The sequence below is a fragment of the Vibrio sp. 2-1-2a genome, from assembly GCF_032648565.1.
Taxonomy (GTDB): domain Bacteria; phylum Pseudomonadota; class Gammaproteobacteria; order Enterobacterales; family Vibrionaceae; genus Vibrio; species Vibrio diabolicus.
Genome location: NZ_WBOH01000013.1, coordinates 1 through 57,671, shown reverse-complemented (window position 1 = coordinate 57,671; position 57,671 = coordinate 1). Strand labels below are relative to the sequence as shown.

Below are 57,671 nucleotides of genomic sequence, written 5' to 3'. Positions count from 1 at the left end.
TCTCCAGTGCGCGCTTACCTTGTTGTTGGCCAATAATATCTTGTAAGTCTCGACCATGTTTTTCGACTATTTTGCGCTTAGGCGTTTGAAAAAGATTCAGTCGATGTTGACCACAAAGCTCAGCACATACTTCCAGTAATGATTGGGCCGATTTATGTTGTTCCTTCCCCACCAGCGCCGCCTGATCGCCATTCACATGTGGGACCACTAAATGACGTTGAATCTTACTGGCTTCCAGCGCAGCAGGCAGCACACCTTTTACAGGTCTCAGACCACCAGATAGCGCTAACTCGCCAACAAATTCGTAGTTTTTAAGCTTATCTGTCGCGATTTGCTCCGAAGCGGCCAAAATCCCCAATGCGATAGGAAGATCAAAACGCCCTCCCTCTTTGGGCAAATCTGCTGGAGCTAAATTAACGGTGATCCGCTTAGCTGGAAACTGAAAATTAGAATTAATGATCGCGCTACGAACGCGATCTTTGGACTCTTTTACCGTCGTCTCTGGCAGCCCTACCAAGGTAAACCCGGGCATACCATTGCTAATATGAACTTCTACACTAACCGATGGCGCTTGCACCCCGACGCTTGCTCGACTATGAATGATTGCCAGCCCCATACGTTCCTCAATTTATTGAACACTCTGTAAACAAATGTTTTATCTAGTTGGTTATGTTATATACCGCGTCCCAATTGAGAGTTAATGTGAAAAAAGAATGACTTTTTGCTTGTCATGCAGCGGAATTGTGTGATACCACTAATGACGCAAACAATTTCGTAGAACATTACACAACATTTTTTAACGAAAAAAGAACGACAGACAGATGAACCTTTTCGCTCATATCAACGCACTGCTAGCCCTGATTATCGTGGTCATTATTGGCACCGCGCGGGGTATTGTGGGCGAAAGGTAACCACAAATTACAAAAAACCCCCGCACTGAAAAGTCCGGGGGTTTTTTTACAACTACAAGTTGTCATCTGTCTAATCCTCGGACAGTTTAACGGGAAGAATGGGAGTGCACATGAAGTGCAATAAATATGGCAATCGCTACGAGCCACAACGTAGCAAAGGAGGTTTACGATGACTGGTGCACAACTTGTCGTAGCCGCTTTAAGACAGCAAGGCATCGAAACCGTTTTTGGCTACCCTGGCGGGGCCATCATGCCAATCTACGATGCTTTGTATGACGGAGGGGTGGAGCACATCCTATGCCGTCATGAGCAAGGGGCCGCCATGGCCGCAATTGGTATGGCTCGTTCCACTCAAGACGTTGCTGTATGCATGGCAACTTCCGGCCCAGGGGCCACTAACCTTGTTACCGGCCTTGCCGACGCTTTCCTTGACTCCGTACCTCTAGTTGCCATCACAGGCCAGGTTGCTAGCTCTCATATCGGTACCGATGCATTCCAAGAAATGGATGTGATCGGAATGTCCCTAGCCTGTACTAAGCACAGCTATCTCGTGACCGAAATTGAAGACCTAGCGCCAACGCTAGCCGAAGCCTTTGAAGTGGCCAAAACGGGTCGTCCGGGTCCAGTCATTGTCGATATCGCCAAAGACGTTCAACTGGCTCAAACCCCAACAGATCTACTGCCTCCATACGTAGCGCCTGCAATCGCAGACGTCAGCGCTGAAGACATTAAGCGCGCGCAAGATGTACTGGCAGCATCAACTCGCCCAGTGTTGTATGTTGGTGGTGGCGTGCAACTCGCGAAAGCAACCGATGCAGTACGCGAATTCCTTCGCTTAAACCCAATGCCAGCAGTTAGCACACTAAAAGGCCTCGGTACCATTGAACGCCATGACCCTCACTATCTTGGTATGTTGGGCATGCACGGCACCAAAGCCGCTAACCTAGTGGTTCAAGAAGCCGATCTATTGATCGTGGTTGGCGCGCGCTTTGATGACCGTGTGACGGGTAAGCTCGACACGTTTGCACCAAATGCGAAAGTGATTCACATCGACATTGATGCTGCGGAGATTCATAAACTGCGCCACGCCAACGCACCATTGCGTGGCGACATCAACACCATTCTTCCTCAGCTAGAGCTGACTCAAGATATCTCACCGTGGGTACATCACAGTGAAAGTCTGCGCAGCGGCTTTAAGTGGCGTTACGACCACCCGGGCGAGTTAATCTACGCGCCGCTATTGCTTAAACAACTGTCAGACATGATGCCAGACAGCTCAATTGTCTCGACTGATGTAGGTCAGCACCAGATGTGGGCAGCGCAACATATCCAGCCACGCGAACCACAAAATTTCATCACTTCTGCTGGCCTTGGCACCATGGGCTTTGGCTTGCCAGCAGCGATGGGTGCAGCAGTCGCACGTCCTGATGATCAGTCTATCCTTATTACAGGTGACGGTTCATTTATGATGAACGTGCAGGAATTGGGCACGCTGAAGCGTCGTCAGATTCCAGTGAAGATTGTCCTTCTTAATAACCAACGTCTTGGCATGGTTCGCCAATGGCAGTCATTGTTCTTTGACGGCCGCCACAGCGAAACCATTCTTGATGACAACCCAGACTTCGTGATGCTTGCCAAAGCGTTCGATATCCCGGGCAAAACCATCACCAAGAAAGAAGAAGTCGAACCTGCTCTCAAAGAGATGCTAGCGAGTGAAACTTCTTACATGCTTCACGTTTTGATTGATGAAGAAGAAAACGTGTGGCCATTGGTGCCACCTGGCGCATCAAACAGTGATATGTTGGAAAATACATAGGAGACAATCGCATGGACAGATATTTACTCGACATCAAAGCCGATGACAAACCGGTACTGTTGGAGCGCGTTCTACGTGTGATTCGTCACCGAGGCTTCGTGATCAAACAAGTCGCTGCTACGCAAAACCACGAAAGCAAAGTAGCCAGCGTCGAGATCATCGTCGACAGCGATCGACCAATCTCGTTTTTGATCAATCAAATAGAGAAGTTGTGGGACGTTCGTAAGGTTGAGGTGCTAAAAATCCGCAACGATGAACTGCCAAATCATAACTTACAACAACACGTAAGTGCATAAGGAAGGCAACAAATGGCAACGAAAACTGCAGATTTCATTTGGTTTAATGGTGAGATGGTTCCATGGGCAGAGGCTAACGTTCACGTTCTGACTCACGCAATGCACTATGGTACATCCGTGTTTGAAGGCGTGCGCTGTTACAACACACCAAAAGGCCCAATTGTCTTCCGTCACCGTGAGCATGCACAACGTTTAAAAGATTCCGCCAAGATTTACCGTTTCCCGATCCCTTTTTCTGTAGAAGAAATCATGGAAGCGACCCGCGAAACACTGCGCCAAAACAAACTCGATAGCGCTTACATTCGTCCATTAGGTTTTGTCGGTAATGTTGGTTTGGGCGTGTGCCCACCAGTTGGCACTGAAATGGATCTAATCATTGCGGCATTTCCTTGGGGCTCTTACTTAGGCGAAGAAGCGCTAGAAAAAGGTGTCGATGCGATGATTTCAAGCTGGAACCGCGCTGCGCCAAACACCATCCCAACTGCGGCTAAAGCAGGCGGTAACTACCTATCTTCACTACTGGTTGGTGGTGAAGCGCGTCGTCACGGTTACGACGAAGGTATTGCGCTAAGCGTAGATGGTTACCTATCGGAAGGCGCCGGTGAAAACATCTTCGTTATCAAAGATGGCGTGATCACCACACCACCAGCAACTAGCGCGATTCTGCCGGGCATCACTCGTGACTCGATCATGACGATTGCACGCGATAAAGGCTACGAAGTGCGTGAAGCGAACATTGCTCGTGAAGCCCTTTACCTTGCCGATGAAGTCTTCATGACAGGTACTGCGGCTGAAATTGTGCCTGTGGCAACCATCGACAAAATTGAAGTGGGCACAGGTAAACGCGGCCCAATCACTAAAGAACTACAAGCAGCCTACTTTGGCCTATTTGACGGCACCACGAAAGATAAGTGGGGCTGGTTAGACTATGTGTACCCAGAACAGAAGTAAGAAGGATTTAAGAAATGCCAAAATATAGATCAGCTACCACCACACATGGTCGTAACATGGCGGGGGCACGCGCGCTGTGGCGTGCAACGGGTGTGAAAGAAGAAGACTTCGGTAAACCAATCATCGCCGTGGTGAACTCGTTTACTCAATTTGTTCCGGGTCACGTACATCTTAAAGACATGGGTCAGCTTGTCGCACGTGAAATCGAAAAAGCCGGCGGCATCGCAAAAGAATTCAACACCATCGCGGTTGATGATGGTATCGCAATGGGTCACGGCGGCATGCTGTACTCACTGCCTTCACGCGAACTTATCGCAGACTCTGTAGAGTACATGGTCAATGCGCACTGTGCCGATGCCATGGTATGTATCTCTAACTGTGACAAAATCACTCCGGGAATGTTGATGGCATCCATGCGTCTCAACATCCCGGTTATCTTTGTTTCTGGTGGCCCAATGGAAGCGGGTAAAACCAAGCTTTCTGATCAGATCATCAAACTAGACCTTGTTGATGCAATGATCCAAGGTGCGGATCCAAAAGTATCTGATGAGCAAAGTGAGCAGATCGAACGCAGCGCATGTCCAACCTGTGGATCGTGTTCAGGCATGTTCACGGCAAACTCGATGAACTGTCTAACGGAAGCGCTGGGTCTTTCTCAGCCGGGCAACGGTTCTATGCTGGCGACGCACGCAGACCGTGAACAACTGTTTCTTAATGCAGGTCGTCGCATCGTTGAACTGACTCGTCGTTACTACGAGCAAGATGACGAATCCGCGTTGCCACGCAACATCGCAACTTATGATGCCTTCGAAAATGCAATGGCACTGGATATTGCCATGGGTGGTTCAACCAACACCATTTTGCACCTGTTAGCTGCAGCGCAAGAAGGTGAAGTGGATTTCGATATGGAAGATATCGATCGCCTGTCTCGCCAAGTGCCACACCTATGTAAAGTGGCACCATCTACCCAGAAATATCATATGGAAGACGTACACCGCGCTGGTGGCGTAATGGCGATTCTTGGTGAGCTTGACCGTGCAGGTCTACTGCACAATGATGCGCGCACCGTACTTGGCCTTTCGATGAAAGAGCAACTGGCAAAATACGACATTATCCAAACTGAAGACGAAGAAGTACTTAAGTTCTACCGCGCAGGCCCTGCGGGTATTCGTACCACTCAAGCGTTCTCACAAGATTGCCGCTGGGATCGCCTTGATGACGACCGCGCTGAAGGTTGTATTCGCGCGAAAGACAACGCCTTCAGCCAAGAAGGTGGCCTAGCCGTTCTATCAGGCAACATCGCATTGGATGGCTGTATCGTTAAGACAGCCGGTGTCGATGAGAGCATTCTTAAGTTCACTGGTCCAGCGGTGGTATTTGAGAGCCAAGAAGATGCGGTGGAAGGCATCTTGGGTGGCAAAGTCAAAGCAGGTGATGTGGTTGTTATCCGTTACGAGGGCCCTAAAGGTGGTCCGGGCATGCAAGAAATGCTTTACCCAACCACTTACCTAAAATCGATGGGCCTTGGTAAAGAATGTGCACTGCTGACTGACGGTCGCTTCTCTGGTGGTACATCAGGACTCTCTATCGGCCATGCTTCTCCTGAAGCCGCTAACGGCGGTGCTATTGGACTGGTGAAACCGGGCGATATGATCGCGATTGATATTCCGAACCGTTCAATTTCACTCGAAGTGTCTGAACAGGAACTTGCAGAGCGCCGTGCAAAACAAGACGAACTTGGCTGGAAACCTGTTGATCGTCAAAGAGAAGTTTCCTTTGCACTTAAAGCGTACGCGAGCATGGCCACCAGTGCTGACAAGGGTGCAGTACGAGACAAGTCGAAGCTAGAGGGCTAGCAATGATGGAATCTCAACCCGAAAAGAAAGTAAATCAAACTGGCGCAGACTATCTGCGCCAAATCCTCCGCGCTCCGGTGTATGAAGTCGCAACAGTGACGCCACTGCAAGAAATGCCTCGTTTATCTGCACGTATCGGGAATAATGTGCAGATCAAGCGCGAAGATCGCCAACCCGTGCACTCATTTAAATTACGCGGTGCGTACAACATGGTGGCAAGCCTAACTGAAGCACAGAAAGCAGCGGGGGTGATTGCAGCATCGGCAGGTAATCACGCTCAAGGCATGGCGCTGTCTGGCACTAAGCTGGGCATCAAAACCACCATCGTGATGCCAAAGACCACGCCGGATATCAAAGTCGACGCCGTACGCAGCTTTGGTGGCAATGTGGTACTACACGGCAGCAACTTTGATGAAGCAAAAGCAGAAGCCGAACGTTTGTCAGAGCAATATGGCTATACTTTTGTGCCCCCCTTTGATCACCCACTGGTGATCGCAGGTCAAGGCACCATTGGTATGGAAATGCTGCAGCAAAATGGTCATCTTGATTACATCTTCGTTCCTGTCGGTGGCGGCGGTTTGGCCGCTGGTGTTGCGGTACTCGTGAAGCAGTTAATGCCAGAAATAAAAGTCATTGCCGTAGAGCCGGAAGACTCATCTTGTCTGAAAGCCGCGCTAGATGCAGGTGAACCTGTCGTACTAGACCAAGTCAGCATGTTTGCCGATGGCGTTGCAGTAAAGCGCATTGGTGAAGAGACTTTCCGTCTGTGCCAGAAGTACATTGATGGCCATATTGCAGTGTCCAGTGATGAAATCTGCGCAGCAGTAAAAGACATCTTTGAAGATACCCGTGCGATTGCTGAACCTTCGGGTGCGCTTGCTCTGGCGGGGCTGAAAAAGTTTGCTGAACAGAACAATCTGAAAGACAAAAACCTAGGCACGGTACTGTCTGGCGCAAACACCAACTTCCACGGGTTACGCTATGTGTCAGAACGTTGCGAGCTAGGTGAAAAACGTGAAGGTTTATTGGCAGTGACGATCCCTGAACGCCAAGGAGCGTTCTTTGAGTTCTGTAACTTGATTGGCGGCCGTGCAGTTACGGAGTTTAACTATCGTTATAACGATGACGAACTCGCTAATATCTTTGTCGGTGTCCGTCTGCAAGGCGGTCAAGAAGAGTTGGAAAACATCATTCACGATCTACGTGAAGGTGGCTATCCGGTGGTTGACCTTTCTGACGATGAAATGGCGAAGCTACACGTTCGCTACATGATCGGCGGGAAGCCATCGAAGCAACTCAAAGAGCGACTCTACAGCTTTGAATTTCCAGAGTACCCAGGTGCCTTGCTGAAATTCTTAAGCACTCTTGGTACCCATTGGAATATTAGCTTGTTCAACTACCGTAACCACGGCGCAGACTACGGACGCGTTTTATGTGGTTTCGAGTTAGATGAAGGAGATTTAGCTCAGTTTTCGGCACATTTGCGCGAACTTGGCTATCAATGCAAAGACGAAACAGACAACCCGTCTTACAAGTTCTTCCTGTCATAAAACGCCACGCTCCAAACATATCAAATAAAACACCTCGCTATTGCGAGGTGTTTTTTTATGACTGTAACCAATCTTGATGTAGTTGATTAGGCGATCCTAGGTAATCCACCATCCATTGGATCAATTTATGGTTATCATCTTTGCGCCAGACCAAGCAACAATGACTGAGCGGCTTATCATCTGGCATAACCTTCTCCACCAGCACACCATCATTGATCAGTGGCGTTGCAATATGACGTGGCATGTAACCCACGCCAACTCCATTTTTCAAACATTCAATTGCACTGTACCAGTTGGGTAGTAACAATCGGCGTTGTTGCGGGTAATGGCCAGTATGGCGCTTTGGCAGCACGTTCGAAGTATCATCAAGGCAGATCGCCGGAAATTGACTCACAAACTCTTCAGTAAGCACTTGTTGGCGAACACAGGGATGAGCGGGAGACATTACAAATGCCCAATCCAATACGCCCATATCTTTGACTTCAAAATCTCCACCAACGGGAACCGCAGACGTGGCGCCAACGACAATGTCGGCTCTACCTTGTGCTATGGCTTCCCAAGAGCCATTAAATACTTCCATATTGATCTGCAATTCAGCAAATTCAAACTCGCGATAAAAGTCTTCCACCAAAGGTTTGAGTTTTTCTAACTTCACCACGTTATCTAAGGTCAGCTTTAACGTGCTCTTCCATCCCTGAGCTGCTCGGCGTGTTTGTGCTTTCACCTCTTCCATTTGACGCAGCAAAGAGCGAGCCTCAGCCATAAAAAGTTCACCTGCTGGAGTTAACTCCACTTTCCTCGGTAAGCGTCGAAACAGCACCACATCTAAATCTTGCTCGACCTGCCTTACTCCATAGCTGATGGCAGAAGGGACTTTATGCAGCACCTCAGCCGCAGCGGTGAAACTGCCTAAACGGGCAACCGTATCCAGCATTTCCAGAGACGCTTTAGAGAACATGATTTAACCTTTCAAAAAATTTGATTGATAACCAACAATTTTAGCGTTTTATTTTATCAAAATCGAAAAATAGAATAATAAGGTAAATAAATCAGGGTTGGCGCCAACTGATGTTGATTAAAAAATGATTAAATAATTTGACTGGTTGAATCATGAAAATATCAAAACTACAGCTCATTTATCTGGCAGCATTATCGATGCTTGGCTTCGTTGCTACCGATATGTATCTGCCAGCATTCAAAGCGATGGAAATCGACTTTGCAACAGGCCCAGAGCAAATAGCGCTCTCTTTAACGGTATTCCTAGTTGGTATGGCGGTTGGCCAGCTAATGTGGGGATTGGCATCCGATAAATTTGGCCACCGCAATACACTCGCGGCCGGATTAGTGCTGTTTACTATCGCGTCATTCGGTTTGGCTTTCTGTGACCAAGTATGGCAACTACTGACACTGCGCTTTATCCAAGCTATCGGTGTATGTGCACCAGCCGTGATCTGGCAAGCCATGGTCATTAAACGCTACTCAAGCAGCAGTCAGCAAATTTTCGCAACGATCATGCCGTTAGTCGCGCTATCACCAGCACTAGCACCTCAATTAGGGGTAGTGTTGGCAGATAACTTCGGCTGGCACAGTATCTTTATTACGCTAACACTAGTTGGTGTCTTCTTGGTCTTTGCGACAATGGCCCAAAAAGACGAGAAAGCAGAAATCAAACAAACCAGTATGTCTGCCGACATCAAAGCGCTGCTGAGTTCTAAAAAATACCTTGGCAACGTATTTATGTTTGCGACGGCTTCGGCTGCATTCTTTGCTTACCTAACTGGTATGCCAGAAATCATGGCGCAACTAGGCTATGAAGCAAAAGATATTGGTTTGAGCTTTATCCCACAAACTATCGCGTTTATGGCTGGTGGTTACTTGGGTAAAGTCGGCGTTCGTAAATTTGGTGATGAAAAAGTTCTACGTCAATTGATTGGACTATTTAGTGTCGCGGCAATAATGATATTCATTGCCTCACAATGGGAACTGTCTTCTATCTGGCCAATTCTAGCGCCTTTCTGTTTAATTGCGGTAGCCAATGGTGCGCTATACCCAATCGTAGTAAACCGCGCGTTGGCAAGTGCTAAGCAAAGCCCTGCAACAGCTGCAGGCCTGCAAAACAGCTTACAAATTACTGTGAGCAGTCTATCAAGCGCATTAGTTGCTGCAATGGCAAGCCAAGCTCAAATGGTAACGGGCGTTGCAATCATCATCTGTATGGGTGGTCTTTGGATGGGTTACATCTTATCTAACCGTGAATTGTCTCAGCACTTCACGACTCCAGACAATGCTCGTGTAGTGAGTGAAGACGAACTTTAATTGTTCAGATAATAAAAAAGAGCCGCGTAATGCGGCTCTTTTTGTTTATAAGCTTTTCAACCCCCACTTCTTGGCAGTCAGCTTGAAAAAGCCTTGGGTCTTTTTCAGCTCAACCCAATGGTTGATGTAATTAATCCATACTTGATCGTCTTGCGGCAACAGCATCGCAATTGGTGTCGGTTTACGCGGAGCGGCCACTGGTACTATCGCTAGTTGTTTAAACTTGTCCACCAACGTCGCTGCTTCCACATTGGACGTCACCGATACATCGGCCCTGCGAGCTAGTAATTCTTGGAAGTCGCGCGCTGGCGCTTCAATCACAATGTGTTGAGCCAGCGGGAAAAACTCTTTCACCATTTTTTCTTGCACCGTTCCTAGTGTCGCCGCGACTTTCACATCAGGCGTATTAAAATCTGCCCAATCAGAGAATTTGGCGAGATCTTTCTTTTGCACAACGGGTACAAAGGCAAGGTAGAAATACGGTTGGCTGTATCCAGCGACTTTCGCGCGCGACATATTCAGGGACGCGCTGCCAGTAATATCATATTTGTTGGCGGTAATGCCATTGACTAGCGTCTTCCAATCCGTGGCTACATACTCTACTTTTACACCGAGATCTTTAGCAAGCTCTGTCGTTACGTCGATATCAAAGCCACGATAACTGTTGGTTGCAGGGTCTTTCATCGTCATCGGATTCCAATCTCCCGTCGTTCCAACACGGAGTACACCACTGTCTAAAATGGATTGAAGACGGCTTTCAGCATGAGCAATTTGAGTTGCAGCAAGTAAACACATTCCTAGCGCTAGTAAAATCTTTTTCATTTTTATTCCCTTAAAAATAATGACCTTATACGGTTTAATGATTAACCTTTATTAAAGCTCTATTGATAACATAGCAGCAACAATGGAAGTTTTTTAGTTAATTCAGGGAGTAAATGTGACCTTTCGAACTCTATGGCTGATTTCGCTGCTGTTGCTCACAGGTTGCTCAGATTATCAATGGGGCTGGTATGTGCTCGATCCCTCCACGGAGCAAGGACTCACCAATCTGAAGTTTTTAATCGCCGGATTTAGTGACACCATCCAAGTATCACTCCTCAGTATGTTATTTGCGATGACCTTAGGTTTAATCATCGCCCTACCGGCTCTGTCGAACTCTCCCTACTTGAAGTGGATCAACCGCATTTATGTCGAGGTAGTCCGTTCAGTGCCTGTTTTAGTCTTACTACTTTGGGTGTATTACGGCATGCCAACGCTGTTGGATGTCTCACTCAATCACTTTTGGGCGGGTGTTATTGCCCTGACCATTGCTGAGAGTGCGTTTATGGCGGAGGTGTTTCGCGGCGGAATCCAAGCCATCAGTCGTGGCCAGCATGAAGCGGCTGAATCTTTGGGCTTAAGCTATTGGCAAAAGATGCACTTGGTAATTCTTCCCCAAGCGTTTCGACAAATTCTCCCACCATTGGGAAATCAATTTGTGTATATCCTGAAGATGAGTTCTTTGGTTAGTGTGATTGGTTTGAGCGATCTCACTCGCCGTGCCAATGAGCTGGTGGTGAATGAGTACTTACCCCTAGAGATTTATACCTTCCTCGTTTTGGAGTACTTGTTGCTCATTCTATTCGTATCCCAAGCTGTTCGTTGGCTCGAAAAACGCATCGCCATTCCCAGTTACTAACGATGAAGCCTTTAGCTAGAAACAACAAAGCCGCTCTTGTTGAGCGGCTTTGACAATATAGCGACAGAGTGCAGGTACTGCTTATTTCTGTTTTACAGGGCGTTGCCAGCCATTAATTTTGCGCTCTTTGACGCGAGTAATCACTAACTCGCCTTCTTCAACATCTTTTGTCAGCGTCGTGCCTGCACCGATGGTTGCGCCATCAGCGATAGTGACGGGAGCCACCAGCTGGCTATCAGAACCAACAAATACATCATTACCGATGATGGTCTTAAACTTGTTCGCACCATCGTAGTTACAAGTAATCGTACCGGCACCGATGTTCGTACGTTGACCTATTTCAGCATCACCAAGGTAAGTTAGATGGTTCGCTTTTGAGCCTTCTCCGATACACGCATTTTTCACTTCTACGAAGTTACCCACATGGGAATCGTTACGCATCTCAGCACCAGGACGAAGGCGAGTAAATGGACCAACGGTACATTCTTCACCAACCGTTGCACCTTCAATTACACTGTAAGGGCGAACGATGGTGTTGTCGTCGATTTCGCAATCCTTCAGTACACAACCCGCACCGATAACCACGTTATCACCGAGTGATACTTTACCTTCGATGATAACATTCACGTCAATTTCACAGTCCATACCGCACTGCAACTCACCACGCAAATCAAAGCGTGCTGGGTCGCGTAGCATCACACCTTGCTCTAGTAGCTTCTGAGCTTGCATTGATTGGAAGGCACGCTCTAGACGAGCCAGTTGAGCACGGTCGTTGACCCCTTCCACTTCAATGGCGTTTACTGGGTGTACTGCCTCAACGGCGCGACCTTCATCGTGTGCGGCTGCAATAACGTCAGTTAAGTAGTACTCGCCTTGCGCGTTGTTATTGTTTAAGCCAGACAACCAACGCTTAAGATCCCCACCAGTCGCAACCATCACGCCAGTGTTGATCTCTTTAATTTGTTTTTGTTCTTCCGTTGCGTCTTTTTGCTCAACAATCGCAACAACAGGACCATTTTTACGAATAATACGACCATAACCTGTTGGGTTATCAAGCATCACTGTAAGCAGTGCAATACCACCCGTTGGTTGAGCATCCAACAAGTTCTCGATGGTTTCGGCTGAGATTAATGGCACATCACCATAAAGCACGAGGATTTTCTCATCGTCTTCAAAGCGAGGAGATGCTTGGTCAACTGCATGGCCAGTTCCCAACTGATCCGCTTGCAGCACCCAGTTTACTGGTTCTTCAGCAAGAGTAGTTTGCATTTGATCACCACCGTGACCAAATACTAAGTGAATATTTTGTGCACCAAGACCAGTACATGTATCAATCACATGTTTTGCCATTGGCTTCCCTGCCAAAGTGTGTAGCACTTTAGGCATGTTCGAATGCATACGGGTACCTTTACCCGCAGCAAGAATCACAGCACTGAATTTCATTGAGAACCTATTGACGTTTTATGTTAATTGGCCGTTATTTTAAACAGCTCTTTTAAAATAGTTAATGGAGTAAGGTAAATTTCCAACTAAAATTAATCAAAAAGGCGACCATTTGGCCGCCTTTTGTCATGCAACGTTGCTAATTGAGCTTAGCGACGCTTTTTTGTCAGCTCGATAACTCGTAGCTGAGCAATGGCTTTAGCCAGTTCACTGGCCGCTTGTGCGAAGTCCATGTCACCATGCTGATTCTGGATTTGCTCCTCAGCGCGGCGCTTGGCTTCTTCTGCCTTCGCTGCGTCTAGCTCTTCACCACGGATAGCGGTATCAGCCAGTACAGTCGCTGTACCAGGCTGAATCTCTACCATACCACCAGAAACATAAATGATTTCTTCGTGGCCGTGCTGTTTCACAATACGCACCATACCAGGCTTGATAGCGGTCAGCAGCGGTGTGTGACCATGGAAAATACCAAGTTCACCTTCGCTACCGGTCACCTGAAACGTTTCAACACGACCAGAGAAGATTTTCTTCTCAGCGCTTACTACGTCTAGGTGAAAGGTTATTGCTGCCATATCGCCTCCTAGTTAGCCTTATAGCTTCTTCGCATTCTCAATAGCATCGTCGATGCTACCGCAGTACATGAATGCCTGCTCAGGAATGTCGTCGTATTCACCAGCTAGTAGACCTTTAAAGCCACGTAGAGTCTCTTTTAGAGGTACGTAAATACCAGGGTCACCTGTAAATACTTCTGCTACGTGGTAAGGCTGAGTTAGGAAACGCTCAATCTTACGTGCACGAGATACAACTTGCTTATCTTCTTCAGATAGCTCGTCCATACCTAGGATAGCAATGATGTCTTTCAGCTCTTTGTAGCGCTGAAGTGTCTGCTGAACGCCACGAGCAACTTCGTAGTGATCTTGACCAACTACTAGTGGATCAAGCATACGAGATGTTGAATCTAGTGGGTCGATCGCAGGGTATAGACCCATTGCCGCGATGTTACGGTTAAGTACAACCGTTGCATCCAAGTGCGCGAACGTTGTTGCTGGAGACGGGTCAGTCAAGTCATCCGCAGGTACGTATACCGCCTGTACAGACGTGATAGAACCTGATTTCGTTGACGTGATACGCTCCTGAAGTACACCCATCTCTTCTGCAAGAGTTGGCTGGTAACCTACCGCAGAAGGCATACGACCTAGCAGTGCCGATACCTCTGTACCTGCCAGTGTGTAACGGTAGATGTTATCAATGAACAGTAGTACGTCACGACCTTCGTCACGGAAACGTTCTGCCATTGTTAGACCAGTCAGTGCAACACGTAGACGGTTACCTGGTGGCTCGTTCATCTGACCGTAAACCATCGCTACTTTCGATTCTTCAGGCTTCTCAACATTTACAACGCCCGCTTCCTGCATCTCGTAGTAGAAATCGTTACCTTCACGAGTACGCTCACCAACACCCGCAAATACGGATAGACCTGAGTGCTGTAGTGCGATGTTGTTGATAAGTTCCATCATGTTAACGGTCTTACCTACACCAGCACCACCGAATAGACCGATTTTACCACCCTTAGCGAATGGACAAATTAGGTCGATTACTTTAACGCCCGTTTCTAGAAGTGCGATCTCGTTTGATTGTTCTTCGTAGCTTGGTGCGCTGCGGTGGATAGAGTAAACCTCTTCCGCGCCCACTTCACCACGCTCATCAATCGCGTCACCTAGGACGTTCATGATACGACCTAGAGTTTTAGTACCGACTGGTACTGAAATTGGAGCGCCAGTGTTAACCACTTCAACTCCACGACGTAAACCATCAGAGCTACCCATTACGATACAACGAACTACGCCACCGCCTAGCTGTTGTTGAACTTCAAGAACTAGACGCTCTTTTGAGTCCGTTACGTTTAGAGCGTCATATACACTAGGTACATTGCTCTGTGGGAACTCTACGTCGACTACCGCACCGATGATCTGTACGATCTTACCTGTAGCCATCGTTAATCCTCTAAACTATTTCGTTTTACCTAAGCTTAAACCGCAGCTGCACCACCAACGATTTCCGATAGTTCTTGTGTGATCGCAGCCTGACGGGCTTTGTTGTACACAAGTTCCAAATCGTCAATCAAGTTGGTTGCGTTATCCGTTGCAGCCTTCATCGCAATCATTCGAGCCGCTTGTTCACAAGCAAGGTTCTCAACCACACCTTGGTATACCTGAGACTCTACGTAACGCACTAGTAGCGTATCCAGTAGAGGTTTTGGCTCAGGCTCATAGATGTAGTCCCATGAGTGCTCACGCTGCATCTCTTCGCTGTCCGATTTAGGCAAAGGTAGCAATTGATCGATCGTTGGTTGCTGAACCATAGTATTCACAAACTTGTTGAATACTACGTATAGACGGTCCAGTTCACCTTCATCGTATTTCTTCAGCATTACGCCAACAGAACCGATTAGGTCTTCTAAACTTGGGTTATCACCCAGGCCAGAAACCTGTGCCGCAACTTTTGCGCCACCATGTTTAAAGAAAGCTGTTGCTTTTGAGCCAACAACGGCAAGCTCAATCTCAGCACCTTTCTCTCTCCATGCTTGCATGTCTGTAACGGCTTTTTTGAACACGTTAATGTTCAAACCACCACACAGACCACGGTCTGTCGAAACGATGATGTAACCAACACGTTTAGCTTCACGCTCTTCTAGGTACGGATGACGGTACTCTAGGTTTGCGTTAGCCACATGACCGATCACTTTACGCATTGTTTCAGCGTATGGACGAGAAGCTTCCATTGCATCTTGAGAACGACGCATTTTTGAAGCTGCTACCATTTCCATCGCTTTCGTAATTTTCTGCGTGCTTTTAACACTACCGATTTTATTACGTATCTCTTTTGCGCCGGCCATCGTTACTCTCCGTTAGTTGGTGGCAGAAACTGCCACCGACCTAATTACCAAGTTTGGGTTGCTTTGAAGTCGTCAGTCAGTTTCTTCAACTGAGCTTCGATTTCATCGTTGTAAGCGCCAGACTTGTCGATCTCAGCTGCTAGTTCAGCGTATTGACCGCGAGCGTACGATAGTAGAGCCGCCTCGAAATCTAGAACTTTGTTAAGTTCTACATCATCAAGGTAACCGCGCTCTGCGGCGAAGATAGTTAGAGCTTGGTCAAATACAGACATTGGAGCGTACTGCTTCTGCTTCATTAGTTCTGTTACTTTTTGACCATGGTCTAGCTGTTTCTTCGTTGCTTCATCAAGGTCAGAAGAGAACTGAGCAAATGCAGCTAGTTCGCGGTACGCAGCTAGTGCTGTACGGATACCACCTGATAGTTTCTTGATGATTTTCGTCTGAGCTGAACCACCTACACGAGATACTGAGATACCTGGGTCAACCGCTGGACGAACACCGGCGTTGAATAGCTCAGTTTGTAGGAAGATCTGACCATCGGTAATCGAGATTACGTTAGTCGGTACGAATGCTGAAACGTCACCTGCTTGAGTTTCGATGATAGGAAGAGCAGTCAATGAACCAGTCTTACCTTTCACTTCACCGTTAGTGAAACGTTCTACGTACTCTTCGTTTACACGAGCTGCACGCTCTAGTAGACGCGAGTGTAAGTAGAATACGTCACCTGGGAATGCCTCACGGCCTGGTGGACGTTTAAGTAGTAGAGAGATCTGACGGTAAGCTACCGCTTGCTTAGATAGGTCATCGTAAACAATCAGTGCGTCTTCACCGCGATCGCGGAAGTATTCACCCATCGCACAACCTGCGTATGGCGCTAGGTATTGCAGCGCTGCAGATTCAGAAGCTGATGCAACTACAACGATCGTGTTTTGTAGTGCGCCGTGCTCTTCTAGTTTGCGAACTACGTTAGCGATAGTCGATGCTTTCTGACCAATTGCTACGTAGATAGAGAAAATACCAGAGTCTTTCTGGTTGATGATCGCGTCGATCGCCAGTGCTGTTTTACCAATCTGACGGTCACCGATGATAAGCTCACGCTGACCACGACCGATTGGGATCATTGAGTCAACTGACTTATAACCAGTTTGCACAGGTTGGTCTACCGATTTACGGTCGATTACACCTGGTGCGATCACTTCTACAGGCGAAGTCATTTTCGCTTCGATAGGACCTTTACCATCGATAGGCTCACCCAGCGTGTTTACTACGCGGCCTAGTAGTTCTGGACCAACTGGCACTTCAAGAATGCGGCCAGTACCTGTAACTTTCATGCCTTCCTTAAGGTCAGCATATGGGCCCATTACAACCGCACCAACCGAGTCACGCTCAAGGTTAAGTGCCAGTGCATAACGGCCACCCGGTAATTCAATCATTTCACCTTGCATCACGTCCGCTAGGCCGTGGATGCGGATGATACCATCGCTTACCGATACGATAGTACCCTCGTTGCGAGCTTCACTAACAACTTCGAAAGATTCGATACGTTGTTTGATTAGATCGCTAATTTCCGTGGAATTAAGTTGCATGCTCCAATCCCCATTAAGACTGCAATGCATCGCTCAGGCGGTTCAAACGACCACGCGCTGAGTCATCGATGACTAGGTCTCCGGCTCGAATAATAACCCCACCAAGTAGGGTCTCATCTACACTGCAATTCAGCTTCACTTTGCGTTCAAGACGCTTTTCAAGTTTGCTGCCAATGTTTGCAAGTTGCTCATCAGAAAGTTCTGTAGCGGAAATGACTTCAACATCGATTTCTTTCTCATGCTCTTTCTTCAGAGTGTAAAACTCTGTGCAAACATCAGGAAGGGCCGCTAAACGACCATTCTCAGCCATTACCTTCAAAAGGTTTTGACCGTGCGTATCAACTTGTTCGCCGCAAACTGCAACAAAAATCTCTGCCATTTTATCAGCAGAAACCGAACCGGTTAGAAGTTCGTTCATTTGTTCGTTTTTGGCCACTTCAGCAGCAAAAGATAACATTTGGCCCCATTGGTCCAACTGGTCTTTCTCTAAAGCAAAGTCGAAGGCTGCTTTAGCATAGGGGCGTGCGATAGTAGTCAAATCAGACATATGCGCCCCCAGACTTAAAGTTTTGCAGTAATGTTGTCGAGAATATCTTTTTGCGCATCTTTATCGATAGAACGCTCAAGGATTTTCTCAGCACCAGCTACAGCCAGAGTAGCAACTTGTTTGCGCAGGTCATCGCGCGCACGATTGCGTTCAGCTTCAAGTTCTGCTTCTGCTTGCGCTAGGATTTTCTGGCGTTCTGCCTGAGCTTCCTCGCGAGCTTCATCAAGAATTTGAGACTTGCGCTTGTTCGCTTGTTCGATGATCTCAGTTGCTGTGCGCTTCGCTTCTTTCAATTGATCAGAAGCGTTGGCTTGTGCTAGATCCAAGTCTTTCGCAGCACGTTCTGCTGCTTGAAGGCCATCAGCAATTTTCTTCTGACGCTCTTCGATCGCTTTCATCAATGGTGGCCATACATACTTCATGCAGAACCACACAAATAGTGCAAACGAGATTGCTTGACCTAGCAGAGTTGCGTTTATGTTCACAACAGCTACCCCTCTATTTGGACTTAGTGTTAATCAGTGACAAGCGCTAATCGCTCGTCCCGAGTTAAAGGTGATTAACCTAGTTGACCAACGAATGGGTTTGCGAAAGTGAATAGTAGCGCGATTACGATACCGATCATTGGAACCGCATCAAGTAGACCCGCGATGATGAACATCTTAACTTGTAGCATAGGAGCCATTTCTGGTTGACGTGCAGCACCTTCTAGGAATTTACCACCTAGCAGTGCGAAACCAATCGCTGTACCAAGAGAAGCAAGACCGACGATAATACCTACGGCGATTGCAGAAAAGCTCAGTAAAGTTTCCATTACTATCTCCAATTTATAGTTGTTGGCTTAGTGCCCAAATAAAAAGCTTTAAAAAAATTAATGATCAGGATCTTCGTGTGCCATTGACAGGTAAACAATTGTCAACATCATGAATACGAAGGCTTGAATCGTAATAACCAAGATATGGAAGATTGCCCACGGTAGTGAACCCATCCATTGTAAGTACCATGGTAGCATTGCCGCACAAAGAATGAATACAACCTCACCCGCGAACATGTTACCGAATAGACGCATACCAAGTGATAGAGGTTTCGCCAATAGCGATACCACTTCAATCAGTAGGTTAAACGGAATCATAAGTGGGTGATTGAATGGATGTAGTGCAAGTTCTTTTGCGAATCCACCTAGACCTTTCACTTTGATGCTGTAGTAAATCATCAATGCAAAAACGCCTAGAGCCATAGCCATGGTGATATTCACATCAGCAGACGGTACAACCTTAAGGTAAGGGATACCTAGCCAATGTTCTGCTGGGTACGGTAAGAAGTCGATAGGAACTAAGTCCATCACGTTCATCAAAAATACCCAACAAAAGATAGTCAGTGCTAAAGGCGCGATCAGTGGGTTGCGTCCATGGAACGTGTCTTTGACGTTATCGGCGACAAATTCAACGATCATTTCTACAGCACACTGAAGCTTACCCGGTACACCCGCTGTTGTTCTCTTCGCTACTTTGTAAAAAATTCCGAGGAAGATTAAACCAGTAAACCAAGAAAAAAACAGGCTATCGATATGTACGTTCCAGAAACTTGTCTCCGACCCTACTAAACCCAACTTATACAGCGATAGGTTAGAAAGGTGGTGGGCAATGTAACCGGACGATGTTAGCGCTTCACCTGGCGCAGCCATAACTCATCCTATTTTTTGTTGTTAATGAATAGCACTGGTGCACAGATATTAATACCTAGTACCAGCAAATAGGTTAGTTTGAGGGGAACAAGTTCCACCTGCATATACATGTAGGCAACATAGAACAGTGCAACCGTGATGAGAATTTTCAGTACTTCACCCGTATAGAAGGAAGCCGCGATGCGCTTGGCAGCGCGAGCCCCACTAAACATGAAAGCACACAGCGCGAATACTGCATTGGCAACAACAAAAATGCCTCCGCCAATCAGCGCTGAAAATCCCCAGTCAGGATTTATGGCTACCGCCATTCCTGCTGCCACAAAAATAACCGCGCCAGACTGGATCATTAACAATTGCCTTGCGAGCTCTCGTCCTGGTCTAGCTAACGCAGCTACCATGTATTCGTACCTCTAGTAATATCCACTTCGCACTAAACTCTCTGTGCTGGGAAATTGGCGAAAATTATACGTTCAGTTCAACGTAAAGCAATTCGATTGCATCAAAAACTTACAGTTTTGTTTACAAAACGACAACTTTCGCACAAAATTCGATTAATTAGATTAATTGACCTAAATCAATTATCTCATCTAGGCCTCAAGCTTGGCAATTAGTTGGTCCAATTTGTGAGGCTCATCAAGACTTATCGTCAATTTCGCTTTTCCGTTTGCAGAACGGGTCAAAGAAACTTTTGCATCAAGCAACTGACTCAATTTATGCGACATTTGCTCAGCTTCGGTATCTTCTTGTTGCCCTTTTTGCTCATTTTGTGGGGCTAAGCACTTTTTTACTAACTGTTCGGTTTGGCGAACAGTCATTTGCTTTTTCGCGACTTGTTGAGCAACCTCAACCTGCTTCTCACCCTGCAAGGCCAATAGCGCTCGCGCATGACCCATTTCTAGCAATTTATCCGCAACCAAGCTTTTCACATCGGACTCAAGCTGGTTTAAACGTAACAGGTTACTGACTGTCGTTCTCGACTTACCAATCACTTCTGCGACTTGTTGATGCGTAAGCGTAAATTCGTCTTGTAAGCGCTCAAGCGCTTGTGCTTCTTCAATCACATTCAAGTCTTCACGTTGAATGTTCTCAATCAGCGCCATGGCAATTGCCGCGCGGTCTTCGACTTTCTTCACCAAACACGGCACGCGTTTTAAACCAGCCTGCCTTGCCGCACGCCAGCGGCGCTCACCTGCGATGATCTCAAACTGACCACTTTCAACCTGGCGAACCACGATTGGCTGAATAATGCCTTGTGACTGAATCGAAGCCGCTAATTCTTTTAGCGCTTCGGGCGCCATATCTTTACGCGGTTGGTATACGCCCGGTTGCAATTGACCAATCGCTAAGTCGGTTAACTCACCGTCTGCCGATAATTCTTGGCTATGCGATGCAATATGCTGTTTTTCACGAGCAAACGAACTGGTCGACAATAACGCATCCAGTCCTTTTCCGAGACCACGCTTAGACATGGGATTGAATTCCTTAGGTTAGAGTTAAACTGGGATTTCTTCGCGGCGGAGCATTTCGCCCGCTAGAGCAAGATACGCTTTGGCCCCTGCAGAGTACTTATCGTAGTACATCGCTGGTTTACCGTGACTTGGCGCTTCGGCCAAACGCACATTACGCGGAATGACGGTACGGTAAACTTTATTGCCAAAGTGTTTTTTAAGTTGATCGGACACTTCATTCGATAGGCGGTTGCGCGGGTCGTACATAGTACGCAGTAAACCTTCGATTTTGAGGTTTTCATTAACCACAGCCGCTAACTTGCTGATTGTGTCCATAAGAGCAGTTAAACCTTCTAACGCAAAGTATTCACATTGCATCGGCACCAGCACAGAATCAGCTGCCGCCATCGCATTGATTGTAAGAAGGTTTAGAGAAGGAGGACAATCAATAAAGATGAAATCATAGTTATCGCGAACTGACGACAATGCATTTTTTAAACGCACTTCGCGAGCGAACACTTCCATCAATTTGATCTCTGCCGCGGTTACGTCACCGTTCGCCGCGATCAAATCATACTTCCCTGTGGTTTGGGTACATACGACTTGATCGAACGGTGTATCTTCGACCAAAAGATCGTATGCGGTGGCATCGACCATATACTTATCCACGCCACTGGCCATCGTAGCATTGCCTTGCGGGTCGAGATCGATCACCAAAACCTTGCGCTTTGTTGCCGCCATCGAAGCCGCTAAGTTAATGCACGTTGTTGTTTTGCCGACCCCACCTTTCTGGTTGGCGATTGCTACAATTTTACCCACGATTACCTCGCTAATTTTCCTTGCGCGATAAGATTACTAGATGACGATCACCTTCCAACTCAGGAACAGCTAAAGATATGATCTCTGTCACACTGCACCATTCAGGAAGCTGATCCATTTCATCTTTAGGGTGCTGTCCTTTCAGCGCTAGAAACACCCCATGCTCTTGTTTCGGCAAATGGTGGCACCATTCCACCATGTCTGTCATTGAAGCAAAAGCTCGACTCAAAACGCCATCAAATTTTTCTTCAGGTTGGAATTCTTCGACGCGACTTTGAATTGGTGTCACGTTTTTCAGCCCTAATGTGTGCACGACCTGCTTGATAAAACGGATGCGTTTGCCAAGACTGTCGAGCAAGAAGAAGGTCTTCTCAGGGTTCATGATTGCCAAAGGTATGCCCGGTAAGCCCGGACCAGTACCAACATCAATAAAGCGCTCACCGGGCAGGTGTGTGCTCACCACGATGCTATCAAGAATATGTTTCACTAACATATCAAGCGGATCGCGCACCGACGTTAAGTTGTACGCTTTGTTCCACTTGTCGAGCAGTTCGACGTAACCGACCAATTGCTCTCTTTGTTGCTCTGACACTTCTAAATCGGTTTTCGCGAGCAGTGAATCCAGTTTTGTTCGCAATGCGCTCATTTTATTCTTCCTCACCTTTCTTCAGCAAACCATGCTTTTTCAAGTGAACAAGAAGAATAGAGATTGCTGCAGGCGTAATACCAGAAATGCGCGATGCAATACCGATGCTCTCTGGTTTGGCCTCACTCAATTTAGCAACGACTTCGTTTGATAAACCTTTTACATCGCGGTAATCCAAATCAGCAGGTAACTTGGTATTTTCGTGACGCAATGATTTTTCGATCTCTTCCTGCTGACGCTTGATGTAACCATCGTATTTTACTTGAATTTCAACTTGCTCCGCCGCTTGCTGATCTTCAAGTGCAGGAGCAAACGCTTCAAGTTGCGTCAGTTGCGAATAAGTGATCTCTGGACGACGCAGAAGATCCTCACCACTCGCTTCACGTGCCATTGGGGTTTTCAGCAGCTTGTTCAGCTCATCAACGCCTTCTGATTTCGGATTCATCCACGTTGATTTCAAACGCTGACGTTCCGTTTCCATGTTATTGAGTTTCTCGTTAAAGCGAGCCCAACGAACATCGTCAATCAAGCCTAACTCGCGTGCTTTTTCCGTTAAACGTAAATCGGCGTTATCTTCACGTAGCAACAAGCGGTATTCCGCACGAGAAGTGAACATGCGGTACGGTTCTTTGGTACCCATGGTCGATAAATCATCAATCAATACGCCCATGTAAGCTTGGTCACGACGTGGGCTCCAGCCTTCTTTGTCTTGGCTGTACAAGCTTGCGTTTAGACCGGCCATCAAGCCTTGCGCTGCGGCTTCTTCGTAGCCAGTCGTACCATTAATCTGACCAGCAAAGAACAGACCATGAATAAACTTGGTTTCGTACGTTTGCTTCAAATCACGTGGATCGAAGAAATCGTATTCAATCGCATAACCAGGACGAACGATATGCGCATTTTCAAAACCTTTCATTGAGCGAACGATTTGTACTTGCACATCAAATGGTAAGCTAGTCGAGATACCGTTAGGGTATAGCTCGTGCGTCGTTAAACCTTCTGGCTCAATGAAGATTTGGTGGCTATTTTTATCCGCAAAACGCATCACTTTGTCTTCAATCGACGGGCAGTAACGCGGACCAATGCCTTCAATCACACCCGCGTACATCGGACTGCGATCCAAGTTGTTACGGATCACATCGTGCGTTTGCTCATTGGTGTGCGTAATAAAACATGGGATCTGACGCGGGTGTTGTTCGCGTTTACCCATGAATGAAAATACAGGGGTAGGGTTATCACCGTGCTGAGCTTCAAGCACTGAAAAATCAACAGTGCGAGCATCAATGCGCGGTGGGGTACCCGTTTTTAGACGATCCACACGGAATGGCAGTTCACGTAATCGATCCGCTAATGCGATCGACGGTGGATCCCCTGCACGTCCGCCTGAAGAGCTCTCCATGCCAATGTGGATCTTACCACCAAGGAACGTACCTACCGTTAGTACGACGGCTTTCGCATGGAAGCGAAGTCCCATTTGAGTCACCACGCCAACCGCGCGGTCTTGCTCAACAATCAGATCATCCACTGACTGCTGGAACAGCGTTAAGTTAGGTGCATTTTCTAATGCGTTACGGACGTACGCTTTGTACAGAGCACGATCCGCTTGAGCTCGAGTCGCTCGAACTGCAGGACCTTTGGAGGCATTTAGTGTACGGAATTGAATACCTGCATGGTCGATGGCTTCAGCCATCAAACCGCCCATAGCATCCACTTCTTTTACTAAGTGACCTTTACCAATACCACCAATCGCCGGGTTACAAGACATCTGGCCTAATGTATCGATGTTATGGGTAAGGAGAAGCGTTTTTTGTCCTGTGCGTGCAGATGCGAGCGCGGCTTCCGTTCCTGCGTGTCCGCCACCGACAACAATGACGTCAAAGTTTTCGTGATAAAGCATGAACTGACCTCAGGTATTCAAAGGGATTTAATGGACAGATAAAGGAGCAGTATTTTACCTGCTTTATGCCACAGAGAAAAACGTTTTCTCGTTTTATCCGTTTTAAGCTTCAAGATAAATATATATAAGATCTATATATATGATCTTTTATTAGATCTACTATTAGGATCGACCATTTCTGTGGATAACCTAAAAATGATCAACAAGATCATGGATCTTCTTTGGATCATATCTTGTGATCATGATTGGATCAGATCGAGGATTACCTGGGATCAAAAGTGGTAGTTATGCACAGGGGGTAAAATTGATCAAAGTTGTTATTGGGATAACTAAAGGAAAATCACTGGATCTTATCGTAGTTATCCACAGCTCGTTTGGTTGGTTTTTGAGCAGTTAAACAAAATAATTTGACGGGAGTTATTCACATTGGGGAAAACAGAGCCGAATTTCGACTCTGTTGAAGGGAAAGCGGGGAGCTTAAAAGCGTTCGATATTCTCTTTTAACCATGCCTCAGCGGCGTCTTCGGGTACTGCATGGCTCAGTACATCAATCTTAAGACAATCAGCGAGCGGTGTGGCACCAATGTCCTCTAGTAAATCATAAGCGTGTTGACCAGCGGCGCAGAACGTATCATAGCTTGAATCACCAATCGCAATCACTGCGAACTTTACGTCGGTCATTTTCGGCGGGGTATTTTGTAATGCCGCGATAAAAGGTTGAATATTGTCAGGGTACTCACCAGCCCCATGGGTTGAGGTGATCACCAACCACGTTCCTTGATTTTCGATCTCATCGAGGGACGGTTGGTTGTGGATCGTTGTTTCAAATCCATTCTCGTTGAGTAGATCACTCAGGTGATCCCCTACGTATTCTGCGCCACCTAGCGTGCTGCCTGTAATAATGTGGATCATACTTCTTCCTTATTGAATGCGACGGCTAAAGCTCATGGATGGCTTGCCGTACAAAAAGAAACGCGGTGTGAGTTAAGCTCAGCACCGCGCGTTCGATTATTTACTTCCCGATACAGAATGAAGAGAAGATTCGGCCCAGTAAGTCGTCAGAACTGAACTCTCCGGTAATCTCGTTGAGATGCTGTTGGGTGATGCGCAGCTCTTCTGCCAGTATCTCACCAGCCATATAGCCTTCAAGCTGTTCCTGGCCTATTTGAAGGTGCTGTGCGGCGCGTTCCAACGCATCGAGGTGACGGCGACGAGCCATAAAGCCACCCTCATTATTGCCTGAGAAGCCCATGCATTCTTTTAGGTGTTCACGCAGAGCTTCAACCCCTGCACCAGTTTTCGCTGACAAGCGGATGAGGGTAGGGTTATTGACGTGGCAGATCCCCATTTCTTCACCCGTTTGATCCGCTTTGTTTCGGATCACGGTTATGCCGATATTGTCGGGTAGGCGATCCACAAAGTCTGGCCAGATATCTTTCGGATCGGTGGCATCGGTTGTGGTGCCATCCACCATGAACAAGACGCGGTCTGCTTGAGCGATTTCATCCCACGCGCGCTCGATACCGATTTTCTCGACTTCGTCGGAGGCATCACGCAGACCTGCTGTATCAATGATGTGTAGTGGCATACCATCAATGTGGATATGCTCACGCAGTACGTCACGCGTGGTACCTGCGATGTCGGTTACGATTGCAGACTCTTTGCCTGATAGCGCGTTCAGTAGGCTTGATTTGCCCGCATTTGGACGACCTGCAATCACGACTTTCATCCCTTCACGCATGATCGCGCCTTGGTTGGCTTCTTTACGCACCGCATCTAGGTTGTCGATGATGGCTTGTAGGTCACCAGCCACTTTGCCGTCGGCCAGAAAGTCGATCTCTTCTTCTGGGAAGTCGATGGCTGCCTCAACATAGATACGCAAATGAATCAGCGACTCAACTAAGGTATTAATGCGCCCTGAAAAGGCGCCCTGTAAGGATTGCAGCGCCGATTTTGCTGCTTCTTCAGAACTTGCATCAATGAGGTCTGCAATTGCTTCTGCTTGAGCGAGGTCGAGTTTATCGTTCAGGAACGCGCGTTCAGAGAACTCACCAGGGCGAGCTGCTCGAATACCATCAATACCTAGAATGCGTTTTATCAGCATATCCATCACGACGGGGCCGCCATGGCCTTGCAGCTCAAGTACGTCTTCACCTGTAAATGAGTGCGGGTTAGGGAAGTACAGAGCGATGCCCTGATCAAGCACAGTGCCATCTTCTGACTTAAACGGCAGGTACTCTGCATAGCGGGGCTTTAGTGTCTTACCCGTGACTTCTAACGCCACTTGGTTGGCTTTAGGGCCTGATACTCGAATAATACCGACACCGCCACGACCAGGCGCGGTCGCTTGAGCGACAATCGTATCTGTAGTCATAATTTTGCCTTTTGAGCTGGGCTCAAATTGAGCCATAACTTTAGTTAGCTGAATTGTAATCAGCCAAAAACAAAAAGGCGACCTTTTGGCCGCCTTTCTCAATCATTTCCTAAAAGGTTACTTGCTGTGTAAGCCTTTTTTCTCTAACCCTTTGTAGATCAGAGTTTGCTGGATAAGCGTTACGATGTTCGACACCAACCAGTACAGAACGAGACCTGATGGGAAGAACAAGAAGAAGAAGGTAAACATAACCGGCATAAAGGTCATGATCTTCTGCTGCATTGGATCCGTTACCGTTGTCGGGCTCATCTTCTGGATTAGGAACATAGACGCACCCATCAATAGCGGCAGGATGTAGTAAGGGTCCTGCGCTGACAAGTCGTGAATCCAACCAAAGAATGGTGAGTGACGAAGCTCTACCGATTCCATTAGCGCCCAGTATAGTGCGATGAAGATAGGCATCTGTAGGATAAGAGGTAAACAGCCACCTAGTGGGTTCACTTTCTCTTTCTTGTACAGTTCCATCATTTCTTGGCTCATACGCTGACGGTCATCACCGATGCGCTCACGCATAGCTTGCAGCTTAGGCTGAAGCATACGCATTTTCGCCATAGAGGTGTATTGCGCTTTTGTTAGTGGGTACATAGCACCACGAACGATGAAGGTCAGACAGATGATTGCCACACCCCAGTTACCAACAAAGCTCTGGATGAATGAAAGCAACATATGAAGAGGCTTCGCAATGAACCATAACCAGCCGTAGTCCACTACTAGGTCTAGGTTAGGTGCCACTTCTGCCATTTCATCTTGCAGTTTTGGACCAACCCAAAGTGTTGCTTCAAACTTAGCCTGATCGCCTGTTGCGATAGTTTTGTTTGGCATACGAACGCCGATGTCGCCTAGGTTGCCAATTACACGAGTGTATAGGTTAGTACCTGGTTCGTTACGTGGGATCCAAGCTGCGGCAAAGTAGTGCTGAATCATTGCTGCCCAACCTTGGCCATCGGCTAGGTTAAGAGACAGGTTGCGATCCTGCATATCATCAAAGCTGTACTTCTTGTAACGCGTATCTTCTGTTGAGTATGCGCCACCACGGTAAGTAGGCATTGTGATGCTACCACCATCGTCCATTAGGTTTTGACGTAGGTGAGCGTACATACCAAATGTTGCGTTGTTGCCTGAGTTGTTCACTACATCGTATTCAACATTAAGCGCGTAGCTGCCGCGTTTAAAGATGTAAGTTTTGGTGTATTCGATGCCGTTTGCAGTGAATGTCATCGGAACGCGAAGTTCATCTTGACCGTCAGCCATTGTGAAGCTGTCTGCACTTACGTTGTAGTGAGGGCGATTTGTGCTGCTCAAGTCGATACCTTGAGGACCCACTAGACCGCTTTGAGCGATAAATTGGTGACCTTGAGCGTCTTTAAGCAGAACAAAGGAATCTGATGAATCTAACTCAGCAGAGTATTCGTTAAGGTTGGCATGTACCACATCGCCACCAACGGTGTCGATCGACAGAGTTAAAACATCAGTCGTTACTGTGATAGTTTTTGCAGAAGCTTGCTGTTGACCAGGAACTGGGTCAAGTTCATCAGCAAAAGATGGTGCAGGTAGAGTGCTGCTTGATTGAGCCTGTTCAACTGCTTGAGGTTCTGGATTCTTTGCAACTTGCCATTGTTGAAACAGCAAAAAAGAAACCAGGGCCAAACCGATGAGCAGGATATTACGTTGAGAATCCATCGTTAGTTATCTCTGTCTTGTTTTTGGACTGGTGGAACGGGGTCATACCCCCCTTCATTCAAAGGGTGGCATTTTAATAGACGTTTGCCTGATAACCAACATCCTTTTACAAAACCGTGAGCTCTCAAAGCTTCTAGCGCGTAAGTGGAACAGGTTGGTGTGAACCGGCAACGAGGACCAATCAAAGGGCTGATAAACCAGCGATACAGATAAACGAGCCCAATGGCTATCCACGTGAAGGGCGAGACAGGCGTTGCCATAGCTTATCAAACAACTTAAAAATTTCCTCATTGCTTAAATCTTGCGCGCTTTTCTTCGCAATCACAACAAAATCTTTGTTTGGAAGCTGATGTTGATTGTTACGAAAGCTTTCACGAGCCAAACGCTTAAATCGGTTACGACCGACAGCCGTTTTGATTTGCTTTTTTGGAACCGCTAAACCTAATCGTGGATGAGAAAGTTTGTTATTGCGAGCAATGATGGTGAAATGAGGCGAGCCAGCTCGATGAGCTTGCTGGAAGACGTTTTGATAATGCTCGGGAGTTAACAAACGTAACTCCCGATTAAACGCGTACGTGTTCAAAATAAACTAGCGATTATTTTGATAGGCGCGCACGGCCTTTTGCACGACGTGCGTTGATAACTTTACGACCGTTCTTAGTTGCCATGCGAGCACGGAAGCCGTGAGTACGCTTGCGCTTTAGAACTGTAGGTTGAAAAGTGCGTTTCATGATAATTACCTTTACTGATCAGTAGTTTTAGGTTCTTGTTAAACCCGGCGTGGGTATTTGCTTTCTTATATAAAGAAGCTCTTTATATAGAGAAGGACAACCGACGCCTCTCAACAAAGAGGCGGAATTGTAATCACACTCACATAATGTGTCAATGACTCAATGAGTACGAAATTCCGGCCGGGCGATTATACGTAGTGTGAGTAAAATCTCAAGGATCAATCGATCCTGATGCTTGATCGTTACTCTATTCCTACTTGGTTAAGGAATTTTTTCAAACGAGGATCTTGTGGATTATCGAAGATATCCTGTGGAGAACCTTGCTCAACGATATTGCCTTCCGCCATGAAGATCACTCTATCTGCGACTTCTTTCGCGAATTGCATCTCGTGCGTCACCACCAGCATGGTTTGATGCTGATTAGCTAACTTCTTCATTAATGAGAGAACTTCTCCAACCCATTCCGGATCCAACGCAGAAGTTGGTTCGTCAAATAACAGCAGTTCTGGTTGCAGCGCCATCGCTCGGCCGATACCCACACGTTGTTGTTGGCCGCCAGACAATGCCGCTGGATAACTATCGCCTTTATCCCCAAGGCCTATGTCATCCAGAATTTGTTGCGCTCGTTTGAGAGCATCGACTTTTTTCCAACCTCGAACGGTCACTAGACCTTCGGCAATGTTCTGGCGCGCATTCATATGGGCAAACAGGGCATAGTTTTGGAACACAAAGCCAGTTCGACGACGCAGCGCTAATACTTCGGCTTTAGTGTGTTTTTGAGTATCAACGGAGATGTCATCTATCGTGATACGACCTTCATCTGCTTGTTCTAGAAAGTTCACCGTACGCAGCAAGGTTGATTTACCCGTACCACTTGAGCCGATAATCACGATGATCTCACCTTGCTTAATATCGAGGTCGATGCCTTTCAGTACTTCAGTCTCACCAAAACGTTTGTGAATATTTTCTAACTTAATCATCGTACGTACGCCTTATTCAGTTTTGCTTCTGCCCAGATTTGTACGCGAGTCAGAATCACCACCACGCCCCAGTAAATAAGAGCAACCGCAAGGAAAGCTTCAAAGAAACGGAAACTTGATGAGGCTTCCATCTGTGCTTTCGCCATGATTTCGGCCACACCAAGCGTGAAGGCGAGAGACGTTGACTTGATCATATCGATGAAATAGTTCATCAATGAAGGCAGTGCGACACGCGTTGCTTGAGGTAAAATCACTCGGCGCATCGCCTGAGATGTTGTCATACCCACCGACAAGCTCGCTTCCATCTGGCTACGATCAATACCAATAATGGCGGCACGAATACTTTCCGCCATATAAGCGGCAAAGTGCAGCGTTAAACCGATCACCGCTGCTGAGAAGGCATCAATACCCACCATCAATGGGAAAATTTGTGGTAAGCCGTAATAAAGCAGGAAAAGCTGAACTAAGAGAGGGGTGCCACGGAAGAAGCTGATGTACAGTTGGCTTAATTGATCCAGAACTGGCAGTTTAAATACGCGAATATTGGCTAAAATGACGGATAAAATCAGTGAAAACACCAATCCCCATGTCGCCATTTCCATGGTAGTGCCAAGATATTTCAGCAATATCGGCAGCAGTTCCAACATGTAATTAAAGTCAAATCCCATACGGCTTACCTAAAGGCTAGAGAAAAGAAAAGGTGGAAAACAAGTTCCACCTTTACGTAAGTTTATTTTAGTCCGAGAGTGATACCACTTTGCGGCCTAAAGTACAAAGAGTTCTTATTTCGTGATGTCAGCGCCAAACCACTTCACGGAAATTTTCTCTACTGTACCATCTGCGCGCATCTCAGCCAGTGCTTTGTTTACTTCTTCTTGCAGCTTACGACCTTTCTCGTTGTCCACGAAAGGCCATGCGTTTTGAATGGTTTCAAACGGTTCGCCCGCCAATTCCAAAGGAAGACCGGTTTTCTTAATCAGCTCTAACGCAGAAAGACGATCCATTACAAATGCATCTGCACGACCGAGCGCCACGTCATGTTCGATACCTGTGTCGTACGTTTTAATGTTGATCTTGCCGTCTTTGTCGTACTGACGAAGCAGTTGCTCGAAGTTAGATCCTAGATTCACAGCAACGGTTTTGCCCGCAAGATCGTCAACACCTTTGATGCTGTCGTTGCCTTTACGCACGGTAATTTGTGCGCCATCTACAACGTAAGGGTCAGCAAATAGGTATTTGGCTTTACGCTCATCAGTCATGGTGATTTGGTTGGAGATCGTATCGATGCGACCGGTTTCTAGCAGACCAAATAAACCAGAGAAGTTAGCGGTTACGTATTCGATTTTGTAATCGTTGCGTTTGCCGATTTCATCCCACATGTCTACTTCAAAGCCTTGTAGCTTATCTTGCTTTACAAAAGTAAACGGGAAGTAGCGACCTGACATACCTACTTTGACTTCAGTAGCGGCTTGTACGGTTGCTGCCGACAGTGCAATGGCTGCAACGGCAACCTTAATCCAGTTTTTCATAATACATCTCCATAATTTTATGGTTGGAAATACTACTGTTAGTTAGCTCAATTAAATAAATAACCAAGAGCAATAACCTAGACCTGTGAGTTATTAGATAATAGAAGAAGAATGTTAAATGTGACGAAAATGCGAACTGAACCAGGGGAAATGATCGACAAAATCAGCATTGGGAATAAAATAATACACAGACTTATCACCAATCGCTCGATCTTGTGAATTTTGCCCAATTGTGGATCGTTGTGTGGGCAAATTTGGGGCAAGGTGTGTTGATCTCATCAAGTTTGCAGAAATAATTGTGAATAACTTGGATCTTATTCACTGGATCGTCGATCAATCGCTGGCGATCTTGGTTATCAACAGGTAAAATTGCCAGTCTTTTCCGATAATTCAATTACTCAGTGGGGGCACCGTGTCATCTTCGCTTTGGCTGCAATGTTTGCAGCAGCTTCAAGAAGAGCTACCAGCTACAGAATTCAGCATGTGGGTTCGTCCGCTACAAGCGGAGCTCAATGACAATACTCTCACTCTATTCGCGCCAAACCGCTTTGTGTTGGACTGGGTGCGTGATAAGTATCTGAACAATATTACTCGCTTACTGCAGGAATACTGTGGTGGCGACATTCCTAACTTACGCTTTGAAGTGGGGAGCCGACCTGTCTCTGCTCCAAAACCAGCGCCGACACGTACGCCTGCAGATGTGGCTGCGGAGTCATCTGCACCTGCGCAATTACAGGCGCGTAAGCCAGTACACAAAACTTGGGATGACGACGCTCAAGCGATTGCGGCGATCAATCACCGCTCAAACATGAATCCAAAACACAAGTTCGACAACTTTGTTGAAGGTAAGTCGAACCAACTGGGTTTGGCTGCGGCGCGTCAGGTATCGGATAACCCAGGTGCAGCTTACAACCCACTATTCTTATACGGCGGTACGGGCTTGGGTAAAACCCACTTATTGCATGCGGTGGGTAACGCGATTGTGGATAACAACCCGAACGCGAAAGTGGTCTACATGCACTCAGAGCGTTTTGTGCAAGACATGGTGAAAGCGCTGCAAAACAATGCGATTGAAGAATTCAAACGCTACTACCGCAGTGTGGATGCACTCCTTATCGATGACATCCAATTCTTTGCTAATAAAGAACGTTCGCAAGAAGAATTCTTCCATACCTTCAACGCACTATTGGAAGGTAACCAGCAGATCATCTTAACGTCTGACCGTTATCCTAAAGAGATTAATGGCGTTGAAGATCGTCTTAAATCTCGCTTTGGTTGGGGTCTTACTGTTGCGATCGAGCCGCCTGAGCTTGAAACGCGTGTGGCGATCTTGATGAAAAAAGCCGAAGATCACCAAATCCACCTTGCTGATGAAGTGGCGTTCTTTATTGCCAAGCGTCTGCGTTCGAACGTTCGTGAGCTAGAAGGTGCACTGAACCGTGTTATCGCTAATGCGAATTTCACTGGTCGTCCAATCACGATTGATTTTGTGCGTGAAGCGCTGCGCGATCTGCTTGCTCTGCAAGAGAAGCTGGTTACTATCGACAACATTCAAAAGACCGTGGCTGAATACTACAAGATAAAAGTGGCGGACTTGCTGTCCAAACGTCGCTCTCGTTCCGTAGCGCGTCCTCGTCAGCTGGCCATGGCGTTAGCAAAAGAGCTAACCAACCACAGCTTGCCAGAAATCGGTGATGCGTTTGGGGGCCGAGACCATACGACCGTACTTCATGCGTGTCGCAAGATTGAGCAGCTGCGTGAAGAGAGCCACGATATTAAAGAAGATTACTCTAACTTGATTCGCACCCTGTCCTCGTAATCGGTTAGAATAACGGTATTCTAAGCAAATCATTTATTGAGCTGACAGCGTAAAGAGCCAAGCATGAAATTTACCATTGAACGTAGTCATTTAATCAAACCGCTACAGCAGGTTTCGGGCGCTTTAGGTGGCCGACCAACTCTGCCAATCCTAGGTAACCTACTTCTTAAAGTAGAAGAGAACGTATTGTCGATGACGGCAACCGATCTTGAAGTAGAGTTAGTAAGCAAAGTGACGCTAGAAGGTGATTTTGAAGCGGGCAGCATTACCGTTCCTTCGCGTAAGTTTCTCGATATCTGCCGTGGTTTACCGGACGATGCGATCATCACATTTGTTTTAGAAGGTGATCGCGTACAAGTTCGCTCTGGTCGCAGCCGTTTCTCATTGGCAACGCTTCCTGCGAACGATTTCCCCAATATTGAAGACTGGCAAAGTGAAGTGGAAGTATCACTGAGCCAAGCCGATCTACGTACGCTGATCGACAAAACTCAGTTCTCGATGGCGAATCAAGACGTTCGTTATTACCTCAACGGTATGTTGTTTGAAATTGACGGTACCACGCTACGCAGCGTGGCGACGGACGGCCACCGTATGGCGGTATCGCAAACTCAGCTAGGTGCGGATTTTGCGCAGAAGCAAATCATCGTGCCACGCAAAGGTGTGCAAGAATTAGTGAAGTTGATGGACGCGCCAGAGCAGCCCGTAGTACTTCAGATCGGTAGCTCCAATGTTCGTGCTGAGGTGAATAACTTTACTTTTACCTCTAAGTTGGTTGATGGTCGTTTCCCTGACTACCGCCGCGTATTGCCTCAGAGCACCAATAAGACCCTAATAGCAAGTTGTGACGAGTTGCGCCAAGCCTTTTCTCGTGCTGCGATTCTTTCCAACGAAAAATTCCGTGGCGTGCGTGTGAATCTGGCTGATACTGAAATGCGCATAACCGCGAATAACCCAGAACAAGAAGAAGCGGAAGAGATGCTTGATGTGACCTTTGAAGGTGACGCCATCGAAATCGGCTTTAACGTAAGCTATGTGCTTGATGTTCTGAACACGTTGCGTTGTGAAAATGTACGTGTGTCGATGTCGGATGCTAACGCTAGCGCATTGATTGAAAATGCCGACGATGACAGTGCCATGTACGTGGTGATGCCAATTCGTCTATAAGCCAACTGAATGCCTCTTTCTCGTCTCATCATTCAGCAGTTTCGAAACATTAAAGCCTGTGATATTGAGTTATCAGCAGGCTTTAACTTTCTTATCGGGCCGAACGGCAGCGGTAAAACCAGTGTCTTAGAAGCGGTTTACCTGCTCGGGCATGGCCGCTCATTCAAGAGCTCTCTCACCGGACGAGTGATACAAAATGAGTGTGACGAACTGTTTGTTCATGGTCGTTTTTTGAACTCGGATCAATTTGAGCTACCTATCGGCATTAATAAGCAGCGTGATGGCTCAACAGAGGTTAAAATAGGCGGTCAATCTGGACAAAAATTAGCGCAGTTGGCACAAGTTCTGCCTCTGCAGTTGATACACCCAGAAGGGTTTGATTTACTGACAGATGGCCCTAAACATCGTCGTGCGTTTATTGATTGGGGCGTGTTTCATACCGAGCCCGCTTTTTATCAAGCATGGGGAAGGTTCAAGCGCCTTAACAAGCAGCGCAACGCGTTGTTGAAAACCGCCAATAGTTATCGTGAACTCAGTTATTGGGATCAGGAAATGGCAGGGTTGGCTGAAAACATCAGCCAATGGCGAGCAAGTTACATCGAGCAGATGAAAACCGTCGCAGAAACTATCTGTCAGACATTTTTGCCAGAATTTGAGATCCAATTGAAGTATTATCGTGGCTGGGATAAAGACACCCCATACCACGAGATACTAGAAAAGAATTTTGAGCGTGATCAGGCATTGGGATACACCTTTAGTGGCCCAAACAAAGCTGATTTGCGCATTAAAGTGAACGGAACGCCCGTTGAAGATGTTCTGTCACGCGGTCAATTAAAACTCATGGTGTGTGCATTGCGTGTCGCGCAAGGGCAACACCTGACAGAGATGACCGGTAAACAATGCATTTACCTAATTGACGACTTTGCGTCGGAATTAGATAGCCAACGTCGCAAGCGTCTTGCTGACTGCTTAAAAGAGACGGGCGCACAAGTATTTGTAAGCTCTATCACTGAAAGCCAAATCGCCGATATGTTGGACGATAACGGTAAATTGTTTCATGTGGAACATGGCAGGATAGAGTCAAACTAGAAGAGAGAAACTCATGTCTGAAAATTACGATTCATCGAGTATTAAGGTACTGAAGGGTCTGGATGCGGTACGTAAGCGTCCAGGAATGTACATCGGCGATACGGACGACGGCACCGGCCTTCACCACATGGTTTTCGAGGTGGTGGATAACTCAATTGATGAAGCGTTGGCAGGTCACTGTAAAGACATCGTTGTGACAATTCATGAGGATAACTCGGTTTCCGTTAGCGATGATGGTCGTGGCATTCCAACAGAAATCCACTCAGAGGAAAATGTCTCTGCAGCAGAAGTAATCATGACGGTACTTCACGCGGGTGGTAAGTTCGACGATAACTCATACAAAGTATCGGGTGGTCTTCACGGGGTAGGTGTTTCAGTGGTAAACGCGCTATCTGAGAAAGTTGAGCTGACGATTCATCGTGGTGGCCATATCCATACGCAAACCTATCGCCATGGTGAGCCTCAAGCGCCACTAGCTGTTGTGGGTGATACGGATAAAACCGGTACACAAATTCGTTTCTGGCCAAGTGCCGAGACCTTCTCTAACACTGAGTTCCACTATGATATTCTGGCGAAACGCCTGCGTGAACTGTCATTCCTGAACTCTGGTGTATCGATCAAATTGGTTGATGAGCGTGAAGCGGACAAACATGATCACTTCATGTATGAAGGTGGTATTCAAGCGTTCGTTGATCACCTAAACACCAACAAAACGCCAATCATCGAAAAAATCTTCCACTTTAACTCAGAGCGTGAAGACGGCATTTCAGTTGAAGTGGCGATGCAATGGAACGATGGTTTCCAAGAGAATATCTTCTGTTTTACCAACAATATCCCACAGCGTGATGGTGGTACTCACCTTGCTGGTTTCCGTGCTGCGCTAACACGTACATTGAACAGCTTTATGGATAAAGAAGGTTTCTCGAAGAAAGCGAAAACAGCGACTTCAGGCGACGATGCGCGTGAAGGTCTAACTGCGGTTGTTTCGGTGAAAGTACCAGATCCTAAGTTCTCAAGCCAAACAAAAGACAAACTGGTTTCTTCTGAAGTGAAATCAGCGGTTGAATCAGCAATGGGTGAAAAACTGTCTGAGTTCCTGATTGAGAACCCGACAGAAGCGAAGATGGTTTGTTCGAAAATCATCGATGCAGCACGTGCACGTGAAGCAGCGCGTAAAGCTCGTGAAATGACGCGCCGTAAAGGAGCGCTAGACCTAGCTGGCCTTCCAGGTAAACTTGCAGACTGTCAGGAAAAAGATCCGGCACTCTCTGAACTATACATAGTGGAGGGTGATTCGGCAGGCGGCTCCGCAAAACAAGGCCGTAACCGTAAGAACCAAGCAATCCTACCGCTAAAAGGTAAGATTCTTAACGTAGAAAAAGCACGTTTCGACAAGATGCTGTCTTCGCAAGAAGTGGCTACTCTGATCACTGCACTTGGTTGTGGTATCGGTCGTGACGAGTACAACCCGGACAAGCTGCGTTACCACAACATCATCATCATGACCGATGCCGATGTCGATGGTTCGCACATTCGTACGCTACTATTGACCTTCTTCTACCGTCAAATGCCAGAGCTTATCGAGCGTGGTTACGTGTACATCGCTCAGCCACCACTTTACAAAGTGAAAAAAGGCAAACAAGAGCAGTACATCAAAGACGAAGAAGCGATGAACCAATACCAAGTATCATTGGCTCTGGATAATGCATCGCTACACGTAAACGCAGAAGCACCAGCATTGGCAGGTGAAGCACTAGAGAAGCTTGTTCAACAGTACAATGCGGGGATTAAACTGGCGGAACGTATGAGCCGTCGTTACCCAAGTGCTTTGGTAAACGAGCTGATTTACACTCCTCGTCTAACTCCTGAGCAATGCCATGACGCATCAGTTGTTGAAGCGTGGACGAAGCAGCTTATTGAGCAGCTGAATGCGAAAGAAGTGGGTGCGAGCCAATACAGCTACGAAGTTGAACAGCACGAAGAACTAGGCTTAAACTTGCCTAAGATCGTGGTTCGTACTCACGGTGTGACGCACGAACATGCAATTAGCATCGATTTCCTAAACTCGAAAGAGTACGGCAAATTGGCTGATCTATCAGAAGCACTGGATGGGCTTCTGGAAGAAGGCGCGTACATCAAACGTGGTGAGCGTACGATGCCAGTAGCAAGCTTTGCAGAAGCGCTTGATTGGTTGGTTAAAGAATCAATGCGTGGTCTGAGTCGTCAGCGTTACAAAGGTCTAGGTGAGATGAACCCAGATCAGCTGTGGGAAACGACTATGGACCCAGAAACGCGTCGCATGATGCAAGTAACGATTGAGGATGCGGTAGGCGCAGACCAATTGTTCACAACACTGATGGGTGACCAAGTAGAACCTCGTCGTAACTTCATCGAAGAGAACGCACTGAAAGTAGCGAACCTAGACGTATAACGACACTGTTCGTGATAGTAAAAAGCAGCGAGAAATCGCTGCTTTTTTGTTTTAACCACCAATGAAAATCGCCACTTTCTGCCAAGACTTTGGTTTTTCTGGTGCTAACTGCCAATAACCTGATCAAGCTTGCCATTTTATTTCTGTTTTCTTTTTTTCTCGCCATTTTGTTCGCTTGGGCGCTTTTGCTTTCTTTTTTCTGCTCGCTATAGTGCTGAAGAGCTGATGAATAAGGAGGTTGAGAAAATGGTGATGACTTTCCTGAACTAAGCCGGAGGTGATGCACTTCCGGTTCAATGCACTGAATTTATTTGTAAGACAAGGCATTAAGAAGGAAATAATCATGTTTGAACGCTGGTTCTCGGCGTACTGTTTGGCGCTGCGAACTTGGTGGTTAACCAGTCGCTTTTTAACCTATCAATCACCACTAAGGTTGTTGTCACTCTTTGAAACTTACGAGCAACAAGCCCATTGCCGTAACCGAGCTCGTATTGCGGTTGGGGACACGGTTCGCTTAGTGGATGTTGAGCGTGCTTATCAATATCGCATGACGTTAGTCAGCTCGCGCAAGGGGCAACCGATGACAGGTATGCTCGCGGTCGATTCTTATTTGGGGTCTCGATTGTTAGGTCGAGCTAAAAATGATGCGCTCGAAGTGGAAATTTTTAATCAGCGACGCTGCTTTGTGATTACTGAAATTGTTCATCAATCGCAGCCACCAGCGCAGAGAATGCTGTGTGGCTGTCTGTTGTGTCAATAAATAGAGGTGAAGTCATGAGTAAGAAAGACAAGAAACAACCACAGTTGAGTCTGAAAGAAAAGCGTAAGTTAAAACAGGAAAAAGCGGCAGAAAAGAGCGTTGTAAAAGCGCGTAAATCCTCCCGCAAGTAGAGTGCAGATTGAGCCCACCAGAAAGGTGGGCTTTTTAATATAGATTGCAAAGCGAGGGTAAACTGACCTTTCTGGGGAGATAACGAGCGTACTTAAAATTTTTTATTTTTTCCCTTGAAAGTCATTTTTGACGACCTTATATCTAGTTATGAAGAGGATGACTGGCTTGCTAGAGACTAGAAGACAGCCCTCTGGAATCGCTAAAACGAGATCGCTCAAAAGAGGATATGGCGTTTTAGCACACAACTTAAACCTTTAGATTTCCTATCATGTCTCCGAGCCAAATGATGGCCTGCGGAATGATAAGAATCTCTTAGCTCGGCGTTGGTTTTTGCATAAACACGCCTGTGAGATGAAGGTCATCTGAGCTAAGACTATTGCTTAATTAAGAGGATAGATTTATGCGTAACGTAGATTTCTCACCACTATACCGTAATGCAATTGGCTTTGATCGTCTGCTAAACCTGATGGAAGCGAATACAGCGAAAAATACTTCTGGCGGTTACCCTCCGTACAACATTGAGCAAAAAGACGAGCATAACTACCGTATTACTATGGCAGTTGCTGGCTTCTCTGAAGACCAACTCGATCTGACTCAAAACGAAAACATGTTGATTGTGAAGGGCGAACGCAAAGCAGAAGAAGGCAAAAACTACGTGTACCAAGGCATTGCTGAGCGCGACTTCGAACGTAAATTCCAGCTAGCGGATTACGTCAAAGTGACAGGCGCATCAATGGAAAACGGCTTATTACATATTGATTTGGTTCGTGAAATTCCAGAAGCAATGCAACCACGTAAAATTGCTATCGGTGGCAACAACCTGTTAGAAAACAACTAATCAGCAAGTTATTTGCCCTATAGAGTGAGAAAGAGCGCCAGTTGGCGCTCTTTTTAATTGGAGTAGCCGAAGCGATTGCTTCGTATTACAGACCTTGCTGGTAAGCCTTTTCAACTTCTTCCGCGATAATCGCAATCCCTTTCTGCATCATCTCATCGTCTTGAACGTAGTTCATGCGTAAGCACTGATGAGCGTGGTCCCATTCGTCTTTCTGGCCAATAAAGAAGTATTCACCCGGTACAATCAATACACCACGCGCTTTCAAGCGTTGGTACAGTTCCATTGTTGTTATTGGCAGTTCATCAAACCATAACCACAAGAAGATAGCGCCTTCCGGTTTGTGAATACGGAAGCGCTCATCGGTAATCGCTTCTTGCAGCAGTTCAACCGCACGTTGCGACTTCTGCTTGTAAAACGGCTTAATCACCTCTGAACTCAGTTTAAGCAGGTCGCCTTTAGCGATGATGTGGTTTGCCAGCGCTGGACCCACACTGCCAGGTGCTAGGCTGATGATGCCGTTCATATTGGTTAACGCTTGAGTGATTTCTTCACTCGCAATCACAATCCCGCAACGCACGCCAGGCAAGCCAAGTTTGGATAGGCTCATGCACAAGATGGTGTTTTCATTCCAGAACGGTTCGACATCTTCAAAGATGATGTTCGGGAACGGCAAGCCGTAGGCGTTATCGATGATCAGTGGGATGTTGTTTTCACGTGCGAGTTTGTCCAGTTTACGCACTTCTTCGTCTGTCAGTACGTTACCCGTTGGGTTGGTTGGGCGAGATGCGCAGATTGCCGCAACAGAATCGTCGACGGTTAGCTGTTCAAAATCGACGTGGTATTTAAACAATCCGTTATCTAACAGCTCGATTTCTGGGTGGTAAGAGACAAAGATATCTTCATCAATGCCAGCATCACCATAGCCGATGTACTCAGGCGCGATAGGCAGTAGCACCTTCTTATGCGAACCGTCTGGCTGTTTACCAGCGAGTAAGTTGAACAAGTAGAAGAAGCCACTTTGGCTACCGTTAGTTAAGCTGATGTTCTTCTCTGAAATGTCCCAACCGTAAGTTTCACGGAATAACTGAGCCAGCGCTTTCACAAACGCGTCTTTACCCTGTGGCCCATCGTAGTTGGCTAGGGCGGCGACGAGCTCTCCACTGGCGAGCATTTCCTCACTGGCTTGGTGAAAGTAATCGAGCATGGCAGGAATGGCGGCTGGGTTGCCTCCACCGAGCATGATGGCACCTGGTGTGCGTAGACCATCATTCAAATCGTCCATTAACTGCGTGATACCTGAATACTGATTAAATTTTTCACCAAACTTTGAGAACTGCATGCTGACTGATACCTAATTCATTGTGATTGCTTATGTGTATTGAATGCTGATGAAACATCAGCTTATAGAGTAATACTTGACCTTACCTTAATGTTATTACGACGCAAAGTGTGAATTTACTCGAAGAAGAAAAAAGTTTGTCATCTGACCAGATGATGGGGATATGAGCAGTGAACAGAAAAGGGAAGCGAAATGCTTCCCTTGCTGGTGGAATGAATCGGCTATTCGCCAGTGTAGACGATCAGCACTTTGTCGTCGTGGTATTGGCGCTCGAACGCGTAATACCCTTCTTGATTGCGAGTGATGTGTTTGCCTTGCGCAACCGCTGGGTGGCGTTGACGGAACTCGCCGAGTTTTTGCCAATGTTGCAGCAAGTCTTCACGTTCGCCATGAATCTTATCCCATGGCATATCAGAGCGAGTACCTTGAGTAGGATCGGAGCCAGTCACGCCAAAGTCACGAGCAATCTCATCGCCGTAGTAGATTTGCACTGCACCCGGAGCCAGCATCAGTGCATTTGCGGCACGTGCTTGGTCATCAAAGCTGCGGCTGCGCGCTGACCAAAACAGTTGAGTATCGTGCGAAGACAGGTAACTCAACACGTTGAACTCAGGATCGGAGTTAATACGTTCCGCGTAGCGGCGATAATCGCTATCGAGTTGCGCAAAGCATTTCAGCGCTTTTGGTGCTACATCAGATTGGAACTCGAAGTTGATGATGGAATCGAAGCCGTTATCGAAATACGGGCTTTTCACCACGCTGTGCGCCCATACTTCACCCGTCATCCAGAAAGGTAGGTCATCCAAGGCTTTATCTGGGTTGTTTTGCTTCCACTGGGCAAGCGCTTGGGTGGTGCTGGCTTTCAGCTCTGTCCACGCTTCCATTTCAACGTGTTTGGCCGTGTCAACGCGGAAGCCATCAATGCCGTAGTCGCGTACCCAGTCGGATAACCACGTAATCAGATGTTCACGTGGGGTTTGTAGCTCATCTTGCGCATTGGTGTCTTTATTGCGGAAGAAGTTTGGTAGTCCGGTTTTCTGAGTCGATTCGGTTTTTAGATCCGGTAGGTAGTTCAAAGACATGGTGATGTCGTTGTAGCCCGGAGCATCGTAGTCACCAATGTCGGTGCGGATCCAATCTTTGCCCCACCATTTATCCCACGCTTCGCTATCACCGTATTTGATGTAGTCGTTGAAGCTGTGCCAGCTTTGTCCTGATTTTGGCTGCCAGTCGGTCCATTTTTCACCAAGGAGTTCTTTGGCTTCTTGGTCATCAAGGTAAAGTTGACCAAAGCCGAATTCCTGCATGTCTGCTAATGTTGCGTAGCCAGTGTGGTTCATGACTACATCCCAAATCACGCGGATGCCTTTCTTGTGAGCGGTATCGACGAAGGTTCTGAGTTCATCTTCGGTACCCATGTTGGCATCAAGCTTGGTCCAGTCTTGATGGTAGTAGCCGTGGTAGCCGTAGTGCTTAAAGTCGCCTTTATCGCCGCCGCCAACCCAGCCGTGGATTTGTTCCAGTGGTGAGGTTATCCAGATAGCATTGACACCAAGTGACTCGATGTAATCGAGTTTTTTCGTCAGACCCGCTAAGTCACCACCGTGGAATGTACCAATCTCATATTTTCCGTCTTTGCTGCGACCGTAGCTGTTGTCGTTGTCTGGGTTGCCGTTATAGAAGCGGTCAGTCATGACGAAGTACACCGTCGCGTTGTCCCAACTGAAAGGTTTTTCGGCTTGCTGCTCAACCTCTTCTAGTAACAACAGACCTTGGCTCATAGTGCCTGGCTGCAAGGTTACGCTGCCATTGGCGACTGTGGCTTCTTGTCCGGTTAAGGCATCACGAACGACAGTGCCATCATTAAAGGTTTGAGCAACGTTGATGGTTTTTGGCGCGTCAGTTGCGACAGGGCAAGAGTAGGTGATGTCTTGGTTCTGTTTGGGTTTGAGCCTAACAGTTAGCTCGTTAGTAGTTGGGTTGAGCGTAAATTGATAGGTGTTGGCTTTGAAGATGCGCAGCGGCATTTGGGCATCTGTGGCGCAATTATCCATTTTTAATGGACGATTGAATTTGATGCGAGTTTCTTCTGCTAGAGCAAAGCTGCTGCCGCAGGTTTGGTTGCTGTCGGCAATGGTAAAGGTATAGCTGCCTTTTTCGAGTTTTTGCTCGGCGACAAGTAAGCCGTTAGAGTTTGCTTCGAAGACGGCTGTATCGTCTCCGACGCTCAGTACGATAGCATTTTCTGGAATCTGGCTGCAGGCGCTCAATAGTCCAATAGAGAGTGCGAGAATTGTTTTTTTCATTGTGTCCTTCCCCCGAATAAACAGTCCAGTTATAGCAAAACTGAGCCTCTACAATCCGAGCTCTGCACCAACAAGTTAAACGTGTCTCACCCTACAAATTTTTGCCTTGTTCACAAAATGAATAATAAGAACCGATTATCTCCGTTTAAAGACAACAAAAAAGGGAAGCCGACGCTTCCCTTTACTTATCTCTTAATCACTTCTGAATCAGTAATGAATTACTTTTGAAGGACAGAGATATCTGCGACCTGTAAGAACAGGTTACGCAGGTTGTTCAGCAATGTCAGACGGTTCTTCTTAAGTGCTTCGTCGTCTGCCATTACCATTACGTTATCGAAGAACGCATCCACAGGCTCACGTAGATCTGCTAGCTTGCTTAGGGCTTCTTGGTAGTTACCGGTCGCAAATGCAGGCTCTAGTGCTTCAGTCATGACTTCAACGCTTTCTGCTAGTGCTTTCTCTGCGTCTTCTTGTAGCAATGCTAGGTCAATTTCTTCTGCTAGTTCGCCGTCGAATTTCGCTAGGATGTTACCTACACGCTTGTTCGCCGCTGCTAGAGACTCTGCCGCTTCCAGTTCACGGAAGTGAGAAACCGCTTTAACTCGTTGGTCGAAGTCAGCTGGTTTCGTCGGGCGACGAGCTAGAACCGCTTGAATGATGTCTACGCTGAAGCCTTCGTCTTGGTACCAAGCACGGAAACGACCAAGCATGAATTCAATTACGTCTTGCTCAACGTTTTCGTTAGTTAAGCGGTCACCAAACAGTGATTTCGCTTTCGCAACGAGGTCAACAAGATCTAGGTTGTAACCGTATTCAACAATGATACGTAGTACACCTAGAGATGCGCGACGTAGTGCGAATGGGTCACTGCCTTTTGGCGCTTGACCAATACCGAAGATACCGACGATTGTGTCTAGCTTGTCTGCCATTGCAACTGCGGTTGAAACGCCGTTTGATGGCAGTTCATCACCTGCGAAACGAGGCATGTATTGCTCGTTCAGTGCGACTGCAACTTCTTCTGCTTCACCGTCGTGGCGCGCGTAGTGCATACCCATCACACCTTGAGTATCCGTAAATTCGAATACCATAGAGGTCATTAGGTCACATTTTGCTAGTAGACCAGCACGCTTTGATTTTTCAACGTCAGCACCGATTTGTTCTGCAATGTAGCCAGCAAGTTCAGTGATGCGGTCTGTTTTGTCTTTGATCGTACCCAGTTGCTTTTGGAAGATCGCTTGCTCTAGTTCAGGCAGACGGTCGATAAGCGGACGCTTACGGTCTGTGTTGAAGAAGAACTCTGCGTCAGCAAGACGAGGACGAACCACTTTCTCGTTACCTTCGATTACGTAACGAGGCTCTTTTGATTCGATGTTCGATACGAAGATGAAGTTAGGTAGTAGCTTCTTGTTTTCGTCATAAACAGGGAAGTACTTCTGGTCACCTTTCATGGTGTAAACCAACGCTTCAGAAGGCACTTTTAGGAACTCTTCTTCAAACTTCGCTGTTAGTACCACTGGCCATTCAACCAGAGACGTGACTTCTTCTACTAGGTCATCTTCTAGGTCAGCGATACCGCCAACCGCTGCTGCCGCTTTTTGTGCGTCAGCTAGGATGATTGCTTTACGCGCTTCGTAATCTGCCATTACTTTACCGCGCTCTTCTAGGATCGCAGGGTATTGCTCAGCAGAATCGATAGTGAACTCTTGTTCACCCATGAAGCGGTGACCACGGATAGTGCGGTCAGAAGCGACACCAAGGATCTCGCCTTCGATTAGGTCGCTGCCCATCAGCATGGTTAGCGTCTTAACTGGACGGATGAACTGAGTTGTTTTGTTACCCCAGCGCATTGGTTTTGCGATAGGTAGGTTTGCTAGTGCTTTCGCTGCAAGTTCAACAACGATCTCAGACGTTGGCTGACCTTTCACTTCTTGTTTGAACAGTAGCCATTCGCCTTTATCTGTCACCATGCGCTCTGCTTGGTCAACAGAAATACCACAACCGCGTGCCCAGCCTTGAGCCGCTTTGGTTGGGTTGCCTTCCGCGTCAAACGCTGCAGAAACCGCAGGGCCACGTTTTTCAACGATTTTGTCTGATTGGCTTTCTGCTAGTGCCGCGACTTTAAGTGCAAGACGACGAGGAGCCGCAAACCATTTCACGCCTTCGTGAGCAAGCTCAGCGCTTTTTAGTTCTGCTTCGAAGTTTGCTGCGAATGCTTCAGCTAGTGTACGAAGTTGCGTTGGTGGTAGCTCTTCTGTACCTAGCTCGATTAGAAATTCTTTTGCCATGTTCTCTACCCCTTACGCTTGTTCTTTCTTACACATTGGGAAGCCAAGAGCTTCACGCGATGCGTAGTATGCTTCTGCTACTGACTTAGTCAGATCGCGAATGCGCAAGATGTAACGCTGACGTTCAGTTACTGAGATCGCTTTACGCGCGTCTAGTAGGTTGAATGCGTGACCAGCTTTTAGAATGCGCTCGTAAGCAGGTAGTGGCAGTGGCTTTTCAAGCTCAAGCAACTCTTTACACTCTTTCTCACACTGCTCGAAGAAACCAAATAGGAATTCAACGTCTGCGTGCTCGAAGTTGTAAGTCGATTGCTCTACTTCGTTTTGGTGGAAGATATCACCGTAAGTCACTTTGCTGCCGTCTGGTGCGATGTTCCAAACTAGGTCGTAAACCGAGTCTACTTCTTGGATGTACATTGCTAGACGCTCGATACCGTAAGTGATTTCGCCAGTGACTGGTTTACACTCAAGGCCGCCAACTTGTTGGAAGTACGTAAACTGAGTCACTTCCATGCCGTTTAGCCAAACTTCCCAGCCTAGACCCCATGCGCCTAGTGTTGGGTTTTCCCAGTTGTCTTCTACGAAACGGATGTCGTGTACAAGAGGGTCAATACCAAGAACTTCAAGGGAGCCAAGGTACAACTCTTGAATATTGTCAGGCGATGGTTTTAGCGCTACTTGGAATTGGTAGTAGTGCTGAAGACGGTTAGGGTTTTCACCGTAACGGCCATCAGTAGGACGACGTGAAGGTTGTACGTAAGCTGTCGACATTGGCTCTGGGCCAAGCGCTCGTAGACAGGTCATTGGGTGAGAGGTACCCGCACCCACTTCCATATCTAGCGGTTGAACAATGGTACAACCATTTTGAGCCCAATAATCCTGCAGCGCGAGGATCATTCCCTGGAAGGTTTTGATATCGTATTTTTGCATAAGTCAGGTTCGCGCGATTCTCTTGTTACTCGTTAATTCGTCATCTATGCCGAGTTTTTCAACTCTAACAACGGCGATAAAGAGTAATTACGGTTGAATAAATTAACAATCTAGTATAACCAGATATTGAGCATGGGAGTAGAGCTAATCTTGATTAATTCGTGGGCGATTTTCTCCTTTAATGAATTTTTACCGCGTTATCTGCTGTATTTTTCTTAAAAGGGAGTTTTTGCCTGCTTTGGCTCTTGAGAAGCGCAACAAAGGTGGCTAGAATTGCGCCTGTCTTTGGGGAGTAGCTTACCTGATGAAGTTTCTGTTTCATCTGGTTCGTCCGTCAACATAATTGGTGCAAAATCACCATGGCGTTCGAGACTTGAAGCCTTTCAAGTTTAGCAAGACCTTAGACAAATCATCACGAACCGGGGTAGGGGCGTGAGGTTTGTCTTTGGTTAAATATAATAATCCCTGCCCCAATGAGCATGTCGTGAGCGTTTTAGCTATTTCAATTACTACTGTAGCGTTAGCAGAAATTGGCGATAAGACCCAATTGCTATCTCTATTACTCGCAAGTCGTTACCGCAAACCAATCCCAATTATTGCAGCAATCTTTTTGGCAACCATTGCCAACCACGCTTTGGCTGCATGGTTAGGTGTGGTTGTCGCTGACTATTTATCACCTGAGATTTTAAAGTGGGTGCTGGTGGTCAGTTTTGTCGCGATGGCGGCTTGGGTTCTGATCCCGGACAAACTGGATGATGACGAGCAGATTTCTAATCGAGGCCCATTTATTGCCAGCTTTATCGCGTTCTTCGTTGCGGAGATAGGCGATAAAACTCAGATCGCCACTTCCATCTTAGGGGCGCAATACGCGGATGCGCTGAGTTGGGTCATACTTGGCACGACCATTGGTATGTTGTTGGCTAACGTGCCTGTGGTGTTAATTGGTAAGCTTTCAGCAGACAAGATGCCCCTGGGGTTGATTCGTAAAGTCACCGCTATTTTGTTCGTGTTGTTGGCGATTGGTGCGGCCTTCTTTTAATATTTTTAGGCGGATAACGCAGCCTGAAAATGGAAAATGTTATCCGCGAACAATCGTTAAAATGATGCAAATAATCAATAACTAGCGAATTAGTGGCGTAGCTCAAACTCTGACTTAAAATCGCTCCGTAGCGTGACGGATGACATATTAGTGTCATACTTGTCATGGTAGTTTAATGGTGTGAATGATAGCGAGAGGGCAAGTTTATGCTTACACGTTACATGGGGATGACCCCAAAGAGTCAGAGTTATTTATTCACCTTTGGTTTGGCGCTGTGCTTGTTAGCGATGGTACTGACTGATATGTGGTTGCCGATTGTGGCAGGATCGTTCGTTCTTACTGGATTAACAGTAGAGGCGTGGATTCGCGTAGCCCACATCATTCCTATGCATGAAGAGATGCGGGCAATGAAAAAACAACTCAACAAGCTCCAATCAGAAGTTCGCACACTCGAATACGATGAATAAACAAACGGCAGCCAATCGGCTGCCGTTTTTAATTCGACCAGATTATTCCAATCCTTTCTTGATCAGGTACTGATACGGAACTTGCTCCGTTTGTGCTGCAATTAATTGGTGATCCATAAAACGGCAGAAACTCGGAATGTCTCGAGTCGTGGATGGGTCATCTGCTTTGACCAGCAAAATCTCACCATCTTGCATGTTGCGAATTGTCTTCCTGACCATCATCACTGGCTCTGGGCAGCGCAGTCCTTCCGCCTCTAATGTCTTTGTTGCCAGTTCAGGATTAAAGCTCATAGTGTGATTCTCGTAACTAACTTAGCGGTGAATTCTACGTTCGTTGAAAAAATATTCAATAACCACTTGGCAAACGGGATTTTTTGTTTTACCTTAAATTAACAATTTGGTAACAACTGGCAAGGGAGAGGCAATGTTAACAGCGTTAGACAGACTTACGATTTACTCCGTACTTTGTTTTATTTCGTTTTGTGCTTTGGTACTCAGAACGCCAGCTGACACCTCTTTGATGCCTCTTGTAGGCATGGTTGCCACTATTATTGGGATTTGGATCGAGATGCGCAAATGGTCAGGTGCATCTGAGCAAGAAAATTAGCGCTTTTTGCTTCGATCAGAATACTTTAATAACGCTCACCTATTTTTACCGACACTTCATTCCGACACTATCCCCATTTTTCTTGGGCTTCCCCGCTGAAAGGCGGGATTTTTTTTGCCTGAAGAGTACAATTTACCCAAACACATACAAAATAAGTGGCTAATTCGTGGAACTGGAAGACATCTATCGCCGAGATTTAAATTTACTGGTTGCGTTGCGAGTACTGATAGAAGAAAACAGTGTCAGTAAGGCGGCAACACGTCTGAATTTGAGTCAATCGGCAATGAGTCGTGTGCTTGGTCGTCTGCGTGACTTATTGGGAGACCCACTGTTTACTCGTCAGGGGCAGCATTTGATCCCAACTCAGAAAGCGTTAGAGATCGATCGCTCTTTAGGCGAGCCATTAGAGTCTTTACGTCAGTTGTTATCTCCGGTTGAGTTTGACCCATTGCAATGCGTACAGACTTTCAACATCGTGACCACCGACTATGCCATGCAAACCATTCTGCCGTTTGCTTTGCCGAGAATTTACCAAGAAGCGCCAAACGTGTCTTTTAACTTCTTACCACTGCAACACGACCGTTTATCAGATCAGCTCACTTATGAAGGTGCAGACTTAGCGATTTGTCGCCCGACAGGTCCGGTGGAGCCGCTACGTAGTGAAGTGTTGGGGCGAGTGGGGGTGCTGTGTATGCTTTCAAAACAGCATCCATTAGCGGATAAAGAAATGAGCTTGGATGATTATCTGAGTCATCCACATGCCATGATCGCCATCAGTGATGGTGTTAAGGCACTGATCGAACAAGCTTTGATGGAGAAACCTAAGCGTAAAATGGTTCTGCGGGCTTATCATTTAGAAGCCGCATTGGCGATCATGGATACCTTGCCAATTATCATCACAGTGCCAGCGGACTTGGCGTATCTGGTTGCCGAGCGTTATGACTTGGTGGTGAAACCATTACCATTCCAATTTACTCCATTTGAATACTCGATGATTTGGCATGCGCGTTGCGAGCATTCTCCTGCTCAAGAATGGTTAAGAACGATTGTGCGTGAAGAATGTAGCCGTCTAATAGCTAAGCGTATCGAAGATATGGGACTAAACTGCTAACAAAAAGAGCCAGCAATGCCGGCTCTTCGTCTGTTTACGCTGAGTCAGTGTTTATAGCTTGATAACCACACGACCTGTTACTTGACCGTTAGTGATGTCTTCTGCGTATTTTGGTGCTTCTGCTAGTTCTACTTCAGTACACGCTTGCTCGAAATAGTTGTCTGGTAGTAGTTCAACCAGTTTTTCCCATGCTGCGATGCGTTTCTCTGTTGGACACATTACTGAGTCCACACCTTGTAGACGAACGTTACGTAGGATGAACGGCATCACTGTAGTTGGTAGATCAAAACCACCTGCAAGACCACAAGCGGCGACTGCACTGTTGTAATCCATTTGCGCCAATACTTTTGCTAGTACTTTGCTGCCGACGGTGTCTACCGCACCTGCCCATACTTGCTTTTCAAGTGGACGTGCTGGTTCTTCAAATTCAGTACGGTCAATGATGCGGCTAGCACCTAGTTTTTCAAGTAGCGGACCGTTTTTCTCTACACGTCCTGTCACTGCTGCAACTTTGTAGCCAAGCTGCGCTAGGAGCGTTACTGCTACCGAGCCTACGCCGCCACTTGCGCCCGTTACTAGGATTTCACCAGCTTCAGGTTTGATGCCTGCATCAAGCAGTGCTTGAACACATAGCATACCAGTGAAGCCAGCAGTACCAACCATCATTGCTTTTTTGCTGTCTAGACCTTTTGGTAGTGGCACTAGCCAATCCGCTTTTAGACGAGCACGTTGAGCCATGCCACCCCAATGGTTTTCACCCACGCCCCAGCCAGTTAAGACCACTTTGTCACCAGCTTGGTAACGCGAATCTTCAGAACTTACAACCGTACCCGCTAGATCAATGCCAGGTACCATCGGGAAGTTACGGATGATTTTACCTTTACCTGTGATCGCCAAACCATCTTTGTAATTCAACGATGAGTAATCGACTTCAACCAGAACGTCACCTTCCGGCAGTTGTGTTTCATCGATTTGCTCGATACTAGCGATAGTGCGTTTGTCTTCTTGGTTTAGAACTAGAGCATTAAACATAAGGTTCTCCGAAATTGCGTTAGCGTGACTCAGTTGCCACATACAGCAAGATATTAACTGTCTATAAGTCTATGTCTTCTCTATCTATGAATAAAATGAAAGTTACTCATTTCATGTATGCTTTGTATGCATATTTACTGTGTTTGGCGTAAAACAAAGGGCGACATCTGATGTCGCCCTTAAGTGTAATACTAAATTATTTTAGTATTTATTCATTTCATGCTGGTTGTTGAGTAGATCACTACGACCATCGTCGTTTTGAGCCTACTTCACTCAAAGCGTTAAGGCCTCTCAAATACGGTCGCTATACCCTGACCCAAACCGATACACATGGTGGCTAGACCGTATTTCGCGTCTTTCGCTTCCATTAGGTTGATCAACGTTGTTGAGATGCGTGAACCAGAACAGCCTAGTGGATGACCCAATGCTATCGCACCACCGTTAAGGTTGACCTTCTCATCCATCACATCAAGCAGACCTAAGTCTTTAGCACACGGCAGAGACTGCGCTGCAAATGCTTCGTTTAGCTCAACCACATCCATGTCTTCAATTGAAAGACCGGCACGCTTGAGCGCTTTTTTCGTCGCCGGTACCGGACCGTAACCCATGATGGATGGATCGCAACCTGCGATCGCCATGCCCTTAATACGTGCGCGAATTTTCAAGCCAAGCTCGTTGGCTTTATCTTCGCTCATGATCAACATCGCTGATGCACCATCAGACAGAGCCGATGATGTACCGGCTGTTACTGTACCGTTTGCTGGGTCGAACACTGGGCGAAGTTGAGATAGACCTTCAACGGATGTTTCAGGGCGAATCACTTCATCATAGTCGAGAGTAAACAGTGTACCGTCAGCCGCATGGCCTTCAATTGGTAGGATTTCGTTTTTAAAGCGACCCTCTACGGTTGCTGCGTGCGCACGAGCGTGAGAGCGCGCGGCAAACTCGTCTTGTTGCTCACGGCTAATGCCATGTAATTTACCAAGCATTTCAGCCGTTAAGCCCATCATGCCCGCAGCTTTTGCTACGTTCTTTGACATACCAGGGTGAAAGTCTACACCGTGGTTCATTGGCACATGCCCCATGTGCTCAACGCCACCAATTAGGCAGATTTCAGCATCGCCAGTCATGATGGCACGTGTGCCGTCATGCAGCGCTTGCATGGATGAGCCACACAAACGGTTAACCGTCACAGCGCCAATTTCAATCGGCAGGCCCGCGAGTAGCGCGGCATTACGTGCAACGTTAAAGCCTTGCTCTAGTGTTTGCTGTACACAACCCCAGTAGATGTCTTCAATCTCGCTTGGGTTCACTTGTGGGTTACGTGCAAGAATGCCTTTCATTAGACGCGCAGATAGATCTTCTGCTCGTGTATGACGGAAAGCACCACCTTTAGAGCGACCCATTGGAGTACGTAGACAATCGACTACGACAACATTTCTTGTTTGATTAGTCATTTTAGAATCCCTCCTTAGATAGAACCTTGCTGTTGTGCACCGTAAAAGCTTTCACCTTTCGCCGCCATATCAATCAGCATTTGCGGTACTTGGTACATCGCACCTAGCTCGGCGTGTTGTTTTGCCATTTCAACGTATTCAGCAATACCCACGCTGTCTAGATAGCGGAATACGCCACCGCGGAATGGAGGGAAACCAAGACCATAAACCAATGCCATGTCTGCTTCCTGCGGAGTAGCGATGATGCCTTCTTGAAGGCACAGCACAACTTCGTTGATCATTGGAATCATCATACGTTGAATGATGGTCTCATCGTCAAAGTCCTGCTTATCGGCACAAACGTCAGCGAGCACCGGCAAGATCTCTTCAGAGAAGGTTTTCTTCGGCTTACCTTTTTTATCTATGGTGTAGCTGTAGAAGCCATTACCATTCTTCTGACCATATTTGTCTGCTTCGAATAGTGCATCAATCGCATCACTACCTTGTTTACCCATACGCTCAGGGAAACCCTCTGCCATCACAGCTTGTGCGTGGTGCGCGGTATCAATGCCGACTACGTCAAGCAAGTACGCTGGTCCCATCGGCCAGCCAAACTTACGCTCCATGACTTTGTCGATTTTCGTAAAGTCAGCACCATCACGAAGTAGCATGCTGAAGCCGCCAAAGTATGGGAACAATACGCGGTTAACGAAGAACCCTGGGCAGTCATTAACGACAATTGGTGATTTGCCCATTTTCGCAGCATACGCCACAACACGATTGATGGTTTCATCAGAGGTGTGCTCACCACGGATGATCTCAACAAGAGGCATACGATGCACTGGGTTGAAGAAGTGCATACCACAGAAGTTTTCTGGGCGTTTTAGTGATTTTGCCAATAGGTTGATAGGAATAGTCGAGGTGTTTGAGGTGATAACGGTGTCGTCACCGACATGGGATTCGACTTCACTCAAAACCGCCGCTTTTACTTTCGGATTTTCAACGACAGCTTCAACAATCACATCAGAGTTTTCAATACCTGCGTAATGTAGGCTCGGTGTGATTGACGCTAAAATACCCGCCATCTTAAAGCCATCAATACGACCGCGAGATAAGCGTTTATTCAGCAGCTTAGATGCTTCAGTCATGCCTAGGTCGAGCGACGCTTGTGCGATGTCTTTCATTAAGACAGGCACGCCTTTTAGCGCTGATTGGTAAGCAATGCCGCCACCCATGATACCTGCACCTAATACGGCTGCACGTTGCGTGTCTTTACTTGCTGACTTCGCTGATTTTTTCGCAATGCCTTTGATGTATTGATCATTAAGGAATAGGCCAACGAGTGATTTTGCTTCTTCCGATTTAGCCAATTTCACGAAGTGCTTACGTTCAATGTTTAACGCTTTATTACGTGCAAAGCGAGCACCTTCTTCAATCGTGATAACGGCTGTCATTGGGGCAGGGTAGTGAGGACCTGCTTTTTGTGCCACCAGACCCTTCGCCATGGTGAAGCTCATCATTGATTCAAGCTTACTCAGCGTTAGCGGAGATGTTTTCTGTGCTCGGCGTGCTTGCCAGTCAAGTTTCTCGTTAATTGCAGAGTTCAGCGTTTGTAGTGCTGATTCGTATAAAGCATCAGTCTCTACAACAGCATCGAGTAAGCCAATTTTCAATGCTTCATCAGCTCGGCATGCTTTACCTTGGGTGATGATTTCCATTGCGCTGTCTGCGCCAATAACGCGAGGCAAGCGTACACAACCACCAAAGCCAGGCATGATTCCCAGTTTCGTTTCTGGTAGGCCGATGCTGGTGGTTTTGTCACCAATACGCATGTCTGTTGCTAGCACACATTCACAACCGCCACCAAGAGCGTGGCCTTTGATCACTGAGATGGTCGGAACGGGTAAGTCTTCTAATTTGTTAAAGATGCTATTAGCAAATTGCAGCCATTGGTCGAGCTCGGCATCCGTTTTAGCAAACAGACCTAAAAACTCGGTAATGTCTGCGCCTACAATGAATGCGTCTTTATCTGAAGTGAGCAACAACCCCTTGAGGCCTTGATGGGCAATGAGCGCATCAAGAGCTTTATCTAGCGATTCCAATGTCGCTAGGTCGAGTTTGTTGACGGATTTTGGAGAGCAGAAGCTTAGCTCTGCAATACCATCTTGTATTTCCTTTACCTGTAGGGTTTCGGCTTGGTAAATCATTGTCTATCTCCATGACATACAATCGTGGATTGTCTGTATACCTATTTCAACGACGCCGTGTACCTCGGCAAATAGGTATCGAGGAAGTCGTTTTATTTTTGTTCTGGTTTGACCAGTAAAGTTAGTTTGGATCGTGGATTGTCTAATTTCAATACATTTTTTAAACAAGTGTTTAACATTGTGCGCTGTGGCAGATCTTATGCGACGGGTAAATCACACTCGTGATAGACTTCAGGCAAATAGACCTGAATCCATAATCCTATGAATGACAAGCCTTATCTGATTCCAGCAGAGCCCGCTCAATTTGAAGAAGAAATTAAAAAGAGCGTCTTCATTACTTATTTGGCACACACGCCAAGTATCGAAGCAGCAAAAGCATTTGTTGATCAAATCAAAGCTAAACACGCTGATGCCAGACATAACTGTTGGGGCTTTGTTGCAGGTCGCCCGGAAGATTCAATGAAATGGGGCTTTAGTGATGATGGGGAGCCGTCCGGAACTGCAGGCAAACCGATCCTGGCGCAGTTGTCTGGATCTGGGGTGGGGGAGATCACGGCAGTGGTCACGCGATACTCTGGTGGAATCAAGTTAGGTACAGGCGGCTTGGTTAAAGCGTATGGGGGCGGGGTACAACAAGCGCTCAAGCTGCTTCAAACTATTGAGAAAAAAATAACCACAAAGCTCAGACTAACGTTAGACTATGGGTTTATGCCGATCGCACAGTCAATCATGCCGCAATTTGGTGCGGTAGAAGTCGAGGCTGAATACAGCGATCAGGTCGTATTAGTGGTGGAAATTGAGCTTCGAGAAGTGAGCGCGTTTACCCAAGCAATCATCAATAAAAGCGGGGCAAAGGCAATTGTCACTCCGCTAGACGGACAATAATGAAAAACAGGAAGCAACAGGGACAGCTTCGCTAGTCAATTTATCCATGCAATTTCGTTCAATTATTCGAATCGTCGGGCTACTGCTCGCACTTTTTAGTGTCACTATGCTTGCGCCAGCACTCGTTGCGCTGATTTATCGAGATGGTGCTGGTGTGCCTTTTGTCACGACATTTTTTGTTCTGCTGTTTTGCGGGGCCGTTTGTTGGTACCCAAACCGCAGGTATAAGCACGAGCTTAAAGCTCGCGATGGCTTTCTTATTGTCGTTCTGTTCTGGACAGTACTTGGCAGCGCAGGCTCGATCCCCTTTCTCATTGCTGACAACCCGAACGTCTCAGTGACAGATGCGTTTTTTGAATCGTTTTCTGCTCTCACGACGACTGGGGCGACCGTTATTGTTGGTTTGGATGAGTTACCTAAAGCAATTCTATTCTATCGACAGTTACTGCAGTGGTTCGGCGGTATGGGGATCATCGTATTAGCGGTGGCGATTTTGCCAGTGTTGGGCATTGGTGGTATGCAGCTTTACCGCGCTGAGATCCCTGGCCCAGTAAAGGACACTAAAGTGACGCCGCGCATAGCAGAAACCGCTAAAGCGCTTTGGTACATCTATTTGAGCCTGACTATCGCCTGTGCTTCGGCTTTTTGGTTAGCTGGTATGACGCCATTTGACGCTATCAGTCACAGCTTTTCAACCATTGCCATTGGTGGCTTCTCTACCCACGATGCCAGCATCGGATACTTTGATAGTTACGCGATTAATCTGATTACCGTGGTTTTTCTGCTTATATCTGCATGTAACTACACACTGCACTTTGCTGCATTTGCATCAGGTGGTGTACATCCCAAGTATTACTGGAAAGATCCTGAGTTTCGCGCCTTCTTGTTTATTCAAGTGCTACTATTTGTCATTTGCTTTCTATTATTACTGAAACATCACTCTTACACATCGACATACGATGCTTTCGATCAGGCTCTGTTCCAAACCGTGTCAATTTCGACAACTGCGGGCTTTACGACGACAGGTTTTGCGGATTGGCCGCTCTTCTTACCTGTACTGTTATTGTTCTCCTCTTTTATCGGTGGTTGTGCTGGTTCAACAGGCGGCGGCATGAAAGTGATCCGTATCCTGCTTCTTACCTTACAAGGTGCGCGTGAACTAAAACGTTTAGTCCATCCACGCGCGGTTTACACCATCAAAGTGGGTGGTAGTGCCCTACCGCAACGTGTTGTCGATGCGGTTTGGGGCTTCTTCTCCGCATACGCATTGGTATTTGTGGTTTGTATGTTGGGCTTGATTGCTACAGGGATGGACGAGTTAAGTGCGTTCTCGGCGGTGGCTGCGACTCTGAACAACCTCGGTCCTGGTTTGGGAGAAGTGGCGCTTCACTTTGGTGATGTTAACGACAAAGCAAAATGGGTATTGATAGTTTCTATGCTGTTTGGTCGTTTGGAAATCTTTACCTTACTTATTCTACTTACGCCGACGTTTTGGCGTAGCTAAGGGGAAATCGTGGCAAAAGCATTATTTCTATACTCTTCCCGCGAAGGGCAGACTAAAAAAATTCTCCACTATATAGATGAACAACTTCCAGACTTCGATTGTGAGCTGGTGGATTTACATAATGTCGAGACGATTGACTTCAGTCAATACGACAGAGTGTTGATAGGCGCCTCTATTCGCTATGGCCATCTTAATAAAAAGCTATACCAGTTTATTGAGCGAAACCTCAATCAATTGGAGCAAAATAAAGTGGCATTTTTCTGCGTAAACCTAACCGCTCGTAAAGAGGACCAAGGAAAGGATACACCTGAAGGTAGTGCCTACATTCGCAAGTTCCTAATTAAGTCGCCTTGGAGACCAACGCTAATCGGTGTTTTTGCTGGTGCACTTTATTACCCACGTTACGGCTGGTTCGACAGAACTATGATTAGGTTCATTATGTCGATGACAGGTGGCGAAACCGATACGACCAAAGAAGTGGAATACACCAATTGGGAAAAAGTGGCTCTTTTCGCAGATAAATTCAGAGAACTGTAGAAATAACGTGCTCTTTTGACCGCTTTTGATGCAAATTTATCCGAACGATAAAAAAATCA

At 46.8% G+C, this 57,671-nt stretch carries 55 protein-coding genes (1 of these 55 running past the window's edge); 20 read left to right on the top strand and 35 right to left on the bottom strand.

Translation table 11 applies throughout. The features are described 5' to 3' along the window. On the bottom strand, positions 1-616 hold the start of the coding sequence (locus F7Y48_RS21600) for a YifB family Mg chelatase-like AAA ATPase (RefSeq protein ID WP_258507632.1). 908 nt of this gene lie to the left of the window's left edge; only the first 616 of its 1,524 coding nucleotides appear in the window; it begins with the start codon at positions 614-616; its stop codon lies beyond the left edge, outside the window. Between the two features lie 464 nt (positions 617-1,080). Between F7Y48_RS21600 and ilvG the strand changes: the two genes are divergently transcribed. From ilvG to ilvA, 5 genes are read left to right on the top strand one after another with little or no spacing between them, the layout of a single operon-like run. Then, positions 1,081-2,727, top strand: a complete 1,647-nt coding sequence (ilvG, locus tag F7Y48_RS21595; RefSeq protein ID WP_065646619.1) for an acetolactate synthase 2 catalytic subunit — start codon at positions 1,081-1,083, stop codon at positions 2,725-2,727. 11 nt (positions 2,728-2,738) lie between these two features. Continuing rightward, positions 2,739-3,023 (top strand): acetolactate synthase 2 small subunit, encoded by a 285-nt coding sequence (gene ilvM, locus F7Y48_RS21590; RefSeq protein WP_005378958.1) that lies wholly within the window; start codon positions 2,739-2,741, stop codon positions 3,021-3,023. Positions 3,024-3,035: 12 nt separating this feature from the next. After that, positions 3,036-3,974 (top strand): branched-chain-amino-acid transaminase, encoded by a 939-nt coding sequence (gene ilvE / locus F7Y48_RS21585; protein WP_258507634.1) that lies wholly within the window; start codon positions 3,036-3,038, stop codon positions 3,972-3,974. A 14-nt stretch (positions 3,975-3,988) separates the two neighbouring features. Continuing rightward, a complete protein-coding gene (ilvD, locus tag F7Y48_RS21580; protein WP_005394064.1) occupies positions 3,989-5,830 on the top strand; it encodes a dihydroxy-acid dehydratase in 1,842 nt (613 codons plus the stop codon). A 2-nt stretch (positions 5,831-5,832) separates the two neighbouring features. Further along, positions 5,833-7,380 carry a threonine ammonia-lyase, biosynthetic gene (gene ilvA, locus F7Y48_RS21575; RefSeq protein WP_243326881.1) on the top strand — a complete coding sequence of 516 codons (1,548 nt, stop codon included), beginning with the start codon at positions 5,833-5,835 and terminating at the stop codon, positions 7,378-7,380. A 55-nt stretch (positions 7,381-7,435) separates the two neighbouring features. Here ilvA and punR read toward each other — a convergent pair whose 3' ends face one another. Next, positions 7,436-8,338 carry a DNA-binding transcriptional activator PunR gene (punR, locus tag F7Y48_RS21570; RefSeq protein WP_005394068.1) on the bottom strand — a complete coding sequence of 301 codons (903 nt, stop codon included), beginning with the start codon at positions 8,336-8,338 and terminating at the stop codon, positions 7,436-7,438. A 152-nt stretch (positions 8,339-8,490) separates the two neighbouring features. On the opposite strand from punR, the gene punC reads away from it, so the two are divergent. Continuing rightward, positions 8,491-9,696 carry a purine nucleoside transporter PunC gene (punC, locus tag F7Y48_RS21565; protein ID WP_031780373.1) on the top strand — a complete coding sequence of 402 codons (1,206 nt, stop codon included), beginning with the start codon at positions 8,491-8,493 and terminating at the stop codon, positions 9,694-9,696. 45 nt (positions 9,697-9,741) lie between these two features. On the opposite strand, the gene F7Y48_RS21560 is transcribed toward punC, so the two are convergent. Then, complete coding sequence (locus F7Y48_RS21560; RefSeq protein ID WP_047010280.1) at positions 9,742-10,518, bottom strand: transporter substrate-binding domain-containing protein; 777 nt, start codon at positions 10,516-10,518, stop codon at positions 9,742-9,744. A gap of 115 nt (positions 10,519-10,633) precedes the next feature. Between F7Y48_RS21560 and F7Y48_RS21555 the strand changes: the two genes are divergently transcribed. Beyond that, positions 10,634-11,374, top strand: a complete 741-nt coding sequence (locus F7Y48_RS21555) for an amino acid ABC transporter permease (protein WP_006742913.1) — start codon at positions 10,634-10,636, stop codon at positions 11,372-11,374. An 81-nt stretch (positions 11,375-11,455) separates the two neighbouring features. Here F7Y48_RS21555 and glmU read toward each other — a convergent pair whose 3' ends face one another. The 23 genes from glmU to F7Y48_RS21440 form a co-directional block, all read right to left on the bottom strand. After that, complete coding sequence (gene glmU, locus F7Y48_RS21550; protein ID WP_262652277.1) at positions 11,456-12,817, bottom strand: bifunctional UDP-N-acetylglucosamine diphosphorylase/glucosamine-1-phosphate N-acetyltransferase GlmU; 1,362 nt, start codon at positions 12,815-12,817, stop codon at positions 11,456-11,458. Positions 12,818-12,966: 149 nt separating this feature from the next. Then, the gene (locus F7Y48_RS21545; protein WP_005378937.1) at positions 12,967-13,389 is read right to left on the bottom strand and encodes a F0F1 ATP synthase subunit epsilon; all 423 of its coding nucleotides are present in this window, start codon (positions 13,387-13,389) and stop codon (positions 12,967-12,969) included. 18 nt (positions 13,390-13,407) lie between these two features. After that, on the bottom strand, positions 13,408-14,811 hold the full coding sequence (gene atpD / locus F7Y48_RS21540; protein ID WP_005383849.1) for a F0F1 ATP synthase subunit beta: 1,404 nt from the start codon (positions 14,809-14,811) through the stop codon (positions 13,408-13,410). Positions 14,812-14,846: 35 nt separating this feature from the next. Further along, positions 14,847-15,713, bottom strand: a complete 867-nt coding sequence (gene atpG / locus F7Y48_RS21535) for a F0F1 ATP synthase subunit gamma (protein WP_005394082.1) — start codon at positions 15,711-15,713, stop codon at positions 14,847-14,849. Between the two features lie 44 nt (positions 15,714-15,757). Continuing rightward, complete coding sequence (gene atpA, locus F7Y48_RS21530) at positions 15,758-17,299, bottom strand: F0F1 ATP synthase subunit alpha (protein WP_005394084.1); 1,542 nt, start codon at positions 17,297-17,299, stop codon at positions 15,758-15,760. Positions 17,300-17,312: 13 nt separating this feature from the next. Beyond that, positions 17,313-17,846, bottom strand: coding sequence for a F0F1 ATP synthase subunit delta (gene atpH / locus F7Y48_RS21525; protein ID WP_005394085.1), 534 nt, complete (start codon positions 17,844-17,846; stop codon positions 17,313-17,315). 14 nt (positions 17,847-17,860) lie between these two features. Then, complete coding sequence (gene atpF / locus F7Y48_RS21520) at positions 17,861-18,331, bottom strand: F0F1 ATP synthase subunit B (RefSeq protein WP_031780375.1); 471 nt, start codon at positions 18,329-18,331, stop codon at positions 17,861-17,863. Positions 18,332-18,405: 74 nt separating this feature from the next. Then, the gene (gene atpE / locus F7Y48_RS21515; protein ID WP_002540812.1) at positions 18,406-18,660 is read right to left on the bottom strand and encodes a F0F1 ATP synthase subunit C; all 255 of its coding nucleotides are present in this window, start codon (positions 18,658-18,660) and stop codon (positions 18,406-18,408) included. A gap of 57 nt (positions 18,661-18,717) precedes the next feature. After that, positions 18,718-19,530, bottom strand: coding sequence for a F0F1 ATP synthase subunit A (gene atpB / locus F7Y48_RS21510; RefSeq protein WP_005378922.1), 813 nt, complete (start codon positions 19,528-19,530; stop codon positions 18,718-18,720). Positions 19,531-19,538: 8 nt separating this feature from the next. After that, entirely contained in the window at positions 19,539-19,928 is a 390-nt protein-coding gene (locus F7Y48_RS21505) for a F0F1 ATP synthase subunit I (protein WP_005378921.1), read from the bottom strand. A 189-nt stretch (positions 19,929-20,117) separates the two neighbouring features. Next, entirely contained in the window at positions 20,118-20,999 is an 882-nt protein-coding gene (locus F7Y48_RS21500) for a ParB/RepB/Spo0J family partition protein (RefSeq protein ID WP_258507639.1), read from the bottom strand. Positions 21,000-21,023: 24 nt separating this feature from the next. Further along, on the bottom strand, positions 21,024-21,797 hold the full coding sequence (locus F7Y48_RS21495; RefSeq protein WP_005383838.1) for a ParA family protein: 774 nt from the start codon (positions 21,795-21,797) through the stop codon (positions 21,024-21,026). 10 nt (positions 21,798-21,807) lie between these two features. Then, on the bottom strand, positions 21,808-22,443 hold the full coding sequence (gene rsmG, locus F7Y48_RS21490; protein ID WP_258507641.1) for a 16S rRNA (guanine(527)-N(7))-methyltransferase RsmG: 636 nt from the start codon (positions 22,441-22,443) through the stop codon (positions 21,808-21,810). Between the two features lies 1 nt (position 22,444). Continuing rightward, positions 22,445-24,340, bottom strand: a complete 1,896-nt coding sequence (gene mnmG / locus F7Y48_RS21485) for a tRNA uridine-5-carboxymethylaminomethyl(34) synthesis enzyme MnmG (protein WP_258507643.1) — start codon at positions 24,338-24,340, stop codon at positions 22,445-22,447. 477 nt (positions 24,341-24,817) lie between these two features. After that, a complete protein-coding gene (gene mioC, locus F7Y48_RS21480) occupies positions 24,818-25,252 on the bottom strand; it encodes an FMN-binding protein MioC (protein WP_005394096.1) in 435 nt (144 codons plus the stop codon). A gap of 100 nt (positions 25,253-25,352) precedes the next feature. Next, positions 25,353-26,714: a tRNA uridine-5-carboxymethylaminomethyl(34) synthesis GTPase MnmE gene (gene mnmE, locus F7Y48_RS21475; protein WP_258507645.1), complete on the bottom strand. Its 1,362-nt coding sequence runs from the start codon at positions 26,712-26,714 to the stop codon at positions 25,353-25,355. A 117-nt stretch (positions 26,715-26,831) separates the two neighbouring features. Then, positions 26,832-28,454, bottom strand: coding sequence for a membrane protein insertase YidC (gene yidC / locus F7Y48_RS21470; RefSeq protein WP_005383834.1), 1,623 nt, complete (start codon positions 28,452-28,454; stop codon positions 26,832-26,834). A gap of 2 nt (positions 28,455-28,456) precedes the next feature. Further along, positions 28,457-28,714, bottom strand: coding sequence for a membrane protein insertion efficiency factor YidD (gene yidD, locus F7Y48_RS21465; protein ID WP_005378822.1), 258 nt, complete (start codon positions 28,712-28,714; stop codon positions 28,457-28,459). Beyond that, complete coding sequence (gene rnpA, locus F7Y48_RS21460; protein WP_005394102.1) at positions 28,681-29,004, bottom strand: ribonuclease P protein component; 324 nt, start codon at positions 29,002-29,004, stop codon at positions 28,681-28,683. Before rnpA ends, yidD begins: the two co-directional genes overlap by 34 nt. A 46-nt stretch (positions 29,005-29,050) precedes the next feature. Next, positions 29,051-29,185 carry a 50S ribosomal protein L34 gene (rpmH, locus tag F7Y48_RS21455; protein ID WP_005378825.1) on the bottom strand — a complete coding sequence of 45 codons (135 nt, stop codon included), beginning with the start codon at positions 29,183-29,185 and terminating at the stop codon, positions 29,051-29,053. 242 nt (positions 29,186-29,427) lie between these two features. Next, positions 29,428-30,165 carry an amino acid ABC transporter ATP-binding protein gene (locus F7Y48_RS21450; protein ID WP_048625594.1) on the bottom strand — a complete coding sequence of 246 codons (738 nt, stop codon included), beginning with the start codon at positions 30,163-30,165 and terminating at the stop codon, positions 29,428-29,430. Continuing rightward, positions 30,162-30,833 (bottom strand): amino acid ABC transporter permease, encoded by a 672-nt coding sequence (locus F7Y48_RS21445; protein ID WP_005378829.1) that lies wholly within the window; start codon positions 30,831-30,833, stop codon positions 30,162-30,164. The genes F7Y48_RS21450 and F7Y48_RS21445 overlap by 4 nt, the downstream gene beginning before the upstream one ends. 114 nt (positions 30,834-30,947) lie before the next feature. After that, positions 30,948-31,694: an amino acid ABC transporter substrate-binding protein gene (locus tag F7Y48_RS21440; protein ID WP_005378831.1), complete on the bottom strand. Its 747-nt coding sequence runs from the start codon at positions 31,692-31,694 to the stop codon at positions 30,948-30,950. Between the two features lie 412 nt (positions 31,695-32,106). Between F7Y48_RS21440 and dnaA the strand changes: the two genes are divergently transcribed. The 6 genes from dnaA to F7Y48_RS21410 all read left to right on the top strand — a co-directional run bounded on the left by dnaA (position 32,107) and on the right by F7Y48_RS21410 (position 39,927). After that, positions 32,107-33,513 (top strand): chromosomal replication initiator protein DnaA, encoded by a 1,407-nt coding sequence (gene dnaA, locus F7Y48_RS21435; RefSeq protein WP_005378835.1) that lies wholly within the window; start codon positions 32,107-32,109, stop codon positions 33,511-33,513. Between the two features lie 63 nt (positions 33,514-33,576). Then, on the top strand, positions 33,577-34,677 hold the full coding sequence (gene dnaN / locus F7Y48_RS21430; RefSeq protein WP_005394106.1) for a DNA polymerase III subunit beta: 1,101 nt from the start codon (positions 33,577-33,579) through the stop codon (positions 34,675-34,677). 9 nt (positions 34,678-34,686) lie between these two features. Beyond that, positions 34,687-35,766, top strand: coding sequence for a DNA replication/repair protein RecF (gene recF, locus F7Y48_RS21425; RefSeq protein ID WP_005394107.1), 1,080 nt, complete (start codon positions 34,687-34,689; stop codon positions 35,764-35,766). Between the two features lie 13 nt (positions 35,767-35,779). Continuing rightward, positions 35,780-38,197, top strand: a complete 2,418-nt coding sequence (gene gyrB / locus F7Y48_RS21420; protein WP_005394109.1) for a DNA topoisomerase (ATP-hydrolyzing) subunit B — start codon at positions 35,780-35,782, stop codon at positions 38,195-38,197. Between the two features lie 343 nt (positions 38,198-38,540). Further along, positions 38,541-38,957 carry a GreA/GreB family elongation factor gene (locus tag F7Y48_RS21415; protein WP_134648235.1) on the top strand — a complete coding sequence of 139 codons (417 nt, stop codon included), beginning with the start codon at positions 38,541-38,543 and terminating at the stop codon, positions 38,955-38,957. A 532-nt stretch (positions 38,958-39,489) separates the two neighbouring features. Next, the gene (locus F7Y48_RS21410) at positions 39,490-39,927 is read left to right on the top strand and encodes an Hsp20 family protein (protein ID WP_145473403.1); all 438 of its coding nucleotides are present in this window, start codon (positions 39,490-39,492) and stop codon (positions 39,925-39,927) included. An 85-nt stretch (positions 39,928-40,012) separates the two neighbouring features. Here the strand turns inward: F7Y48_RS21410 and F7Y48_RS21405 are convergent, their stop codons facing one another. The 5 genes from F7Y48_RS21405 to F7Y48_RS21385 all read right to left on the bottom strand — a co-directional run bounded on the left by F7Y48_RS21405 (position 40,013) and on the right by F7Y48_RS21385 (position 47,109). After that, complete coding sequence (locus F7Y48_RS21405) at positions 40,013-41,266, bottom strand: valine--pyruvate transaminase (RefSeq protein WP_005394115.1); 1,254 nt, start codon at positions 41,264-41,266, stop codon at positions 40,013-40,015. 221 nt (positions 41,267-41,487) lie between these two features. Continuing rightward, positions 41,488-43,572, bottom strand: a complete 2,085-nt coding sequence (locus tag F7Y48_RS21400; protein WP_316685369.1) for an alpha-amylase — start codon at positions 43,570-43,572, stop codon at positions 41,488-41,490. A gap of 218 nt (positions 43,573-43,790) precedes the next feature. Continuing rightward, a complete protein-coding gene (glyS, locus tag F7Y48_RS21395; protein WP_253652268.1) occupies positions 43,791-45,857 on the bottom strand; it encodes a glycine--tRNA ligase subunit beta in 2,067 nt (688 codons plus the stop codon). Between the two features lie 12 nt (positions 45,858-45,869). Beyond that, entirely contained in the window at positions 45,870-46,787 is a 918-nt protein-coding gene (glyQ, locus tag F7Y48_RS21390; RefSeq protein ID WP_048625586.1) for a glycine--tRNA ligase subunit alpha, read from the bottom strand. A gap of 178 nt (positions 46,788-46,965) precedes the next feature. After that, positions 46,966-47,109 (bottom strand): hypothetical protein, encoded by a 144-nt coding sequence (locus tag F7Y48_RS21385; RefSeq protein WP_012841258.1) that lies wholly within the window; start codon positions 47,107-47,109, stop codon positions 46,966-46,968. 162 nt (positions 47,110-47,271) lie between these two features. On the opposite strand from F7Y48_RS21385, the gene F7Y48_RS21380 reads away from it, so the two are divergent. Together F7Y48_RS21380 and F7Y48_RS21375 are read left to right on the top strand one after the other, a co-directional pair. Next, positions 47,272-47,826: a TMEM165/GDT1 family protein gene (locus F7Y48_RS21380; RefSeq protein ID WP_005394122.1), complete on the top strand. Its 555-nt coding sequence runs from the start codon at positions 47,272-47,274 to the stop codon at positions 47,824-47,826. 206 nt (positions 47,827-48,032) lie between these two features. Next, positions 48,033-48,293, top strand: a complete 261-nt coding sequence (locus tag F7Y48_RS21375; RefSeq protein WP_031780377.1) for a hypothetical protein — start codon at positions 48,033-48,035, stop codon at positions 48,291-48,293. A 42-nt stretch (positions 48,294-48,335) separates the two neighbouring features. On the opposite strand, the gene tusA is transcribed toward F7Y48_RS21375, so the two are convergent. Then, positions 48,336-48,584 (bottom strand): sulfurtransferase TusA, encoded by a 249-nt coding sequence (tusA, locus tag F7Y48_RS21370; protein ID WP_005394130.1) that lies wholly within the window; start codon positions 48,582-48,584, stop codon positions 48,336-48,338. Positions 48,585-48,717: 133 nt separating this feature from the next. Here tusA and F7Y48_RS21365 point away from each other — a divergent pair, with 133 nt between their 5' ends. Both F7Y48_RS21365 and F7Y48_RS21360 read left to right on the top strand, forming a co-directional pair. Further along, positions 48,718-48,900 carry a hypothetical protein gene (locus F7Y48_RS21365; RefSeq protein ID WP_005394131.1) on the top strand — a complete coding sequence of 61 codons (183 nt, stop codon included), beginning with the start codon at positions 48,718-48,720 and terminating at the stop codon, positions 48,898-48,900. Between the two features lie 166 nt (positions 48,901-49,066). Continuing rightward, positions 49,067-50,011, top strand: a complete 945-nt coding sequence (locus F7Y48_RS21360) for a LysR family transcriptional regulator (RefSeq protein ID WP_005378881.1) — start codon at positions 49,067-49,069, stop codon at positions 50,009-50,011. A gap of 51 nt (positions 50,012-50,062) precedes the next feature. Here F7Y48_RS21360 and F7Y48_RS21355 read toward each other — a convergent pair whose 3' ends face one another. From F7Y48_RS21355 to fadB, 3 genes are all read right to left on the bottom strand, one after another. Beyond that, positions 50,063-51,043: an MDR family oxidoreductase gene (locus F7Y48_RS21355; protein ID WP_316685368.1), complete on the bottom strand. Its 981-nt coding sequence runs from the start codon at positions 51,041-51,043 to the stop codon at positions 50,063-50,065. A gap of 281 nt (positions 51,044-51,324) precedes the next feature. Next, a complete protein-coding gene (fadA, locus tag F7Y48_RS21350; protein ID WP_005383810.1) occupies positions 51,325-52,500 on the bottom strand; it encodes an acetyl-CoA C-acyltransferase FadA in 1,176 nt (391 codons plus the stop codon). A gap of 14 nt (positions 52,501-52,514) precedes the next feature. Continuing rightward, positions 52,515-54,686 (bottom strand): fatty acid oxidation complex subunit alpha FadB, encoded by a 2,172-nt coding sequence (fadB, locus tag F7Y48_RS21345; protein ID WP_258507652.1) that lies wholly within the window; start codon positions 54,684-54,686, stop codon positions 52,515-52,517. A 261-nt stretch (positions 54,687-54,947) separates the two neighbouring features. Here fadB and F7Y48_RS21340 point away from each other — a divergent pair, with 261 nt between their 5' ends. The 3 genes from F7Y48_RS21340 to hemG are packed head-to-tail and all read left to right on the top strand — an operon-like array spanning position 54,948 to position 57,612. Then, positions 54,948-55,571 carry a YigZ family protein gene (locus tag F7Y48_RS21340; protein WP_193448136.1) on the top strand — a complete coding sequence of 208 codons (624 nt, stop codon included), beginning with the start codon at positions 54,948-54,950 and terminating at the stop codon, positions 55,569-55,571. Positions 55,572-55,617: 46 nt separating this feature from the next. After that, complete coding sequence (locus F7Y48_RS21335; protein ID WP_006743175.1) at positions 55,618-57,075, top strand: TrkH family potassium uptake protein; 1,458 nt, start codon at positions 55,618-55,620, stop codon at positions 57,073-57,075. A 9-nt stretch (positions 57,076-57,084) separates the two neighbouring features. Then, on the top strand, positions 57,085-57,612 hold the full coding sequence (hemG, locus tag F7Y48_RS21330; protein ID WP_047010266.1) for a menaquinone-dependent protoporphyrinogen IX dehydrogenase: 528 nt from the start codon (positions 57,085-57,087) through the stop codon (positions 57,610-57,612). Positions 57,613-57,671 lie beyond the last annotated feature (59 nt).

Excerpts from the sequence above, each read along its gene's own strand:
- F7Y48_RS21450 (WP_048625594.1), bottom strand. The coding sequence starts at position 30,165 with ATGATTAAGTTAGAAAATATTCACAAACGTTTTGGTGAGACTGAAGTA.
- ilvM (WP_005378958.1), top strand. The coding sequence starts at position 2,739 with ATGGACAGATATTTACTCGACATCAAAGCCGATGACAAACCGGTACTG.
- punC (WP_031780373.1), top strand. The coding sequence starts at position 8,491 with ATGAAAATATCAAAACTACAGCTCATTTATCTGGCAGCATTATCGATG.
- ilvG (WP_065646619.1), top strand. The coding sequence starts at position 1,081 with ATGACTGGTGCACAACTTGTCGTAGCCGCTTTAAGACAGCAAGGCATC.
- glmU (WP_262652277.1), bottom strand. The coding sequence starts at position 12,817 with ATGAAATTCAGTGCTGTGATTCTTGCTGCGGGTAAAGGTACCCGTATG.
- F7Y48_RS21415 (WP_134648235.1), top strand. The coding sequence starts at position 38,541 with ATGTTTGAACGCTGGTTCTCGGCGTACTGTTTGGCGCTGCGAACTTGG.
- atpE (WP_002540812.1), bottom strand. The coding sequence starts at position 18,660 with ATGGAAACTTTACTGAGCTTTTCTGCAATCGCCGTAGGTATTATCGTC.
- rsmG (WP_258507641.1), bottom strand. The coding sequence starts at position 22,443 with ATGAGCGCATTGCGAACAAAACTGGATTCACTGCTCGCGAAAACCGAT.
- F7Y48_RS21335 (WP_006743175.1), top strand. The coding sequence starts at position 55,618 with ATGCAATTTCGTTCAATTATTCGAATCGTCGGGCTACTGCTCGCACTT.
- fadB (WP_258507652.1), bottom strand. The coding sequence starts at position 54,686 with ATGATTTACCAAGCCGAAACCCTACAGGTAAAGGAAATACAAGATGGT.
- F7Y48_RS21440 (WP_005378831.1), bottom strand. The coding sequence starts at position 31,694 with ATGAAAAACTGGATTAAGGTTGCCGTTGCAGCCATTGCACTGTCGGCA.
- tusA (WP_005394130.1), bottom strand. The coding sequence starts at position 48,584 with ATGAGCTTTAATCCTGAACTGGCAACAAAGACATTAGAGGCGGAAGGA.
- yidD (WP_005378822.1), bottom strand. The coding sequence starts at position 28,714 with ATGGCAACGCCTGTCTCGCCCTTCACGTGGATAGCCATTGGGCTCGTT.
- ilvD (WP_005394064.1), top strand. The coding sequence starts at position 3,989 with ATGCCAAAATATAGATCAGCTACCACCACACATGGTCGTAACATGGCG.
- F7Y48_RS21505 (WP_005378921.1), bottom strand. The coding sequence starts at position 19,928 with ATGGTAGCTGCGTTAGCTAGACCAGGACGAGAGCTCGCAAGGCAATTG.
- atpG (WP_005394082.1), bottom strand. The coding sequence starts at position 15,713 with ATGGCCGGCGCAAAAGAGATACGTAATAAAATCGGTAGTGTTAAAAGC.
- F7Y48_RS21405 (WP_005394115.1), bottom strand. The coding sequence starts at position 41,266 with ATGCAGTTCTCAAAGTTTGGTGAAAAATTTAATCAGTATTCAGGTATC.
- yidC (WP_005383834.1), bottom strand. The coding sequence starts at position 28,454 with ATGGATTCTCAACGTAATATCCTGCTCATCGGTTTGGCCCTGGTTTCT.
- mioC (WP_005394096.1), bottom strand. The coding sequence starts at position 25,252 with ATGATCCACATTATTACAGGCAGCACGCTAGGTGGCGCAGAATACGTA.
- dnaN (WP_005394106.1), top strand. The coding sequence starts at position 33,577 with ATGAAATTTACCATTGAACGTAGTCATTTAATCAAACCGCTACAGCAG.
- recF (WP_005394107.1), top strand. The coding sequence starts at position 34,687 with ATGCCTCTTTCTCGTCTCATCATTCAGCAGTTTCGAAACATTAAAGCC.
- glyS (WP_253652268.1), bottom strand. The coding sequence starts at position 45,857 with ATGGCAAAAGAATTTCTAATCGAGCTAGGTACAGAAGAGCTACCACCA.
- F7Y48_RS21545 (WP_005378937.1), bottom strand. The coding sequence starts at position 13,389 with ATGGCAGCAATAACCTTTCACCTAGACGTAGTAAGCGCTGAGAAGAAA.
- F7Y48_RS21385 (WP_012841258.1), bottom strand. The coding sequence starts at position 47,109 with ATGAAACAGAAACTTCATCAGGTAAGCTACTCCCCAAAGACAGGCGCA.
- atpD (WP_005383849.1), bottom strand. The coding sequence starts at position 14,811 with ATGGCTACAGGTAAGATCGTACAGATCATCGGTGCGGTAGTCGACGTA.
- glyQ (WP_048625586.1), bottom strand. The coding sequence starts at position 46,787 with ATGCAAAAATACGATATCAAAACCTTCCAGGGAATGATCCTCGCGCTG.
- F7Y48_RS21375 (WP_031780377.1), top strand. The coding sequence starts at position 48,033 with ATGCTTACACGTTACATGGGGATGACCCCAAAGAGTCAGAGTTATTTA.
- atpA (WP_005394084.1), bottom strand. The coding sequence starts at position 17,299 with ATGCAACTTAATTCCACGGAAATTAGCGATCTAATCAAACAACGTATC.
- F7Y48_RS21355 (WP_316685368.1), bottom strand. The coding sequence starts at position 51,043 with ATGTTTAATGCTCTAGTTCTAAACCAAGAAGACAAACGCACTATCGCT.
- F7Y48_RS21340 (WP_193448136.1), top strand. The coding sequence starts at position 54,948 with ATGAATGACAAGCCTTATCTGATTCCAGCAGAGCCCGCTCAATTTGAA.
- mnmE (WP_258507645.1), bottom strand. The coding sequence starts at position 26,714 with ATGACTACAGATACGATTGTCGCTCAAGCGACCGCGCCTGGTCGTGGC.
- F7Y48_RS21400 (WP_316685369.1), bottom strand. The coding sequence starts at position 43,572 with ATGAAAAAAACAATTCTCGCACTCTCTATTGGACTATTGAGCGCCTGC.
- punR (WP_005394068.1), bottom strand. The coding sequence starts at position 8,338 with ATGTTCTCTAAAGCGTCTCTGGAAATGCTGGATACGGTTGCCCGTTTA.
- atpH (WP_005394085.1), bottom strand. The coding sequence starts at position 17,846 with ATGTCTGATTTGACTACTATCGCACGCCCCTATGCTAAAGCAGCCTTC.
- rpmH (WP_005378825.1), bottom strand. The coding sequence starts at position 29,185 with ATGAAACGCACTTTTCAACCTACAGTTCTAAAGCGCAAGCGTACTCAC.
- mnmG (WP_258507643.1), bottom strand. The coding sequence starts at position 24,340 with ATGCTTTATCACGAAAACTTTGACGTCATTGTTGTCGGTGGCGGACAC.
- F7Y48_RS21410 (WP_145473403.1), top strand. The coding sequence starts at position 39,490 with ATGCGTAACGTAGATTTCTCACCACTATACCGTAATGCAATTGGCTTT.
- fadA (WP_005383810.1), bottom strand. The coding sequence starts at position 52,500 with ATGACTAATCAAACAAGAAATGTTGTCGTAGTCGATTGTCTACGTACT.
- atpB (WP_005378922.1), bottom strand. The coding sequence starts at position 19,530 with ATGGCTGCGCCAGGTGAAGCGCTAACATCGTCCGGTTACATTGCCCAC.
- F7Y48_RS21445 (WP_005378829.1), bottom strand. The coding sequence starts at position 30,833 with ATGGGATTTGACTTTAATTACATGTTGGAACTGCTGCCGATATTGCTG.
- ilvE (WP_258507634.1), top strand. The coding sequence starts at position 3,036 with ATGGCAACGAAAACTGCAGATTTCATTTGGTTTAATGGTGAGATGGTT.
- F7Y48_RS21560 (WP_047010280.1), bottom strand. The coding sequence starts at position 10,518 with ATGAAAAAGATTTTACTAGCGCTAGGAATGTGTTTACTTGCTGCAACT.
- ilvA (WP_243326881.1), top strand. The coding sequence starts at position 5,833 with ATGATGGAATCTCAACCCGAAAAGAAAGTAAATCAAACTGGCGCAGAC.
- F7Y48_RS21500 (WP_258507639.1), bottom strand. The coding sequence starts at position 20,999 with ATGTCTAAGCGTGGTCTCGGAAAAGGACTGGATGCGTTATTGTCGACC.
- F7Y48_RS21365 (WP_005394131.1), top strand. The coding sequence starts at position 48,718 with ATGTTAACAGCGTTAGACAGACTTACGATTTACTCCGTACTTTGTTTT.
- gyrB (WP_005394109.1), top strand. The coding sequence starts at position 35,780 with ATGTCTGAAAATTACGATTCATCGAGTATTAAGGTACTGAAGGGTCTG.